General features: G+C 38.9%; 60 protein-coding genes (1 of these 60 running past the window's edge). 44 read left to right on the forward strand and 16 right to left on the reverse strand.

Translation table 11 applies throughout. From position 1 onward, the window contains the following. The 5 genes from ABNR88_RS00005 to ABNR88_RS00025 all read left to right on the forward strand — a co-directional run. Positions 1–473, forward strand: a 473-nt coding sequence (locus ABNR88_RS00005) for an extracellular solute-binding protein (RefSeq protein ID WP_348669711.1), incomplete at its 5' end; no start/stop codon positions are given. Between the two features lie 89 nt (positions 474–562). Continuing rightward, positions 563–2,170, forward strand: a complete 1,608-nt coding sequence (locus ABNR88_RS00010) for an iron ABC transporter permease (protein ID WP_291925294.1) — start codon at positions 563–565, stop codon at positions 2,168–2,170. A gap of 42 nt (positions 2,171–2,212) precedes the next feature. Continuing rightward, positions 2,213–3,397 (forward strand): bifunctional glutamate N-acetyltransferase/amino-acid acetyltransferase ArgJ, encoded by a 1,185-nt coding sequence (gene argJ / locus ABNR88_RS00015; RefSeq protein WP_291925297.1) that lies wholly within the window; start codon positions 2,213–2,215, stop codon positions 3,395–3,397. Then, the gene (gene purU / locus ABNR88_RS00020; protein WP_291925299.1) at positions 3,394–4,245 is read left to right on the forward strand and encodes a formyltetrahydrofolate deformylase; all 852 of its coding nucleotides are present in this window, start codon (positions 3,394–3,396) and stop codon (positions 4,243–4,245) included. Before argJ ends, purU begins: the two co-directional genes overlap by 4 nt. A 54-nt stretch (positions 4,246–4,299) precedes the next feature. Continuing rightward, on the forward strand, positions 4,300–5,058 hold the full coding sequence (locus ABNR88_RS00025; protein ID WP_291925301.1) for a sulfite exporter TauE/SafE family protein: 759 nt from the start codon (positions 4,300–4,302) through the stop codon (positions 5,056–5,058). Here the strand turns inward: ABNR88_RS00025 and ABNR88_RS00030 are convergent. Then, positions 5,055–5,933, reverse strand: a complete 879-nt coding sequence (locus ABNR88_RS00030) for a LysR family transcriptional regulator (RefSeq protein ID WP_291925304.1) — start codon at positions 5,931–5,933, stop codon at positions 5,055–5,057. The two genes, ABNR88_RS00025 and ABNR88_RS00030, sit on opposite strands and share 4 nt — an antisense overlap. 92 nt (positions 5,934–6,025) lie before the next feature. Here ABNR88_RS00030 and ABNR88_RS00035 point away from each other — a divergent pair, with 92 nt between their 5' ends. From ABNR88_RS00035 to ABNR88_RS00050, 4 genes are all read left to right on the forward strand, one after another. Continuing rightward, entirely contained in the window at positions 6,026–7,408 is a 1,383-nt protein-coding gene (locus ABNR88_RS00035) for a ribulose-bisphosphate carboxylase (protein WP_291925307.1), read from the forward strand. A 161-nt stretch (positions 7,409–7,569) separates the two neighbouring features. Next, the gene (locus ABNR88_RS00040; protein ID WP_291925310.1) at positions 7,570–8,379 is read left to right on the forward strand and encodes a CbbQ/NirQ/NorQ/GpvN family protein; all 810 of its coding nucleotides are present in this window, start codon (positions 7,570–7,572) and stop codon (positions 8,377–8,379) included. 13 nt (positions 8,380–8,392) lie between these two features. Continuing rightward, positions 8,393–10,630: a VWA domain-containing protein gene (locus ABNR88_RS00045; protein ID WP_348669714.1), complete on the forward strand. Its 2,238-nt coding sequence runs from the start codon at positions 8,393–8,395 to the stop codon at positions 10,628–10,630. Positions 10,631–10,636: 6 nt separating this feature from the next. Continuing rightward, positions 10,637–11,038 (forward strand): hypothetical protein, encoded by a 402-nt coding sequence (locus ABNR88_RS00050; RefSeq protein ID WP_291925316.1) that lies wholly within the window; start codon positions 10,637–10,639, stop codon positions 11,036–11,038. 3 nt (positions 11,039–11,041) lie between these two features. Here the strand turns inward: ABNR88_RS00050 and mog are convergent, their stop codons facing one another. Continuing rightward, a complete protein-coding gene (gene mog, locus ABNR88_RS00055) occupies positions 11,042–11,572 on the reverse strand; it encodes a molybdopterin adenylyltransferase (protein WP_291925319.1) in 531 nt (176 codons plus the stop codon). 206 nt (positions 11,573–11,778) lie between these two features. Here mog and ABNR88_RS00060 point away from each other — a divergent pair, with 206 nt between their 5' ends. The 10 genes from ABNR88_RS00060 (at position 11,779) to ABNR88_RS00105 (ending at position 23,174) form a co-directional block, all read left to right on the forward strand. After that, positions 11,779–13,056: a nitrate/nitrite transporter gene (locus tag ABNR88_RS00060; protein WP_348669716.1), complete on the forward strand. Its 1,278-nt coding sequence runs from the start codon at positions 11,779–11,781 to the stop codon at positions 13,054–13,056. 35 nt (positions 13,057–13,091) lie between these two features. Beyond that, a complete protein-coding gene (locus ABNR88_RS00065) occupies positions 13,092–14,705 on the forward strand; it encodes an antiporter (protein WP_291925325.1) in 1,614 nt (537 codons plus the stop codon). Between the two features lie 188 nt (positions 14,706–14,893). Continuing rightward, positions 14,894–18,637, forward strand: coding sequence for a nitrate reductase subunit alpha (locus ABNR88_RS00070; RefSeq protein ID WP_291925327.1), 3,744 nt, complete (start codon positions 14,894–14,896; stop codon positions 18,635–18,637). A 20-nt stretch (positions 18,638–18,657) separates the two neighbouring features. Beyond that, a complete protein-coding gene (gene narH / locus ABNR88_RS00075) occupies positions 18,658–20,208 on the forward strand; it encodes a nitrate reductase subunit beta (protein WP_291925330.1) in 1,551 nt (516 codons plus the stop codon). Positions 20,209–20,219: 11 nt separating this feature from the next. Then, a complete protein-coding gene (gene narJ, locus ABNR88_RS00080) occupies positions 20,220–20,735 on the forward strand; it encodes a nitrate reductase molybdenum cofactor assembly chaperone (protein WP_291925332.1) in 516 nt (171 codons plus the stop codon). Positions 20,736–20,746: 11 nt separating this feature from the next. Then, positions 20,747–21,442, forward strand: coding sequence for a respiratory nitrate reductase subunit gamma (gene narI / locus ABNR88_RS00085; RefSeq protein ID WP_291925335.1), 696 nt, complete (start codon positions 20,747–20,749; stop codon positions 21,440–21,442). An 11-nt stretch (positions 21,443–21,453) separates the two neighbouring features. Then, positions 21,454–21,639 carry a hypothetical protein gene (locus ABNR88_RS00090; protein ID WP_291925338.1) on the forward strand — a complete coding sequence of 62 codons (186 nt, stop codon included), beginning with the start codon at positions 21,454–21,456 and terminating at the stop codon, positions 21,637–21,639. Positions 21,640–21,699: 60 nt separating this feature from the next. Beyond that, positions 21,700–22,032 carry a TusE/DsrC/DsvC family sulfur relay protein gene (locus ABNR88_RS00095; protein ID WP_348669720.1) on the forward strand — a complete coding sequence of 111 codons (333 nt, stop codon included), beginning with the start codon at positions 21,700–21,702 and terminating at the stop codon, positions 22,030–22,032. 68 nt (positions 22,033–22,100) lie between these two features. Beyond that, a complete protein-coding gene (locus ABNR88_RS00100) occupies positions 22,101–22,229 on the forward strand; it encodes a hypothetical protein (protein WP_291925342.1) in 129 nt (42 codons plus the stop codon). Positions 22,230–22,745: 516 nt separating this feature from the next. Continuing rightward, complete coding sequence (locus ABNR88_RS00105; protein WP_291925345.1) at positions 22,746–23,174, forward strand: HPP family protein; 429 nt, start codon at positions 22,746–22,748, stop codon at positions 23,172–23,174. A gap of 4 nt (positions 23,175–23,178) precedes the next feature. On the opposite strand, the gene moaD is transcribed toward ABNR88_RS00105, so the two are convergent. From moaD to glp, 4 genes are read right to left on the reverse strand one after another with little or no spacing between them, the layout of a single operon-like run. Further along, positions 23,179–23,415 (reverse strand): molybdopterin converting factor subunit 1, encoded by a 237-nt coding sequence (gene moaD, locus ABNR88_RS00110; RefSeq protein ID WP_291925348.1) that lies wholly within the window; start codon positions 23,413–23,415, stop codon positions 23,179–23,181. Further along, positions 23,412–24,407: a GTP 3',8-cyclase MoaA gene (moaA, locus tag ABNR88_RS00115; RefSeq protein WP_291925350.1), complete on the reverse strand. Its 996-nt coding sequence runs from the start codon at positions 24,405–24,407 to the stop codon at positions 23,412–23,414. The genes moaD and moaA overlap by 4 nt, the downstream gene beginning before the upstream one ends. After that, entirely contained in the window at positions 24,400–24,876 is a 477-nt protein-coding gene (gene moaC, locus ABNR88_RS00120) for a cyclic pyranopterin monophosphate synthase MoaC (protein WP_291925352.1), read from the reverse strand. The genes moaA and moaC overlap by 8 nt, the downstream gene beginning before the upstream one ends. Continuing rightward, a complete protein-coding gene (gene glp, locus ABNR88_RS00125) occupies positions 24,873–26,138 on the reverse strand; it encodes a gephyrin-like molybdotransferase Glp (RefSeq protein WP_291925354.1) in 1,266 nt (421 codons plus the stop codon). The genes moaC and glp overlap by 4 nt, the downstream gene beginning before the upstream one ends. Positions 26,139–26,216: 78 nt before the next feature. Here glp and mobA point away from each other — a divergent pair, with 78 nt between their 5' ends. Both mobA and ABNR88_RS00135 read left to right on the forward strand, forming a co-directional pair. Further along, positions 26,217–26,801 (forward strand): molybdenum cofactor guanylyltransferase MobA, encoded by a 585-nt coding sequence (gene mobA / locus ABNR88_RS00130; protein ID WP_291925358.1) that lies wholly within the window; start codon positions 26,217–26,219, stop codon positions 26,799–26,801. A gap of 83 nt (positions 26,802–26,884) precedes the next feature. After that, entirely contained in the window at positions 26,885–27,409 is a 525-nt protein-coding gene (locus ABNR88_RS00135) for a hypothetical protein (protein ID WP_291925360.1), read from the forward strand. Here ABNR88_RS00135 and moaE read toward each other — a convergent pair. Continuing rightward, entirely contained in the window at positions 27,398–27,856 is a 459-nt protein-coding gene (gene moaE, locus ABNR88_RS00140) for a molybdopterin synthase catalytic subunit MoaE (protein WP_291925362.1), read from the reverse strand. The two genes, ABNR88_RS00135 and moaE, sit on opposite strands and share 12 nt — an antisense overlap. 313 nt (positions 27,857–28,169) lie before the next feature. Between moaE and nirB the strand changes: the two genes are divergently transcribed. Genes nirB through ABNR88_RS00160 form a run of 4 tightly spaced genes read left to right on the forward strand, consistent with a single transcriptional unit; the run spans position 28,170 to position 35,198 of the window. Next, a complete protein-coding gene (nirB, locus tag ABNR88_RS00145) occupies positions 28,170–30,551 on the forward strand; it encodes a nitrite reductase large subunit NirB (RefSeq protein ID WP_291925365.1) in 2,382 nt (793 codons plus the stop codon). Positions 30,552–30,565: 14 nt separating this feature from the next. After that, positions 30,566–32,032 (forward strand): MFS transporter, encoded by a 1,467-nt coding sequence (locus ABNR88_RS00150; protein ID WP_291925367.1) that lies wholly within the window; start codon positions 30,566–30,568, stop codon positions 32,030–32,032. 4 nt (positions 32,033–32,036) lie between these two features. Then, positions 32,037–33,737: a bifunctional protein-serine/threonine kinase/phosphatase gene (locus tag ABNR88_RS00155; protein ID WP_348669725.1), complete on the forward strand. Its 1,701-nt coding sequence runs from the start codon at positions 32,037–32,039 to the stop codon at positions 33,735–33,737. Positions 33,738–33,743: 6 nt separating this feature from the next. Then, positions 33,744–35,198: a molybdopterin-dependent oxidoreductase gene (locus ABNR88_RS00160; RefSeq protein ID WP_291925372.1), complete on the forward strand. Its 1,455-nt coding sequence runs from the start codon at positions 33,744–33,746 to the stop codon at positions 35,196–35,198. Here ABNR88_RS00160 and ABNR88_RS00165 read toward each other — a convergent pair. Genes ABNR88_RS00165 through ABNR88_RS00175 form a run of 3 tightly spaced genes read right to left on the reverse strand, consistent with a single transcriptional unit; the run spans position 35,195 to position 37,421 of the window. After that, positions 35,195–36,232 carry a 4-phosphoerythronate dehydrogenase gene (locus ABNR88_RS00165; RefSeq protein WP_348669727.1) on the reverse strand — a complete coding sequence of 346 codons (1,038 nt, stop codon included), beginning with the start codon at positions 36,230–36,232 and terminating at the stop codon, positions 35,195–35,197. The genes ABNR88_RS00160 and ABNR88_RS00165 overlap by 4 nt on opposite strands. A gap of 38 nt (positions 36,233–36,270) precedes the next feature. Continuing rightward, positions 36,271–36,936: a uracil-DNA glycosylase gene (gene ung / locus ABNR88_RS00170; protein ID WP_291925505.1), complete on the reverse strand. Its 666-nt coding sequence runs from the start codon at positions 36,934–36,936 to the stop codon at positions 36,271–36,273. Next, positions 36,921–37,421 (reverse strand): redoxin domain-containing protein, encoded by a 501-nt coding sequence (locus tag ABNR88_RS00175; protein ID WP_291925377.1) that lies wholly within the window; start codon positions 37,419–37,421, stop codon positions 36,921–36,923. The genes ung and ABNR88_RS00175 overlap by 16 nt, the downstream gene beginning before the upstream one ends. Positions 37,422–37,601: 180 nt before the next feature. On the opposite strand from ABNR88_RS00175, the gene ABNR88_RS00180 reads away from it, so the two are divergent. Further along, entirely contained in the window at positions 37,602–38,327 is a 726-nt protein-coding gene (locus ABNR88_RS00180) for a Crp/Fnr family transcriptional regulator (protein ID WP_291925382.1), read from the forward strand. A gap of 1 nt (position 38,328) precedes the next feature. On the opposite strand, the gene ABNR88_RS00185 is transcribed toward ABNR88_RS00180, so the two are convergent. Then, complete coding sequence (locus ABNR88_RS00185) at positions 38,329–38,796, reverse strand: tetratricopeptide repeat protein (RefSeq protein WP_158403352.1); 468 nt, start codon at positions 38,794–38,796, stop codon at positions 38,329–38,331. 88 nt (positions 38,797–38,884) lie between these two features. Further along, positions 38,885–40,345, reverse strand: a complete 1,461-nt coding sequence (locus ABNR88_RS00190) for a multiheme c-type cytochrome (protein ID WP_291925394.1) — start codon at positions 40,343–40,345, stop codon at positions 38,885–38,887. Positions 40,346–40,714: 369 nt separating this feature from the next. On the opposite strand from ABNR88_RS00190, the gene ABNR88_RS00195 reads away from it, so the two are divergent. From ABNR88_RS00195 to ABNR88_RS00240, 10 genes are all read left to right on the forward strand, one after another. Continuing rightward, a complete protein-coding gene (locus tag ABNR88_RS00195) occupies positions 40,715–40,969 on the forward strand; it encodes a chaperone NapD (RefSeq protein ID WP_291925397.1) in 255 nt (84 codons plus the stop codon). 11 nt (positions 40,970–40,980) lie between these two features. After that, positions 40,981–41,823 (forward strand): ferredoxin-type protein NapG, encoded by an 843-nt coding sequence (gene napG, locus ABNR88_RS00200; protein WP_291925400.1) that lies wholly within the window; start codon positions 40,981–40,983, stop codon positions 41,821–41,823. Then, positions 41,820–42,680, forward strand: a complete 861-nt coding sequence (gene napH, locus ABNR88_RS00205; RefSeq protein ID WP_291925402.1) for a quinol dehydrogenase ferredoxin subunit NapH — start codon at positions 41,820–41,822, stop codon at positions 42,678–42,680. Before napG ends, napH begins: the two co-directional genes overlap by 4 nt. 102 nt (positions 42,681–42,782) lie before the next feature. Further along, positions 42,783–45,326 carry a nitrate reductase catalytic subunit NapA gene (gene napA / locus ABNR88_RS00210; RefSeq protein WP_053951927.1) on the forward strand — a complete coding sequence of 848 codons (2,544 nt, stop codon included), beginning with the start codon at positions 42,783–42,785 and terminating at the stop codon, positions 45,324–45,326. A gap of 12 nt (positions 45,327–45,338) precedes the next feature. Further along, complete coding sequence (locus ABNR88_RS00215) at positions 45,339–45,941, forward strand: nitrate reductase cytochrome c-type subunit (RefSeq protein WP_291925406.1); 603 nt, start codon at positions 45,339–45,341, stop codon at positions 45,939–45,941. A 16-nt stretch (positions 45,942–45,957) separates the two neighbouring features. After that, on the forward strand, positions 45,958–46,425 hold the full coding sequence (gene napF, locus ABNR88_RS00220) for a ferredoxin-type protein NapF (protein ID WP_053951929.1): 468 nt from the start codon (positions 45,958–45,960) through the stop codon (positions 46,423–46,425). A gap of 27 nt (positions 46,426–46,452) precedes the next feature. Next, positions 46,453–46,887 carry a thiosulfate oxidation carrier protein SoxY gene (locus ABNR88_RS00225; RefSeq protein ID WP_291925412.1) on the forward strand — a complete coding sequence of 145 codons (435 nt, stop codon included), beginning with the start codon at positions 46,453–46,455 and terminating at the stop codon, positions 46,885–46,887. 21 nt (positions 46,888–46,908) lie between these two features. Next, positions 46,909–47,217: a thiosulfate oxidation carrier complex protein SoxZ gene (gene soxZ, locus ABNR88_RS00230; protein WP_291925414.1), complete on the forward strand. Its 309-nt coding sequence runs from the start codon at positions 46,909–46,911 to the stop codon at positions 47,215–47,217. Positions 47,218–47,309: 92 nt separating this feature from the next. Next, the gene (locus ABNR88_RS00235; protein ID WP_291925416.1) at positions 47,310–47,777 is read left to right on the forward strand and encodes an LPXTG cell wall surface anchor family - like protein; all 468 of its coding nucleotides are present in this window, start codon (positions 47,310–47,312) and stop codon (positions 47,775–47,777) included. Positions 47,778–47,786: 9 nt separating this feature from the next. Then, positions 47,787–48,410: a c-type cytochrome gene (locus ABNR88_RS00240; RefSeq protein WP_291925418.1), complete on the forward strand. Its 624-nt coding sequence runs from the start codon at positions 47,787–47,789 to the stop codon at positions 48,408–48,410. A gap of 5 nt (positions 48,411–48,415) precedes the next feature. Here ABNR88_RS00240 and ABNR88_RS00245 read toward each other — a convergent pair whose 3' ends face one another. Then, positions 48,416–48,880, reverse strand: a complete 465-nt coding sequence (locus ABNR88_RS00245) for a hypothetical protein (RefSeq protein WP_291925420.1) — start codon at positions 48,878–48,880, stop codon at positions 48,416–48,418. A gap of 280 nt (positions 48,881–49,160) precedes the next feature. On the opposite strand from ABNR88_RS00245, the gene ABNR88_RS00250 reads away from it, so the two are divergent. From ABNR88_RS00250 to ABNR88_RS00260, 3 genes are all read left to right on the forward strand, one after another. Continuing rightward, positions 49,161–49,748, forward strand: coding sequence for a c-type cytochrome (locus ABNR88_RS00250; protein ID WP_348669731.1), 588 nt, complete (start codon positions 49,161–49,163; stop codon positions 49,746–49,748). Positions 49,749–49,760: 12 nt separating this feature from the next. After that, positions 49,761–51,059 (forward strand): NAD(P)/FAD-dependent oxidoreductase, encoded by a 1,299-nt coding sequence (locus tag ABNR88_RS00255; protein ID WP_291925425.1) that lies wholly within the window; start codon positions 49,761–49,763, stop codon positions 51,057–51,059. A 195-nt stretch (positions 51,060–51,254) separates the two neighbouring features. Beyond that, positions 51,255–51,992, forward strand: coding sequence for a Crp/Fnr family transcriptional regulator (locus tag ABNR88_RS00260; RefSeq protein ID WP_291925429.1), 738 nt, complete (start codon positions 51,255–51,257; stop codon positions 51,990–51,992). Here the strand turns inward: ABNR88_RS00260 and ABNR88_RS00265 are convergent. Both ABNR88_RS00265 and tatA read right to left on the reverse strand, forming a co-directional pair. Further along, a complete protein-coding gene (locus ABNR88_RS00265; protein WP_053951937.1) occupies positions 51,989–52,489 on the reverse strand; it encodes a toxin-antitoxin system YwqK family antitoxin in 501 nt (166 codons plus the stop codon). The two genes, ABNR88_RS00260 and ABNR88_RS00265, sit on opposite strands and share 4 nt — an antisense overlap. 2 nt (positions 52,490–52,491) lie before the next feature. Next, the gene (gene tatA / locus ABNR88_RS00270; RefSeq protein WP_291925435.1) at positions 52,492–52,671 is read right to left on the reverse strand and encodes a twin-arginine translocase TatA/TatE family subunit; all 180 of its coding nucleotides are present in this window, start codon (positions 52,669–52,671) and stop codon (positions 52,492–52,494) included. Between the two features lie 160 nt (positions 52,672–52,831). On the opposite strand from tatA, the gene ABNR88_RS00275 reads away from it, so the two are divergent. From ABNR88_RS00275 to ABNR88_RS00295, 5 genes are all read left to right on the forward strand, one after another. Then, the gene (locus tag ABNR88_RS00275; protein WP_348669734.1) at positions 52,832–53,482 is read left to right on the forward strand and encodes a thiopurine S-methyltransferase; all 651 of its coding nucleotides are present in this window, start codon (positions 52,832–52,834) and stop codon (positions 53,480–53,482) included. Positions 53,483–53,491: 9 nt separating this feature from the next. Next, positions 53,492–53,830 carry a cold shock domain-containing protein gene (locus ABNR88_RS00280; RefSeq protein WP_291925441.1) on the forward strand — a complete coding sequence of 113 codons (339 nt, stop codon included), beginning with the start codon at positions 53,492–53,494 and terminating at the stop codon, positions 53,828–53,830. Beyond that, entirely contained in the window at positions 53,831–54,436 is a 606-nt protein-coding gene (locus tag ABNR88_RS00285; RefSeq protein ID WP_348669736.1) for a transglycosylase SLT domain-containing protein, read from the forward strand. Positions 54,437–54,506: 70 nt separating this feature from the next. Beyond that, positions 54,507–54,803, forward strand: coding sequence for a Rieske 2Fe-2S domain-containing protein (locus ABNR88_RS00290; RefSeq protein WP_291925445.1), 297 nt, complete (start codon positions 54,507–54,509; stop codon positions 54,801–54,803). Beyond that, positions 54,800–55,864 carry an anthranilate phosphoribosyltransferase gene (locus tag ABNR88_RS00295; protein ID WP_348669738.1) on the forward strand — a complete coding sequence of 355 codons (1,065 nt, stop codon included), beginning with the start codon at positions 54,800–54,802 and terminating at the stop codon, positions 55,862–55,864. Before ABNR88_RS00290 ends, ABNR88_RS00295 begins: the two co-directional genes overlap by 4 nt. A 297-nt stretch (positions 55,865–56,161) precedes the next feature. Here ABNR88_RS00295 and ABNR88_RS00300 read toward each other — a convergent pair whose 3' ends face one another. After that, positions 56,162–56,261, reverse strand: the end of a protein-coding gene (locus tag ABNR88_RS00300; protein WP_291925450.1) for a cytochrome P460 family protein. It continues 395 nt past the right edge of the window; only the last 100 of its 495 coding nucleotides appear in the window; its start codon lies beyond the right edge, outside the window; it ends in the stop codon at positions 56,162–56,164.

Genomic DNA, 56,261 nt, shown 5'->3' on the forward strand with positions numbered 1-56,261 from the left:
GCGAAGATAAAGCAGGTGATATTATTAGTGGCTGGGTAAATAATTTAGCAGCAACGCCAAATGCTAAAGATTCACATGTGATGAATGCTATTTTGTCAGGTCAATGTGATGTGGGCTTGGTTAACACGTATTACTTTGGCCGTCTGATTGAGAAAAATCCAACAGCACCATTGAAACTATTTTGGGCTAATCAAGATACTACAGGTGTTCATGTCAATGTGTCTGGTGCTGGCGTGACTAAGCATGCATCTAATGCAAAAGGTGCAACTCAGTTGTTAGAGTGGTTGTCTTCAGCTAAGGCACAAGCTATTTATGGTTCGCTTAATAAGGAGTATCCAGCTAATCAAAATATTGCTTCTGATGATGTAGTGTCAGCTTGGGGATCATTTAAACAAGACAGTATGAATTTATCTCAAGCGGGTATATTACAAGCTGATGCGGTAAAACTGATGCAAATACAGGGTTATAGATAAGTTTAAATTTACTTAAGTCAAAACCCAAGGCTTGTTAAAGTCTTGGGTTTTGTTGTTTTAAAACATTAAACATTTATTAGGAAAATAGTTTGGAAAAAAATTGCTTTAAATCGAAGATATGGATAAGCATTGTTGCCTTGCTAGTGGCGATGCCAATCTTTGTGGTGGCTTTTTCTTGGGTAATGCCTGAGCATGAACTGTGGGCGCATTTCTCTGAAAATATTCTATCTAGCTTAATAGGTTCAACACTTATCTTATTATTGGGTGTGGGTATTGGTGTCACACTGTTAGGTACTGTATTAGCCTATTTGGTAGTGATGGTTGAGTTTCCTGGTAGAAGGTGGCTGGAGTGGGCGTTATTTTTACCTTTTGCCATTCCCGCTTATGTTATAGCTTTTGTGTATTTGGGTGTATTTGATTATTCAGGATATGCCCAAGTTTGGATGCGTGAAGTCTTAGGCTTGCCAGGGTTTGATATTAGGGCGGGTTCGTGGGCAATTATTCTTACCTTTGTATTGGTGTTTTATCCTTATGTATATATGATGACGCGCGCCTCTTTTAAGCGTCAAAAGGTCAACATGATTGAGGCGGGAAAGCTATTAGGTGCTAGCCCACTACGTGTATTTTTTAAAGTTTCACTGCCATTGGCACGCCCAGCAGCGGCAGCAGGACTATTGGTAACTTTAATGGAAACTTTAGCTGATTTTGGTGTGGTGAGTTTATTTAACTACGATACCTTTACTACAGCCATTTATTCTGCTTGGGGGGATTTTAGATCCATTGAGGTGGCAGCTCAGTTGGCCTCATTATTAGTACTAGTAGCATTTTTCTTGATTTATTTTGAGAAGAGGGCTCGCGGCCAAGCTAAATACTATTCAGCTGATGTAACCAATAAAAAACCGTATCATGCAAAAGGCTTTACAGCTTGGTTAATAAGTTTATTTGTATTTGGCATATTCATGCTTTCTTTCGCGATGCCAATGTTGCAGTTGATGATTTGGAGCTACTCATCAGTAGCCGATGAGTGGAGCGCTAAATATATTGATTTAATAACTTCCACTTCGATACTGACCATTACTGCAGTATCAGTCACTGTAGTGCTTGCAATTATCCTGGCTTTGCCAGGTAGATGTAAGCAGGATAGTATATGGCTTAAAAGTATTATTCGACTAGCAACACTTGGATATGCCTTACCTGGCTCGGTGATGGCAGTGGGTTTGTTATATGGTATTAATCAAATATCGGTTGTTAGTATTTATTTTGGTGGTGAAGGTGTCAATCATATTATTTACGGTTCAATAGTGCTACTACTATTTGCTTATGTATCACGTTTTATGGCCATTGCTTATAGTTCAATTGAGGCTAGTGCACAGCAAATTAAACCTGTATTTACTCAAACTGCACGGTTATTAGGTGCATCCAGAATTCGACTTATTTGGCAAGTTTATTTGCCAATGATGACACCAGGTATTCTGGCGGGTGGTTTATTGGTAGCGGTAGATGTTATGAAAGAGTTACCAGCAACTTATCTGTTGCGTCCTTTTGGCTGGGATACCTTGGCGATTCAAACTTATGAGCTAAGTGCTGAAGGTTTGTTTGAGCGCGCTGCAGTTCCGGCTCTAATTATGGTGGTATTTGGTGCACTACTAATGAGTGTTTTTCAGACCTTAGATAAAAAATCGTCCAGAACAACTTAAGTCAGTAAAATACCTGTAATTATTAAGGATTTTATTTTTACAATGGCCAATACATTATTAAATATTAAAGGGGTTACTTGTGCAGCAATTAATGCTGGCATTAAGAATAATGACGCACTAGATTTGTCAGTTATATTGCTGGCGCCTAACAGCGAAACGGCTGGCGTATTTACTCAAAATGTATTTTGCGCCGCGCCGGTATTGGTGGCTAAAAATCACTTAGAAAACGCGCCTTTAGCCCTGCTTATTAATAGTGGCAATGCCAATGCAGGAACCGGCTCCCAAGGGTTGGAAAATACACTAAAAACTTGCAATATTTTAGCCGCAGAGTTAAACATCAAATCTGAACAAGTATTGCCTTTTTCAACGGGTGTAATCGGCCAACAATTAGAAGTTTCAAAATTTGAAACAGGCATTCCAAGTGTAGTATCTCAGCTATCTGCTGATGCAATTGGACAAGTTGCAAAAGGAATTTTAACCACTGATTTGGTTGAAAAAACCATTTCAAAGCAGTTTGATATCAATGGTGAGACTGTTACTATTACCGGCATCGCCAAAGGCTCCGGCATGATTCGTCCTAATATGGCCACCATGCTCAGTTTTGTTTTTACTGATATTAAAGCTACTCAAGATCAATTACAATCTTGCTTGAACACAGCCACCAATCAATCGTTTAATCGTATCACTGTTGATGGTGACACCTCTACAAATGACGCTTGTACTTTAAGTGCTACTGGCATGAGTGGTGTTGATATTTCTGATTGTACGAGTGAATTTCAGCAAGCACTAAATACGGTTACAAAAACACTGGCGCATAAGATTATTAAAGATGGCGAAGGGGCTACTAAGTTTGTAGAAGTTTGTGTTAAGGGTGGTTCAAATACGCAGGATTGTTTAGAGGTAGCTTATACCGTTGCGCACTCGCCACTGGTTAAAACTGCGCTATTTGCAAGTGATGCAAATTGGGGTCGGATTTTGGCGGCAGTAGGGCGTGCTAATATTGCCAATCTTAATATTGAAGATATTAATATTTATTTAAATAAGGTGAGTATTGTTAAGTCTGGTGAGCCTGATGCGAACTACACTGAACAAGCGGGTAGTGCTGAGATGGTCAAAGAAAATATTGTAATTACCATCGAGATCGGTATAAGCGATGCGCAAGAAAGCGTATGGACTACTGATTTTTCTTATGATTATGTCAAAATTAATGCGGAGTACAGGACATGAGTGTTTATCGATTATTAATTTCTTGCCCTGATACTCATGGATTGGTAGCAGTTGTTAGCCAGTTTATTCTTGAATATAACGGTAATATTAAAGAAGCGCATCATCATTTGGATGAGCAAAATCAGCATTTCTTTATGCGCATTGAGATCGAGTCAGATTCTATTTCTTGTTCTTTAGATGAATTTAAAGATGCTTTTTCTACTCTAGCAGAGCGGTGTAATATGGTTTGGCAATTAAGTGATGCCACTCAGCTTAAGCGTATATTAATTATGGGATCAAATGCGTCACACTGTGTAGCAGATCTTTTGCACCGTGGACATGAAGATGAGCTTGAAGGTGATATTGTTGGTGTTTTGTCTAACCATGATAAATTGTCAAAACTAGCCAGCTGGTATGATGTGGCCTTTAAAAAAGTTAGTATTAATCAGGATACTAAAGTGGCTGACATGAAAAAAATGATGCAAGTAGTTGAAGGCTTTAATCCAGATGTAATTGTACTTGCGCGCTATATGCAAATTATTCCTGAGGAAATGTGCGCAGAATATAGTGGCAAAATTATCAATATCCATCATTCATTTTTACCTTCGTTTGTTGGCGCCAATCCATATGCGCGTGCTGCTGAGCGCGGAGTTAAATTAATTGGCGCCACTTGTCATTACGTAACCGCCAATTTGGATGAGGGGCCTATTATTGAGCAAGATGTGGTGCGAGTTGATCATGGCGACAGTGCAGATGATATGAAAAAGATGGGTCAAGATGTTGAAAAAATAACTCTTGCCAAAGGTTTAAAATATCATTTAGAAGATCGCGTATTAACCTGTAACAACAAAACCATTGTTTTCTCATAGAAAATTTGACTTAGGTCAATCAATTTAATAGCACCATCCGTAAAATAAGCCCACATGGAAGTTGCTTATTACATTGAATATTTATTGCCACTATTATTTTTTATAGTGGCATTTGTGTATTCTTCAGTTGGTATGGGCGGTGGCTCATCTTATACGGCAATTATGGTTATTGCCAGCATGTCAAGTCTGGCAATTCCCATAATCTCTTTATCGCTTAACTTATTTGTAACCACTATCGGTAGTTACAATTATTTGCGTAATAAACATGGAAAGCTACGTATTATTTTGCCGTTTTTGCTCTCAGCAATTCCATTTGCTTATGTTGGTGGTGCGCTCCAACTGCCTAAAGAAATGTTTCTGTGGATATTATTAGCATCGCTGATTTTGGTTGCGATGCGAATTTATTTTTGGAAGGATACTGGCTTCAGGTGGCAATTAAATCGCCAAAGGAAGATTGTTATCTCTTTGTTTTTAGGTTCAATCTTAGGACTTATAGCCGGAATTGTGGGTATTGGCGGCGGCGTGTATTTAGTGCCTTTGATTATTATGTTAAACCTGGGTACACAAAAAGAAGCAGCAGCAGCAGGTACTGTTTTTGTCTGGGTAGTGTCTTTGTCTGGCTTAGTATCACGTTTACAATATAACTCGATTAACTTATTAGAATATACACCACTAATTATTGCGGTAATGATAGGTGGTTTTTTAGGCTCTTACATGGGTTCGTTTAAATTCAGCCCAAAAACTATGGAGAAGACACTCGGTATTATTATTATTATGGCAATTGTGTTATTGATTAAAAAAATAATCGTTTAACTGTTATCGACAATAAACTTTTTGAACCGTGCAGCAATAGGAGAGAGTTTACTTTTTGAGTTGTGTACAACGTACCAATGGCGAGTAATCGGAAATTTATCAATACTGAGCTGTTTAATAACATTATTATCAAGCTCTAATTTAACAGTGTGCTTGGACACAAATCCAATTCCTAATCCAGCTTGAACAGCCTGAATAATGGCTTCATTAGAATTAATTTCAATATCTGAGTTAAGTTGCATGCCAATAATGCGCTCAATGGTAATGCGTGTACCTGATCCTTGTTCTCGAGTAATGAGTGTTTCATTAGTAAGATCTTTAATGGTGTTGCTCTGATTGTTAAGTAATGGGTGTTCTGGATGGGCAATAGCAATTAGAGGGTTCTCCATAAAAGGCTGAGTAACGAGTGGCATATCTGTTGGAGGTTCACCCATAATAATTAAATCTGCTTCACTATTATCAAGTTTTTCTAGTAGTGATTCGCGGTTAGTCACTTCTAAATAAAAAGACATTCTGGGATATTGTTTTTTAAATTTTGCCAAAATATGGCTAACAAATGAGTTGGTAGTGGTGGCAACAGCAATTTGTAAGTGACCCGCCTCAGGGTCAAGTGTTTGCTCAATGTCTGCCTTGCTTTGCTCCAATTTATCAATTACCTCAAGGCTAGTTTGATAAAACTTCTGTCCAATAAAGGTTGGCGTGATAGTTTTTCCTTGAATGTTGACCAATTCTGAGCCCAGGTTTTCTTGCAATTGTTTGACTTGCATATAAACAGCGGGCTGGGTGATGTGTAATTCTTTACTGGCCTTGGTAAAGCTCTTAAGTCGGATGACAGCTTCAAAGCTATAGAGTTGCTTAAGTGTGTAATTAATCATAAGTAAAAGTTATTATTTACTAAATAAATATTATTTTACATTATACAAAGTTTTACATATAATAGGTGTTTTTTAATAGATAGGAGTCCACAATGGATCAATCGAATAGATATGCTGATTTGTCATTAGACGAAGATACGCTAATCGCAGAAGGCGGCCATATTTTGGTTACGTACACCATGCACCCAATGCCTGGTTTCTTTGGTTACTTAGAAACTGCTGCTCACTTTGCAGCTGAGTCTTCAACGGGTACAAATGTAGAAGTTTGCACAACAGATGATTTTACTAAAGATCTAGACGCAATGGTATACGAAATTGATGAAGCTAAAGGCATCATGAAGATCGCATACCCATGTGGCTTATTTGACCGTAACGTAATTGACGGTCGTGCAATGGTTGTATCTTTCTTAACACTTGCTATTGGTAACAATCAAGGTATGGGTGACGTTAAAGACGCACAAATGATTGACTTCCATGTTCCTAAGCAAATGCTTGACATTTTTGATGGTCCATCTATGGATATCACAGACCTTTGGAACTTATTAGGCCGTGACCGTGAAAATGGTGGTTACATTGCTGGTACTATTATTAAGCCTAAGTTAGGTTTACGTCCTAAGCCTTTTGCTGAAGCTGCATACCAGTTCTGGTTAGGTGGCGATTTCATCAAGAATGATGAGCCTCAAGGTAACCAAGTTTATGCTCGCATGAAGGATGTTACTCCTTTAGTTGCTGACGCGATGAAGCGTGCACAAGACGAAACTGGCGAAGCTAAAATTTTCTCTGCAAATATTACAGCTGACGATCATCATGAAATGATTGCTCGTGGCGAATACATCTTGGAAGCATTTGGTGAAAATGCTAACCACGTTGCATTCCTAGTTGACGGTTATGTTGGTGGTTGTGGTATGGTTACTACAGCACGTCGTAACTTCCCTGGTCAATACTTACATTACCATAGAGCTGGCCATGGTGCGATTACGTCTCCATCTTCAGTTCGTGGTTACACTGCATTTGTTCTTGCTAAGCTTTCTCGCCTTATGGGTGCGTCTGGTATCCACGTGGGTACAATGGGCTTCGGTAAGATGGAAGGTGGTGCAGATGATAGACATATTGCATACATGATTGAGCAAGATAGTGCTCAAGGTCCAGTTTATCACCAAGAGTGGTTTGGTATGAAGCCAACTACACCGATTATTTCTGGTGGTATGAACGCTCTACGTCTTCCAGGTTTCTTCGAGAACCTAGGTCACGGTAATGTAATCAACACTTCTGGTGGTGGTTCTTATGGTCATATTGACTCTCCTGCAGCGGGCGCTAAGTCATTACGTCAAGCGTACGATTGTTGGATGGCTAAAGCTGATCCGATTGAGTTTGCCAAAGATCATAATGAGTTTGCTCGTGCATTCGAGTCATTCCCAGGTGATGCTGATTCTCTATACCCAGGTTGGAGAGATCAGTTAGGTGTTCACAAGTAAATCTTGTAGCACTTAGCTAAGAAAAGCCTCTGCTTCATGTAGAGGCTTTTTTTTCTAAGGAACTCTTAGCTAAATAAGAACAACTGTTTATATTTAGCTAAGCGTTTCAAACTATACAAACCATAGCGTTTAGCATGGTTAACATTAATAAGGATAGAACTATGTCAGATTTCGATATCAATCAATTTAAAATTGAATCAGAGCCATTTTACGAAGCACAATCAAATGAAGCGCAGCTTTATACTGCCGCTTACAATGCAAGATTGCCAGTGATGGTTAAAGGTCCAACTGGTTGTGGTAAATCTCGTTTTATTGAGCACATGGCGCATAAATTAGACAAGCCTATTATTACTGTTTCTTGTAATGAAGATATTACCGCCTCTGACTTAATTGGTCGTTATTTACTTGATGCCAATGGTACTCGTTGGGTTGATGGCCCGTTAACATTGGCAGCGCGTCACGGCGCTATTTGTTATTTGGACGAAATTGTTGAAGCGCGTCAAGACACAATGGTGGTTATTCATTCATTAACGGATCATCGTCGTGAGCTAATGCTGGATAAGAAAGGTGAGCTGGTTAAGGCGCATCCTGATTTCCAATTAGTTATTTCATACAATCCTGGCTATCAGTCACTGATGAAAGATCTTAAGCAATCAACCAAGCAGCGTTTTACTGGTATGGATTTTGACTATGCTTCAGCTGAATTGGAAGCGTCAATCGTTGCTAAAGAATCAGGTGTGGATGCCGATATGGCGGCAAATTTAGTTAAACTTGCACAAGCAACACGTAATTTAGTAGGCCACGGACTAGACGAAGGCGCATCAACGCGCCTACTTAACTATGCAGGCACATTGATTGCTGCAGGCGTTGAAGTTAAAGATGCTTGTCATATGGCGTTAGTATGTCCAATTACAGATGATGCTGAGGTTCGTACAACTATGAGTGGTGCGATTGACGCAATTTTTGGTTAGATAGGTAGCTATCATGACTGAAGAAGTTCAGCACAAGCCTCTAGATTGCGCCTTTGAATCGGTACAAGATGTTTTTGCATTAAATATTGATCAGGCAGTTGAGCACTTGACAGTAGATAGTCTTGATGAATATTATCAAGGCGCAGAGTTTTTGTCAAAAATTGGCCAAGGCGATAAGCTTTCAATTGCATTTTTAAAAACAATGCCATGGGTCGGAGAGCACTTTGGCGATGGTAGTATTAAAAAAATTACCGACTTTACATACAATAAAATCTGTCGAACGCCAAATAAACCTGCCGTTGAAATATTTTTAAATAGCTTTATTATTGTCGTAGATCATATTAACAAAGATCAGCTTGATGAGTATTTGGCATTAATTGAATACCACCTATCTAAAACAACATTTTCAATTCATGGTATTCACGATACACACCCATCTCCATCATTAATTGCTTTACTAGGTAATATTAATTTATTATTAGAACAGCTTGATTTTAAAGGGATTTATGAGTGGATTGATTATGGACTTAGATATTTTAAAGACCATCCAGAGCGTCAGCAGGAATTCTTTACACTAACCACCCCAGATTCAAAGGCGGTATTTCAACGACAAAGAAAAGGATTGTTGTTTAGTGATATAGAGCGTCCTATTAATTTATTTCAAAGGGCACTTTGGAAAACGGATTACATGTATGCGCCATACTCTCCGGATTTTGAGAAATTGGAGCACTTTAGTCCTTATATAGAAGATGAAATTATTCGTCTGCCTGATATTTATAGCGATCTAAACGGTGTTAATGGTTGTAGGCGTTATATGGCTTTGGTTGCTCACTTGGTTGCACATCAACAATTTACCACTAAAATTGTGGCCGATAACGCCTCTCCACAGCAGCGTTTTTTTGCCGAAGTATTTGAAGATGCGCGAGTAGAATATTTAGCTATAAAGCAATATCCAGGCCTGAAAAAATTGTGGTTAAGCCTAATTCCTATTGTTAATGAATTTGACTGCGACAATACAAATCAGTCTTGCTTGAGACACCGAGCAATTATGTTAACTCGCGCCTTGCTTGATGATGAGCATCCTTATAAAAATAAAGTAATTCTAGATTATGTAGATAAGTTTAAAACGCTAATGGGGGCTGGTGAATCATCTACTTCTGATAGTTTAACCCTTGGTTTGGGTTATTTAATAAAAACTAGAGGCCCTTCAGATGCGTTGGCAAAAGTATATTTTGAGGGTACAGAAGTTACTTATCGTGATGATAATCGATCAATGTGGGTGTTTATTGAAGAATTTGATGAGGATGATGAAATTTTTCAGCATGAAACTACACCAGATGATGAAGAAGTTGAAACCATTCCTCCACATTATTACGATGAGTGGGATTATGCATATGAATCATATAAGCCTGATTGGGCTGCAGTTTATGAAAGATTACACACGCATACGGATGCATCGAAAATTGATCGAATTTTAGACAAGCACTCAGCCTTGGTGAAACAGCTTAAAAAAGTGCTGGATTTATTAAAGCCTCAAAATAAAAAACGTGTTCGTTATCAGGAAGAAGGGGCTGAGCTAGATTTGGATATTGCTCTTCGTAGTGTTATTGATATTAAAAATGGTTCACAGCCTGATACTCGAATTAATATAGATTTTGAGCATGACTCTCGTAGCGTTTCAGTATTATTGTTATTGGACTTATCGCAATCTCTTAACGAGGTAGTGGGCTCATCTGGGCGGACTATTTTAGAACTCTCTCAAGAGGCGGTGTCATTGCTAGCTTGGGCAGTGGAGCAACTCGGTGATAATTTTGCCATTGCTGGGTTTAATTCTGACACTCGTCAGAAGGTTATGTATTACCACATCAAAGGTTATAGTGAAAGTTGGGATGATACGGTTAAATCTCGATTGGCCGATCTCAAGGCGGAATTTTCAACACGCATGGGTGCAGCAATCAGACATGGTGCGCATTATTTAGACTTGCAACAAAGTGACAAAAAACTCATGTTAATCCTAACAGACGGTGAGCCAGCTGATATTGATATACATGATCCTAAGGCGCTGATTCAAGATACACATAAAGCGGTACAAGAAGTCCAGCAAAAAGGTATGTACCCATACTGCATTAGTCTGGATAAAAGAGCAGATGAATATATTGCCGATATTTTTGGATCGCACTATTCGGTGATTGACCGTATTGAATCGCTGCCAAAAGAATTGCCTCAATTATTTTTATCATTAACCAAATAACAAAAAATGTTTACAAATATCGTTACTGCCAGAATTGATTTTGACTATCAGGGTCAGCACCATGAGTTAAAAACTGTTATTGATATTGATCACATTGTTATTCAAGAAGACTTTTTTAACTTAGTCTATATGTCAATTGCTAAAGCTAATAATATTGACATGTATTCGTATCAGTTAGAAGTGATGCTAGACCAAAGTATTATTTTTTATAATGAAAAAGGTTGTGTCAAGGGCTGTATTGAAAATGGCAAGTTGGACTTGGAGCGGTTAAAGCAGCAATATCAAGTAGCTGAATGCATTCCTAAGGTTGAGTTAATTATGAACCAACACATCCCTAAAGATCAGCATAATGAGTCGGTTACTAAGGCACTGACTGCTGCTTACCTACTAGGAAAAAGTGACGATTAATCTTTATTCAAACTCTTGTTCAACAAAATCTAAATTAATTTGAATATTAGAGTTATCTAAAAGCTCTAAACATTTTGGCACGGCTAAAAATACTGCGCCTAGACATACCGCAATAGCAGCCGGCTTTCCTGGTAAGTTGATAATTAAACTCGAACCTCTTGTTCCTGCCGTTTGGCGCGACAAAATAGCGGTGGGCACTGTGCGTAATGACACGGTGCGCATTTGCTCAGCAAAGCCATCAAAGATTCTCTCACACACAGCATGAGTCGCCTCGGGGGTGACATCACGTGTGGTTGGTCCTGTGCCACCAGTAGTTAAAATAAGGTTGCAGTTTCTATTATCGGCAAAGTCAATCATGGTTTGCTCAATTAATAACTGCTCATCTTCAATAATGATACTTTCTACTTCATAAGGAGATAGTATTGCGCTTTCAATCCACTCTTGCATTGCAGGGCCGCCAATATCCTCGTATTCTCCACGTGCTGCACGATCTGAAATAGTAATAAAGCCGACTGTAATTTTTGTATTGTTCATCTTTTTTAAATTTTATTGGAATTTTTTCTTGATTTTACCTAGCTAATTATTGATAAAAATTGTCAGATTAATAATTCTAGTGTTTTCTTGACCTGGGTTAAGAAAACTAAAAATACCTTAACTTATTGATCCAGGTCAAGGTTTATAAGTTTGTTAAAGGCAAAATCACTACAAAAGTATTTTAAGATTTAGAAAAAGGAGAAGTGATGGGTTTATCAATGATCAAAAGCCATACTGCACAAGCTAATTCAGTTTTGGCAGCAAATACTATTGCCTTTACGGCTTGTTTCGCAGTTTGGGTTATGTTCTCAATTATTGGTATTCCTATTAAGGAGTTACTTGAATTATCCGAGACTCAATTTGGCTTACTGGTAGCAACTCCAATTCTAACAGGATCTATCTTTAGATTGCCAGTGGGCATGTTGACTGACAGAGTTGGTGGACGTATTGTATATATGGTGCTAATGTTAGCCATGATTATCCCTTTGTGGTTTATTGGTAGCGCAACTGAGTATTGGCAGTTTTTAGTGTTAGGGTTGTTTGTTGGTATTGCGGGTGCGTCATTTTCAGTGGGTATTGCTTATACAGCTAAATGGTTTGATAAAGAGCATCAAGGTTTTGCTATGGGTATTTTTGGTGCGGGTAATGCGGGTGCGGCACTTACTAAATTTATTGCACCTTCATTGGTTGTTGCTTACGGTTGGCAGGTAGTGCCTAAGGTTTATGCCGTTGCTATGCTGGTTATTATTATTACCTATTGGATGTTTACTTATGAGGATCCTGCTCACCATACTGCTAAAAATGTCAGTGTTAAGGATCAGTTGAAGGCATTGAATGATCCTAAACTTTGGAAGTACATGCAGTACTACTCTTTGGTATTTGGTGGCTTTGTTGCCTTATCTCTATGGATGACAAAATACTATATCAATGAATATGGATTTGATTTAAAAACCGCGGCACTCTTGGCTGCAATTTTTGTACTGCCTTCAGGTGTGATTCGTGCACTTGGCGGCTGGTTTTCAGATAAATATGGTGCTTATAAAGTAACGTGGTGGGTAATGTGGGTTTCGCTGGTTTGCTTATTTTTTATGTCTTATCCGCAAACTTCATTGGTGATCAAAACAACAACTGGTGATGCATTATTTGACCTAAGTTTGAATGTCTGGGTGTTTACCGCCTTGTTATTTGTTTTAGGTATTGCCTGGGGATTTGGTAAGGCTTCAGTGTTTAAGTTTTTGTCAGATGAGTACCCAAATAATATTGGCGTGGTATCTGGCATTGTTGGATTAGCAGGTGGTTTGGGTGGATTCTTGTTACCAATTATGTTTGGTGTGTTAATTGATTACACGCATGTTAATTCAGTCATCTTTATGTTGTTGTACGGTGCAACAGCCGTATCACTAATTTGGATGCATTTTACTTTTGGTAAATATAAAAGAACTGACAACACTAAACAGGCGCACGCAAGCGTGTCGACTAAATAATAATTTTAATCAATTTTTAATAAGAGGAGCTTGAAATGGCTAAAGATATAAAAAGCTGGAATCCGGATGATTCATCCGAGTGGGAAAGCACAGGTAAGGCAATAGCTAACCGCAACTTGTGGATTTCTATCCCAAGTTTGTTGGCTGGTTTCGCCACATGGTTAATGTGGGGAATTATTACCGTACAAATGATGAACACCGGCTATGGCGGTTTTGATAAGTCACAGTTATTTACCTTGGCAGCAATTGCTGGTTTATCGGGCGCAACACTACGCATCCCATCAACCTTTTTTATTCGCCTAGCAGGTGGTAGAAATACCATTTGGCTAACAACAACGCTATTGATTTTGCCTGCCCTAGGATTGGGTATTGCACTATCATCGCCTGATACGCCTTTCTGGCACTTTCAAATCTTAGCGCTATTATCTGGTTTTGGTGGTGGTAACTTTGCCTCTTCAATGTCAAATATCTCTTTCTTCTTCCCGAAGAAAATTCAGGGTTATTCATTAGGTATGAATGCAGGTTTGGGTAACTTTGGTGTTACTACGATGCAGATTGTCATTCCTTTAGTGATGACAATGGCAGTCATGGGTAATCCTACAGAGTTGCAGATTGCTTCAGGCACATTAATCGGAAAAATCCCAGCGGGAACAGACACTTACCTTCAGAATGCGGGTTATGTTTGGTTAATTATCTTAATTCCATTATCGCTGGCATCATGGTTGGGCATGAATAATATTACCGAAGATCATGTATCGCCTAATATTGGCTCTACTATGGGTGCATTTATTAAGATTATTGTTATGCTAATCTTAGGTTTGTCAACTGCTGCATTTGGTTTATGGTTGATGCTACCAGAGGTTGCTTCTGGTTCAGGCTTGATGATTAGTAAATGGGTTGCACTACCAATTGTTATCTCATTGACAGTATTGTTACTTAAGTTGTTGCCACTTGGTAGTGACTATAAAGAAGGTATTAATCGTCAGTATAAGATTTTTGGCAACAAACACACTTGGGCAATGACAATTATCTACACCATGACATTTGGTTCTTTTATTGGTTACGCCGCTACACTAGCCTTATCAATTAAAGTAATCTTTGGTTTCCAGCATATTATGGTTGATGGCATTATGACTCATGATACGATCAATCCAAATGGCCCTTCGGCGTTAACGTATGCTTGGATGGGTGCGTTTGTTGGTGCATTGATTCGACCAGTTGGTGGCATGATTGCAGACAAGATGGGTGGTGCCAAGGTAACACAAATTATTTCTGCAGTTATGGTGGCTTCAGCATTGGGTGTGGCTTACTTTATGAAGCAGGCTTATGCAAGCGCAACGCCAGAAGAGTTCTTTTATCCATTCTTAATTTTATTTGTGGTGTTGTTTGCAATGACAGGTATCGGTAATGGCTCAACCTTTAGAACGATTTCACAAGTATTTAACAAAGAGCAGGCTGGTCCAGTTTTAGGTTGGACATCTGCGGTAGCGGCTTATGGCGCGTTCATCATTCCAAAAGTATTTGGTGAGCAAATCAAGCTAACAACCCCTGAAAACGCATTGTATGGTTTTGCGGTGTTCTACGCTGTATGTATGGTGATTAATTGGTGGTTCTACTTACGTAAGAACGCTGAATTTCATAATCCATAGGCAGTTAACAATAAGAGGGGTGGTTAATAGCCACCCCTCTTTATTAAAGATAATTGTTATAGTTATTTTTAATAAAGAGTTTAATTTTGTTGACCTTGGTCAATGTTTGAATAGTGAATATGAGCAAAATTAATCCTTACAGAAGAGCTTTTAAATTAACAAAGAAGAGATAAAAAAAGGAGAAAAATATGAGTCATTTTTTGGATAGACTTAAATATCTTAGTCGTACAAAATCAACCTTTTCTAAGGGGCATGGCATTGTTACGGGTGAGGATCGAGCATGGGAGGATACTTACCGTAATCGCTGGCGTCATGACAAGGTAGTTCGCTCTACACATGGTGTTAACTGTACGGGTGGTTGTTCGTGGCAAATTTTTGTAAAAAATGGCTTGGTATCTTATGAGATGCAGCAAACTGATTATCCGCGTACTCGTGAAGATCTTCCAAATCATGAGCCTCGTGGTTGTCAGCGTGGCGCTTCTTTTTCTTGGTACTTATACTCTCCGCACCGTATTAAATATCCACTTATTCGTGGCCGTCTACTAGATTTATATCGCAGTGAAAAAGCCAGCGGAAAAGATCCGGTTGAGGCATGGGAAGCGATCCAAGCTGATAAAGCCAAGCGTGATTCTTACGTTGGTGTACGTGGCCTAGGTGGTTTTGTTCGCTCAACTTGGGAAGAGGTTGTCGAAATGACTGCTGCTGCCAATGTTTACACTATTAAAAAATATGGCCCTGACCGTATTTATGGCTTCTCTCCAATTCCTGCCATGAGTATGATTTCATACGCAGCAGGATCACGATACTTATCAATGATTGGTGCAGGTGTGGGTTCGTTCTACGACTGGTACTGTGACTTACCACCTGCTTCTCCACAGGTTTGGGGTGAGCAAACAGACGTGCCTGAGTCAGCGGATTGGTATAACTCTAAATATATTATTATTTGTGGTGCAAACCTACCAATGACACGTACACCAGATGCGCACTTTATGACTGAGTCGCGTTATAACGGTACGAAAATTATTTCAATGGCGCCAGATTATGCAGAATACGTTAAATTTGCAGATTTATGGATGCCAGTACAGCAAGGTACAGATGCAGCGGCCTTTATGGCTATGGGTCATGTGGCACTTAAAGAGTTCCATGTAGACAAGCAAGATCCTTACTTTGCTGAATATGCAAGAAGCTTTACTGACTTCCCAATGCAAGTTATTTTAGAAGAGGTAGATGGTAAGACGGTAACTGGTCGATTCCTTCGAGCTTCTGACTTTGATAAGAATATGGGTGAAGATAACAACCCTGAGTGGAAGACTGTTGTATTCGACTCTAAATCAAACACCTTTGTTTCTCCAAATGGATCGATTGGTTACCGTTGGGGTGAAGAAGGAAAATGGAATATTTTAGAGCAGGCTGCAGGCAAGGATATTGTGCAAGAGCTTAGCTGTATTGATAATTCTGATGCTGTTGTAGATGTAACTTTCCCACACTTTAATCCTGAAGAGGGCGATTCTTTAGTTCGTAAGATCCCAGCACGCAAGCTAACACTTGTTGATGGTAAAGAAGTTTTGGTGACATCAGTTTGTGATTTGCAAATTGCACAGTACGGTATTGATCGTGGCTTAGGTGATAATCTAGCAACATCTTATGATGATGAAACAGTTCCTTACACACCAGCATGGGCTGCCAAAATTACTGGCGTACCAGCAGCTGATTTAGAAAAAACAGGTCGTGAATTTGCTGACAACGCTTCTAAGACCCGTGGCAAGTCAATGGTTATTCTGGGTGCCGCAATTAACCATTGGTACCACAATGATATGAACTATCGCGGTATTATGAACCTACTACACATGTGTGGTTGTGTGGGTCAATCAGGCGGTGGTTGGGCTCACTATGTAGGGCAAGAAAAATTACGCCCTCAAGCGGGTTGGGCGCCAATTGCCTTTGGACTAGATTGGCAGCGTCCACCACGTCACATGGCGTCAACAACTTACTGGTATTTCCATACAGATCAATGGCGCTACGAGCGTGTTGAGGCAGATGATTTATTAGCCTCAACAGCGAAAGCTAAGTATCGCGGCAATCAGTTAGCTGATTACAACGTTGCAGCGCAACGTATGGGTTGGACGCCATCGATTCCTCAATTTGATCAAAACCCGATTGAGCTGGCTAAAGAAGCTGAAGATGCAGGCGCTACTGATGAAGCGGCAGTATCTGATTATGTTGCTAATAAACTGAAAAGTGGCGATCTTAACTTTGCTTATGAAGATATTGATGCAGAAGATAACTTCCCGCGTAACTTATTCGTATGGCGTGCCAACTTAATTGGTTCATCGTCTAAAGGACATGAGTACTTCTTGAAACATCTACTTGGTGCACAAAATGGTGTATTAAGTGAAGGTACAGAAGGCGAGGCTTGCAAGGAAATTAAATGGCATGAAAAATCTCCAGTAGGAAAGCTTGATCTAATGGTTGATATTAACTTCCGCCTAAATTCAACAGGTGCTTATTCTGACATTGTATTGCCAACAGCAACATGGTATGAAAAAGCTGACCTTAATACAACAGATATGCATCCATTTATTCATCCATTGGGTAAAGCGGTTGACCCTGCTTGGGAAGCTAAGTCTGATTGGCAGATTTTTAAGACGATTGCCAAGAAGTTCTCAGAGCTTTCTGAAAAGCACTTGGGCACCGTTAAGGATGTAGTTTCACTACCGATGCAACACGATACGCCAATGGCAATGGCACAGCCATTTGGTGAGGTTAAAGATTGGAAGAAGGGTGAGTGTGATCTTATCCCTGGTAAGACGGCACCAATCTTTAAAGTAGTTGAAAGAGACTACCCAAGTACTTATGCCAAATATATTGCACTAGGCCCTCTCATGAAGAAGATTGGTAACAATATTAAGGGTATTGATTGGAATACAGATCATGAAGTAGATGAGCTTGCAGTGTTAAACGGTACCATTAAAGAAGAAGGTGTTTCTAAAGGTATGCCATCACTTGCTGAAGACATTCATGTGTGTGATGCAGTAATGCGCATGGCACCTGAAACCAACGGTGAGGTTGCGCATAAATCATGGTCTGGTCAGTCTAAGAAAACTGGTATTGATCACTCACACCTGTACAGAGGTCGTCGCGATGAGAAAATTACTTACCGTGACATTGTTTCACAACCACGTAAGATTATTACCGCACCTACATGGTCGGGTATTGAGTCTGAAGAAGTGAGTTATAACGCTTGTTACACCAACTTGCATGAGCATATCCCTTTAAGAACGCTAACGGGTAGAGCTCAGTTCTACCAAGATCACGAATGGATGTTAGACTTTGGTGAAGGGTTCTGTGCTTACAAACCTGCAATAGATTTAAAGGCGCATAATAACTTACCAGACACGGTGAAAAATAAGCCACACTTAATACTTAACTGGATTACTCCACACTCCAAGTGGGGTATCCACTCAACCTATCAAGATAACTTGAGAATGTTAACTTTATTCCGTGGCGGTCCATATTTCTGGATCTCTGAGGAAGATGCAAAATCAATTGGTCTTGAGGATAACGATTGGGTTGAAGCGGTTAATGATAACGGTGCAACAACAGCAAGAGTTGTGGTTTCTCAAAGAGTGCCAAATGGTATGGCATTGATGTATCACGCTCAAGAAAAAAATGTGAATGTTATTGGTTCTCCAACTACAGGAAAACGTGGCGGTATTTTGAATGCGGTAACCAGAACCGTACCTAAGCCAACGCATATGATTGGTGGTTATGCACAGTTGTCTTACTCATTTAACTATTACGGCACAGTGGGATCAAATCGTGATGAGTATGTTATTGTTCATAAGATTGAAGATCAAGATGTGGATTGGCTAGAAAGGCCGTTAACCCCTGAAAGGGAGGCTCAAAAGAACCCTCCAGGCATTAACAATTAATAGGACTAGGAGAAGAAGAGATGAAAATAAGAGCACAAATTTCAATGGTACTGAACCTAGACAAATGTATTGGTTGTCACACTTGTTCGGTAACTTGTAAAAATATTTGGACTAACCGAAAGGGTGTTGAATACGCCTGGTTTAACAATGTTGAATCTAAGCCTGGTATTGGCTTTCCTAAAAATTGGGAAGATCAAACTAAATGGAAAGGTGGCTGGAAAGTTGTTAAGGGTAAGTTAGAGTTAAACGCAGGTGGACGCATGAGCAAGCTCATGAATATATTTGCTAATCCTGACATGCCTGAGATTGATGATTACTACGAGCCGTTTGATTATAAATATCATAAGCTTCAATCATCACCTTTGTCAGAAGCAACACCAACAGCACGCCCTGTATCGCAGATTACTGGTAAGGATATGGATAAGATTGAGTGGGGTCCAAACTGGGAAGATGATCTTGCTGGTGAGTTTGAAAAGCGATCTAAAGATGTTAACTTTAAAAATGTTGATAAAGAGATGTACAAAGATTTTGAGAATACATTCCATATGTATCTTCCTCGTCTGTGTAATCATTGTCTTAATCCGGCGTGTGCAGCTTCGTGCCCATCTGGCGCTATCTATAAGCGTGAAGAGGATGGCATTGTATTAGTTGATCAAGATAAGTGTCGTGGTTGGAGAATGTGTGTAACAGGCTGTCCATATAAGAAAGTTTATTATAACTGGGAATCAGGAAAATCTGAAAAGTGTATTGGTTGTTACCCACGTATTGAATCTGGCTTGCCAATGGCTTGTGCAGAGTCGTGTGTTGGCCGAATCCGTTATGTTGGCGTTATGCTTTATGATGCAGACAAAATCGGTGGCACAGCAGCAACGCCAAATGAGACAGACTTATATCAAGAGCATTTAGATGTATTCATGGATCCTAATGATCCTGAAGTTATCAAACAAGCTTTGGCAGATGGTGTACCTCAGTCATGGATTGATGCAGCTCAGAAATCACCAGTTTACAAAATGGTGATGGATTGGAAGATTGCCTTCCCAATTCACCCTGAATACAGAACCTTGCCAATGATGTGGTATGTACCCCCATTGTCTCCGGTTCAAAGTCAAATCGATAAAGGTAATGTTGAAACGTCAAATGGCATTATTCCAACCGTTGATGCAATGAGATTCCCAGCTAAGTATTTGGCAAATATGTTTACCGCAGGTGATGAAAAACCTATTATGGGTTCAATGAGTAAGCTGTTAGCAATGCGAGCTCATCAGCGCTTCAAAGCAGTTGATGGCACAGACGGCAAGGAAGTGTTAGCTGATGCTGGTTTGAGTGTTGAGCAAGCAGAAGAAATGTATCAGATGCTTGGTATTGCAAACTATGAAGATCGTTTTGTTATTCCAACATCTCATGAAGAAATGCGTCATGAAGATCCGTATGGATTCCAAGGTCAGAATGGTTTCTCAGGTGGTAATGCTAGTTCTCATGGTCCAGATGGTGGCACAGGATTTAGCTTGTTCCCATCAACACGTAAGAAGTCATTTATTCCAGTAGAAAATATGCCTAGGCATAAAGGTTAAGGAGAATTAACATGCAAATATTTAAGGTTTTATCAAAACTAATTGATTACCCAGATAAAGAGTTAATGGAGAATCTAGATTCAGTTATTGAATTTGTTAAAGATTCGTCAGAAATTGATGACAGTGAAAAGACAGCCATTATGGAGTTTATCTCTTGGATGGGTGTGCACACAGCAACTGGCATGCAACAAACCTATGTTGAAACATTTGACATGGTGCCAGAGCATGATCTACATCTAACGCACCATATTTTTGGTGACGACAATAGTCGTGGACCTGCTTTGATTGATTTATCTGAGCACTATAAAGGCGAAGGTTTGGAAGTGAATGATGGTGAAATTCCAGACTTCCTGCCTTTAATTTTAGAATATGTATCAACCCTAAGTGAGATGGAGTCACGTGTATTTTTGGGCGATGCCAAGAAAGTGATTAAAGTGATAGCGGACAATTTAGATGAGGCGGAAAGTCCTTATTCAAAATTGATTAGAATTATTGAAAAGCGCAGCTATTTAGCTGAAGCAGCATAAGGAGAAATGACATGAGTTTAGACAACTTTTTATTTGGAGTTTATCCATATATTGCCGGCGTGGTTTTTATTCTAGGCAGTTGGATTCGTTTTGATCGAGAGCAATATACCTGGAAAGCTGATTCATCGCAGTTGTTAGGCAACAAAGGCATGGTGTTAGCAAGTAATTTGTTCCATGTGGGTATTTTGGGAATTTTCTTCGGACATGCAGCAGGTATGTTGTTGCCACATAGCTGGTGGCAGTTAGTAGCAACTGATGTTCAGCATCAGTATATAGCTATTTATGCAGGCATGGTGTTTGGTGGCATGGCAGCGATTGGTGCGGCGCTACTTTTCTATCGTCGCATGACAAATGATAGAGTTAAGGCGGTGAGCCGTTTTCGAGATAATTTTGTGATTTTTTGGCTATTGGCGACAGCAATGTTAGGTCTAAATACAATCTTTGGCTCACTACATCATGCTGAATCTGGAGATGTATCAACTATGTTAGTTCTGGCTGAATATGTTAAGAGTATTGCTACATTGAGTGTTGACCCAACATTACTAACAGGCGTTTCACATACCTATAAGTTGCATATGTTATTTGGTATGACACTGTTCTTGATATTTCCATTTACACGTTTAGTGCATGTTTGGTCTGTTCCGTTAACTTATCTCATGCGCCCATATCAAATTGTTAGAAGAAAGAATATTAAGACACACCTATAGGAGGATTGTAAATGCTTTATTTTGAAAGTGTCAAGAAGATGGAAATTATGGGTGTGAATGATAATTACATTCAAGGTTGGGTTGCAGGCTATTTGCACAATCCAGAAATAGAGGAACAAAGAATAACTGCAGAATATGAGGCTGGCTACAAGGATGGCAAAGATAAGATTGACACTAATTTTGAAAATTTTTGCTAGTCATAATTGATCTGAAAGTGGTTATATACTTTTAGTAAAAAAGGAGTTTAAATTAAGATGATGATTAATAATCGAGACATAGAATTAGACCCGGAAGGCTACCTGATTCATCCTGAAGACTGGGATCATGACGTGGCTAATGAGCTTGCTAATTCTGAAAATATCGAGCTAGCAGATGACTACTGGACGGTATTTGATTTTATGCGCAAGTTCTATGATGAAAATGGCGTTGCGCCTGATGTGCGTCATACAACAAAGCAAATGGTTGTTGATTTTGGTGTTGACAAAAAAGCTGCAAAAGCAAAATTGTTTACCATGTTCCCATACGGCTATGTCAAGCAGGCTTGCAAAGTTTCGGGTATGAAGCGCCCAAGAGGCTGGAGTACTGGGTAATCTTTTCAACCATGAAATTATTTTTGTTTAAATTTTCTTGGGCGTTCTTTTGGTTGTTTTTTGGGCTAATGATCGCTCAATCTAGTCAAATATTTGAGCCGGTTTGGATTGCACTAATTATGTTATTAACGCTGTTAGTGGCAGATGCTCTAAAGTTGACTGTTAGAAAAATTAAGGCCCATCTTATTAGCACTTAAAAAAGTAATAATAAGTTAGTAAATTACATGTTTCTCTCCCTGATTTTTGCAAGAGGGTATTGAACCCACCTTCTTCAAGTATGTAGTTTGCTAACTTATTGTTATTTATTTCCAACCAGCACTATTTAATCTAGCTTGATAAAATCAAATCTATTGCGGCTATCCAAGCACAATAAAATCTAAAAATAAGTTCAATACACTGACTCTATTTAGTTAAAGATGGTTAGATATATTCGCATTAAAAGTGGATGCTAGCGTGACTTTTTTGAAGCTTATGCAGTGTTAACTATTGAAACATTATTACTTATAAAAAATTATGCAACCTAATCTCTATTGAGTTTATTTAGCTATTGTCAGTTGGGTGGGCGTCGGTATATAATGGCAAGCAACTTTATTGTTTAGACAGTAAAGTTGCACGCATAAATTCTATACTGGGCAGTTGATAAAAAAGGGGAGAGGCTAATTAATCATAAAGAGTTATTCATATCTATAATTGGTGCATTTATTGCGGTAGCCATGGCGGGTTTTTTTACCAATGTTATTCTTTCTAGTACAGACTCTCCATTAATTATTGCCTCAGCTGGTGCTTCGGCCATGCTTATGTTTGGCCTTCCACATTCTGATGTTTCTCACCCTTATAACCTAATTGCCGGACATACTGTTTCAGCTGTTGTGGGTGTTAGTTGTTATTATTTGGTTAGCGATCCTATAATTTCAAGCTCTTTGGCTATTTCCTTGGCATTATTAATAATGAGTTTGCTCAAATGCATGCATCCACCAGGTGGTGCAACTGCGGTTATTGCGGTTGTTGGTGGCGAGGCGATTCATCAACTAGGTTATATGTTTGTTGTTATGCCAATTTTTCTAAATTCTTTGATGTTATTGGTGGTGGCAATTGCCGTTGCAAGCTTTAGAGATAAAAATCCATTTGAGAATTATTTATAAGTTTTTATCCACCAGTGACAGGCGGATAAAAAGCCACTTCATCTGCTGAGTTAATAACAAGATCGTCATGGGCGATTTCTTGATTCACAGCGCAGAGGATATTATCAGGAAAGAAATGCTCGCTATATTTGTCAGCTAGGAGTGTTTTAAGCTGTTTAACTGTTGTATTATCTGCTAGTTCGATATTCTCACTTGAAGTTTTAAGGTTTTCTTTAAGTGAGGCAAAGTAAAGTATGTTCATCCGCCAATCTCCACCATTTGTCTATTGCTAATATTGTCAATAGCCGTATTAAACTCGTGTTTTTCGGGTTTTTTATTGATCGCTGTAATAATCATCGTTTTTATCTTATCATCGCTTAAATCAGAACGTACTGCGTCCTTTAAAGAGATAGAGTCTTCTTGTCCTAGGCACAGGATAAGATCGCCTTTGGCGGTGAGTCTAACGCGGTTGCAGGTTTGGCAAAAATGATTAGAAACAGCGCTAATCACGCCAACTGTTGAATTGGTGTTGCTAATCTTGTAATTACTAGCAGGACCATCAGTTTTTTTAGGGGTGATGGGGGTTAATCGACCTTCAAGGTGTTGATTAATTCTGGATAGAATCTCTTGTTCACTCATGTATTGAGATTGTGATTCAATTCCAGCTGCACCAATTGGCATAGCTTCTATAAAACGAATATCTATTCCTTTGTCAATTGCAAAATCAATTAATGACTCTATCTCGTCATCATTAACCCCTCTCATGGCAACTGCATTAATCTTAATCGGACTCATTCCCGCAGCAATGGCAGCATCAATACCTTTGATTACTTCGGCCACATCTCCACCACGAGTAATCTCTTTAAAGCGTTCAGGAATCAACGAATCAATAGAGATGTTGGTTCTATTAATGCCATTTTCATGTAATTTTCCTGCAAATTTCTCAAGTAGCTGGGCATTGGTTGAAAGGGGTACATCGGTGATGCCAGGGGTTGAGCTGATTAATTTGGCAATTTTTACAATGCCGCGTCGCAACAATGGTTCACCACCCGTTAGACGAACTTTAGTAACCCCCATTTCAGCAAAAATCCTAACAATTCTTTGAATATCTTCATAGCTCAAGATGTCTTCGCGCTTACAATCAGGCACATGCGCATCATCACGACAATAAAAACATCTGAAATTACAGTGCTCAGTAATAGAAATACGCAGGTAATTGATTTGCCTGCCAAATTTGTCAATAAGTTTAGGCATTATCAAGTGTCCAATGACCCGACTTTCCGCCTTGTTTTTCCAGTAATTGAACGTCGGTTACTTTCATAAATCGATCAACCGCTTTACACATGTCATAGATGGTTAATGCTGCAATGCTGGCGGCGGTTAAGGCTTCCATTTCAACGCCAGTTTGTGCATTAAGTTTGGCTAGAGTGGTGATCTGAATACCGTTGTCAATAAATTCAAAATCAACACTTATCTTTGAAAGGTTGAGGCTGTGACACATAGGGATTAAATGGTGGGTTTGTTTTGCCGCCATAATGCCTGCTATTCTTGCTACAGACAGGACATCGCCTTTTTTAAAGCCGTTATCTTTAATTTTTTGCAGCGTTTCTGACTTCATTAATATTTTGGCGCTGGCTTTGGCAATGCGTATTGTGTTGTCTTTATCGGAAACATCAACCATATTGGCTTCGCCTTTGTTATTAACGTGCGTTAATTTGCTCATAACATCATCTCGTTAAGGGGATAAAAATTAATCATTTCACCCGATTTAAAAACACTTTTTTCAGGAATTTCTGCAAAGCCATCTGCCCAGACCATTGAGGATAGAACGTCAGAGCCTTGTTTAGGATATTGATCTGCTTTAGCTGGAATGCTTGATTGGTTCAGTTGAACACGCACAAATTCACGCCTTGGTTTGGGTCTGTGCCAGTCAAAATTAGCAGCTACTTTAAAATTGGTATTTAAGTAGTGACTACACCCTTGTATTTTTTTAATAAACGGACGAGCAAATAAAAGAAAAGTCACCATGGCTGAGACAGGATTTCCTGGTAGTCCAATAAAGGCTGATTGACCAACTTGACCAAAGGCCAACGGCTTGCCAGGTTTCATTTTAATGCGCCAAAGATCAAGCTTTCCAAGTTGCTCTACTGCAGGTTTAACATGGTCCTCTTCTCCAACAGAGACACCACCTGTGGTGATAATTAGATCGCATTTATCTTGAAGTAGAGCCAAGGCTTTAACGGTGTCATCAAGTGTATCTTGAACATGATTAAGATTAATGATGTCACAGTCTAAATTTTTAAGTAGCGCAGTCAAGGCGTATCTATTTGAATCGTAGATTTGCCCAGGCTCTAGGGTGTCACCTGGCTTGACTAATTCATCGCCAGTGAAAAATACACCTACTTTAATTTTTTTAAATACCTCTAATTGACCAATACCAATGGAGGCGGCCAATGCAATAGCTTGAGGCTTGAGTTTTAAACCTTTTTTTAGAATGATATCATCGATTTTAATATCATTGCCCATTGGTCTGATATTTTCATTCAGATTGATGGGGCGATAAATTTCAATTTTAGAATCCCCTTCAATCAATTCGCATTCTTCTTGCATAATGACCGTATTAGCACCTTTAGGTGTTGGTGCGCCAGTAAATATTCGTGCTGCACACCCTGGCTTTAATTCGTGCCCCGTGGTGCCAGCAGGAATTCTTCCAGTAATCTCAAATGAGATGCCGCCCGGAGTGTTTATTTGATCTTTTTTAAGATGAATGGCGTAGCCATCCATAGCAGAGTTATCAAATCCGGGTACATTAATATTAGAAAGGATGTTGGTGGCAAGTATGCGCCCAAGCGCCTCGTCTAATGCTACGAATTCAGTAGCATTAATAACCTTAGCTGCATTGGTCAGGGTTGTGAGTGCCTGGTCGGTTGATAGTAGGGATTGTGGTATTTCGTCACAGCCGCATTCAACACTTTGATTATTCATTTATTTCGTACTCTATTAATTTAAAAAAATGCATTTAATTGTATCACATGCGTATTAATTTACCGATAACATAACCACATGAAAAGTATAAGTAAACACGATGTTAGTGCCGTTATTCTTGCTGGCGGGCAAGCTTCGCGCATGGGTGGAAAAGACAAGGGCTTGATTTTGTTTAATCAAAAACCACTCATCCAATATGCCGTCAATGTTGTTAGTCAATCGGTAGATAGTATATGGGTGAGTGCTAACAGAAACCTTGACCTATATCAAAAATTCGGCAGGGTGGTAACCGATGAATTATCTGATTATCAAGGGCCATTAGCAGGCATTTCTGCCACATTGAGTCAGATTTCTACAAAATACTTGTTAATTATTCCATGTGATGGGCCTTATGTTGGCAATATATTGCTAGAAAGGCTTAGTCGTGAAATGTTAAAAAATCAGGCTAAGATATGTGTGGCGAGTGCGAATGGCCATTTGCATCCAACGTTTGCATTGGTGGAGGTCTCCATCAAAACTCCGTTGGATGCGTACTTAGCTAGCGGGGAAAGAAGATTGGGGAAATTTTTCAAAGACAATCAAGCGCTTGAAGTGGACTTTTCAGATCTTGAGAAGATGTTTATTAATTTTAATTTTTTGACAGATTTGCAAGAATCTGAGTAATAGTGAATATTGAAATTTTTAATAAAATTTTGTTCTTTTGGTTTATATTTTTTGTGACACCAGGCCCAGTTTGGCTGGCCGTTATGGCAACAACTAATCAGCAAGCAGCAAAAGATATTGTTAAGTTTTTCTTTACTGTTTTTTTGAGTGTCAACCTAATCATTCAAGTCCCACAAGCCATTGTTAGCGTAGTATTTGTTGATATTATTACTCAGCTGTTTAGTGCTGCTGGCTATGTGTTTTATTTTCTTGGTGGTGCTTATATTTTATTTATGGCGGCAAAATCTTTTAAAGCAGGGTGGACTGACTCCCCACTTCAATTGAGTTTTGTTAACTTACTGATGATTATGCTGCTATCGCCCAAGATTTGGATTTTATTCCCTTCAGGCGCTGTTATCGCTAATCAATTAAATTTGGGGTTGATGGTGAACGCTGGTATTTATGCGTTTATTATGTTTAGTGTCAGCTCAATACTATTTTACTTTTATGTGTTGATTGGAAAAATTGGCCAAAAATTATTAAAAGATAACTTTTCTTATTTGGTTACTTTTTTACTTGGTATTTTTGCAATGTTTTTATTCATACAAGGGTTTAAGCTAATTCTGTGATCGCCATTTATCGCTTTGTTGCAAGTCGCTGTCTTTTGCCTCTACCCATTTGCTCTCAGTTGTTGTGTGTTCTTTTTTCCAAAAAGGTGCTTGAGTTTTAAGATAGTCCATTATAAATTCACAAGCCTCGAAAGCTGCTTTACGATGTTTGCTGGTGGTAATAACCAACACGATCTGATCATTAATTGATAATTCTCCAACACGATGAATGACAGTTGTATTGCCAAGGGGCCAGCGTAATTGTGCTTGCTCCACAATAGAATTTAATGCTTTTTCTGTCATCCCTGGGTAATGCTCTAGCGTCATTTTATTAATGGATTCATTGTCCAAATCACGCACCGTTCCAACAAAAGAAACCACAGCGCCAATGTCGCTGTCATTGCCTCTGGCTAGCGCCACTTCCATGGTTAGGTCAAAATCTTTTTCTTGTACAATAACTTTATTCATACTTTTAATTATAGGACTATATATTGCAATGAGTTGTATTTTTATTCAGTTTATTCTAATATACTAAACAAAATTTGGTATAATTATACTCAGTTACTTCCCAAAGACGGGAACAGCAACAAACACAGACGTTTATTTTTTAAATCCATTTAAGTGGGTTTTAAAATAAGCGTTTTTTTTTGCCAATTTTAAAGATGAAATTGGCCCCAAGGTATTGAAGCCGGCTATTAATCTATGCAATTTTGCTAGAGATAATAGCCGGCTTTTTTTTGGCTTAAAAAAAGTCATTGATTAACGCATATAGGTATAAAAAATGAAAAATTTAGTAATTGTTGGTTCAGGTATGAGTGCTATGAAGGTGGTGGATGAGGTATTGAAAATAGATCCATTAATGTATCGCATCATCATTATTGGTGCAGAGACGGTAATGCCTTACAACAGGATTATGTTGTCACCAGTATTAGCTGGAGAGAAAGAGTTTGAAGATATCAAAACTCATGGTGAAGAATACTTTGTGCAAAACAATATTACTTTCAAGCCAGGCTATGAGGTTACTACTGTTGATAGAAAGTCCAAAAATGTATCTATTAGCAATATTCAAAGTCAAGAGAGTGATTTAATTAACTATGATCGCCTGGTTATTTGTACAGGATCAACGCCATTTATTTTGCCACTACCTGGTAAAGAGCTTGATGGTGTGGTTTCATTTAGAGATATCTATGATGTTGAGTATATGCAGTCTAAGGCTGGTAAAAATTTGAAGGTGGCTGTTATTGGCACTGGGTTATTAGGTCTTGAGGCGGCAAATGGTTTAAATGAACTTGGATTTGATGTGACCGTTATTGGCAATATGAACTCCATTATGAATATGCAGTTAGATGCCTCTTCAGGTGGTTTACTGCAAAAGGTGTTAGAACAAAAAAATATCAATTTTAAGTTGAATGCAATTACAACTAATATTATTGGTCAAGAAAGTGTTGAATCATTAGAGTTTGAAGATGGATCAATGATGGATGTCGACATGGTAGTCATGTCAGTTGGTATTGTGCCAAATGATGAACTCGCTAAGAATATTGGCCTGCATACGGATCGAGGTATTATGGTTGGTGATACGATGATGACCTCAGATCCTGCTATTTATTCGGTGGGAGAATGTATTAAACATCGTGGCATGTCATATGGATTGGTGGCACCATTATTCGAACAAGCTAGAGTTTGTGCAGAGCAAGTATGTGAAGTGTCGCACCATATGTATACCGGATCAGATATTTCCACTAAGCTAAAAATTTCTGGGGTGGATGTATTCTCAGCGGGCGAGTTTGACAATGAAGATGATGAGATTATGTGTTCTAAGGATCATTCATTAAACACTCGAAAACGCTTATCAATTAGAGATAACAAATTAGTGGGCGCAGTGCTTTTTGGTGACTCTACTGACGGTCTGTTTTATTTTGATTTAATTAAAAATGAAACAGACATTACCGACTTGCGTAAAACTTTGTTATTTGGCGATATTAGCATTGATAGTGCTTCTGCTGGATCTGTTGGTGTTGAAAAAATGGCTAATGATGAGCAGGTTTGTGGCTGTTTGGGCGTGACCAAAGGCGACATTGTGACAGCTGTTGCTGGTGGTTGTGATAACTTTGAGGCCGTACAAGAGGAAACGGGTTGTGGCACGGGTTGTGGTGGTTGTACATCAGTAGCAAAACAAATTTTTAGCTTTGTATCAGGTGCTGAATTGGTTGTCAAAGATACGCTATGTGATTGCACAACGCACACCACCGAAGAAGTTCGGAAGTATGTTAGATCATTAGAAAAGCTAGTAGATATTGACAAGGTTAGATCATCTCTAGGGTTTGATGGATCATGTGAAAAATGTGGTGCAGCAATCAACTACTACCTTTCTTCACAGTTTAATGAAGAGTATGAGCATAATGATCAAGAGCGACCACACAATGAAATGATGCACGCCAATCTGCAAAATGATGGTACTTATTCAATTGTGCCACAAATGCAGGGCGGACTAACAACACCAGAAGAGCTTAAAGCGTTAGCTGATATTGCTGTCAAATATGAAGTGCCAACCGTGAAAGTAACCGGTGGTCAGCGTATTGATTTACTAGGCATTCCTAAAGAAAATTTAAATGATATGTGGAGTGAAATTGCTGCTGCGGGCATGGAGTCAGGTTATGCCTATGGTAAGGCAACTAGAACTTGCAAATCTTGTGTTGGTAAGGATCATTGTTTAATGGGAACTCAAGACTCGATGGGTCTATCGATAAAAATGGAAGACGCCGTTTGGTCGCATTTTATGCCGCACAAATTCAAGATGGGTGTGAGTGGTTGTCCGCGTAACTGTGCGGAAGCAACCATTAAAGATTTTGGTGTTATTTGTACCGAAAAAGGCTATGAGATTCATGTGGCAGGTGCTTGTGGTATTCGCACCAAGGCTTGCCTAAAAGATCGATTCTTTGAAACAGAAGACGAGGTAATTGAATATCTTAAAGCATTTACCCAACTTTATCGTATAGAGGCAAATTATTTAGAGCGTGTGATGCATTTTGAAGAGCGTGTAGGACTTGAATATATTCAATCAAAATTAGACACACCTGAAAAAATCAAGCATTGGGCAGCTCAACTACCTCAAAGCCTTAAAAATCCGTGGTTAACAACAAATCATCGATTGTCTGTTTAACTTAGGGAAATACTATGGAAGATAAATTAAATCTATTTTCATTTAAAGGCAAGACTCGGATTCTGCATCTGACCTGGTTTGCTTTTTTCATGACTTTTGTTGTCTGGTTGAGTCTAGGTCCAATGATGCCCTTTATCCAAGAGGCATTATCATTAACTGAGCAGCAAGCAAAGGTATTGTTAATTTTAAATGTTGCCATGACCATTCCATCCAGAATTGTTGTGGGCATGCTGGTTGATAAATTTGGCCCCAAAATATTATTTTCAAGTATCTTAATTTTAGGTGGTCTTATATCTATTATTTTTAGCTGGATGCAAACGTACGAACAATTAGCGCTAATGAGATTTTTATCAGGCTTTATTGGCGCAGGTTTCGTAGTTGGTATTCGCATGATATCTGAATGGTTTCCAGCGAAACAAACGGGTGTTGCTCAGGGTATTTATGGTGGCTGGGGAAACTTTGGTTCAGCGGGTGCAGCAGTCTCTTTGCCATTCATTGCAGCCAGTTTTGGCGATGTTGATGGCTGGCGCTACGCCATTACTATCGCAAGTATTTTGGCGATTGCTTACGGTGTTTTTTATTACTTTAATGTCACCAATACACCAAAAGGCTCAACCTACTTCAAGCCCAAAAAATCAGGTGCTATGGAAGTTAGTAATAAGTGGGATTTGCTACTGTATGTTTTGATGAATATACCGTTGTATTTAGCATTATCTCTATTAACCTGGAAGTTATCTCCGGCAAATATGAACATGATTTCATCTAATACTGAGCTGAGTGTGTATTTGATATTAGTGCTAGTATTTGTCTTACAAGTGTATAAGACTTGGCAGGTGAACGCTAGCATCCTCAAAGTGCCCGTGCCTAAACAGCATCAATATAAATTTAAACAAGTGGCTATTTTAGATTGGGCATACTTTGTTACCTTCGGTACCGAGTTGGCAGTGGTTTCAATGTTGGCGATGTTTTATGTTGACTGGTTCGAATTGCCTAAAATTACAGCAGCATTATTGGCAGGTGTTTATCCATTCATTAATTTATTTGCCCGACCAGGCGGGGGTTATTTAAGTGATAAATACGGACGAAAATTAACTTTAATTGTTGCCTTTTCGGGCGTTACCTTAAGTTTTATAGCTTTAGGAAATGTCGACAAAGGGTGGTCTATCTATGCCGTAGTTGCATTAACCATCTTGGGCGGTATATTCTCCAAGGCAGGCTCAGGTGCAATTTTTGCTATGGTGCCACTGATTCAAAGACGGTTAACAGGTCAAATAGCTGGCATGGCAGGTGCTTTTGGTAATGTGGGTGCCGTACTATTCCTAACTGTCAATTCATTGGTTGATTATGATCAGTTCTTTATGCTGATTGGCGCTGTTAGTTTTGTTGTTCTAGTGCTTATCGTGATTTTCCTAGAAGAGCCAAAAGGTCATATGACTGAAGTGCTAGATGATGGAACTGTTGAAATTATTAAATTAAACTAAGAATATGAAACAATTAAAAGTCACTGTCGACTCCTCCTCTATTGCTGGCATCAAGTCGGAAAATCAAGATGCTTGCTCTTATCATGTGCCTGATACCAAGGCGGTTGAATACAAAGGTGTTGCTGCGGTAATTTCTGATGGTGTTAGTGCATGTGAGCGTGCACGTGAGGCGAGCGCTTGTTGTGTTAATGGATTTTTAAGTGATTATTACGCCACACCAGATTCTTGGAGCGTTGAGCATTCAGCTACTAAGGTAATTTCCGCACTTAATAATTGGCTATATTCACAATCGATGAGGTCCAACGAAGTTTCTTCGATGCTTTCAACGCTTAGTGCGATTGTTTTTAAATCAAATATAGCGCATGTATTTCATGTTGGGGATTCACGAATTTATCGAATTCGTTCAGGTGTGTTGACTCAGATCACTAAAGATCATGTGCTTAATCTTAATAAAGAAAAAACCTATCTCTCCAGAGCAATGGGATTTGATCTTAAAATTAATGTGGATTACCAGACATTTGATTTAGCATTGGATGATCAATTTTTAATGACAACAGATGGTGTGCACGACTATTTGGATAATTCATTGCTTGAAATACTCATGAATCGAGGATCGAAATCCAGTGATATTATTGATAGAGCAGTGAACAAAGGTAGCTTGGATAATTTATCCGCCATGATTGTTAAGATTGAGCAACTACCTGAAAAAAATCTGAATGAGGCTTTTGATGAGTTAACCCAAAGACCGGTGCCACCTGATCTCACTCAGGGTATGAAAATTAATGGATTTGAGGTGGAATCACTATTGGTGTCTAGTTCAAAGATGCAGCTCTATAAAGCCAAAGACATTGCCTCTTCTCAGTTAGTGGCACTCAAAACCCCATCGGTTAATTTTGAAGATGACCCACAGTACTTAAAGAATTTTATGTATGAAAAATGGGTTGGTCAGCGTGTACAAAGCCCGCATGTAGTCAAGATTTACAACAATAATGAGCAGTCTAATTTTATGGCGTATGCGATGGAATACATCAAAGGTCAAACTTTACGAGCATGGATGGATGAGCATCCAAACCCAGAGGTTGAAGTGGTGGTTAGTTTTGTTAAGCAAATTATTCAAGGACTTCGAGCATTTCATCGTCAAGAGATGCTTCATTGTGATCTCAAGCCTGAAAATATCATGATTGATGAAATTGGCCAAATTAAGCTTATTGATTTTGGCTCAGCAAGAATTGCAGGCGTTACAGAACTAGTCAGCCCTATTCATACCGTGGGTAATCAGGGTACGCAAGGGTATACTGCCCCTGAGGTAATTTTGGATGAGCGCGTTTCACAAGTCTCTGACCAATTTAGTTTGGGTGCTATTGTGTATGAGATGTTTGCCTCGACCTTGCCTTATGAAGATAAGCTGGATAAAAATTTAAATGCCAAAAAATTGTCTAAATTAAGATATGAATCAACCCTTGTGCACAACCCTAATTTGCCAATATGGATTGATGGCGCTATTAGAAAAGCTTGCTGTCTCGATCACACCAAAAGGTACGAGGTTTTAAGTGAATTTTTATACGATTTAGAGTATCCGAATTCAAAATTTTTAAGCTTGCAAAAGGATAAAAAACCAGAATCTGAGCTAAACAAATACAGACTTTGGATAGCATTGTCTTTCGCGGTTAATTTTGTATTGCTGTTATTGTTAATTATTAAATAAAGAAATATGAGCTTTAAAACAACCTGTCCTTATTGTGGTGTTGGCTGCGGCATAGATATCAGTCGATCAGGATCAACCCTGAAGCTAACGGGCGATAAAGCCTCGCCTGTTAACCAGGGAATGTTATGCATTAAAGGCCAAACCCTATTAGAAACGGTTGGCACTGATGAAGATAGACTGCTATATCCATCAATTGGTAGTTGGGAAAAAGCTGTACACACCATTCGTGATAATTTTTTAACCACGCCAAAGAGTGAAATTGCCTTGTATGTATCCGGGCAAATGTTGATGGAAGACTTGTACGTGGCCAAGAAATTTGCAGACGCATTCGGCATTAAAAATATCGAGAGTAATTCTCGCTTGTGTATGTATTCAACAGTGGAAGCCAATAAAAGAGCCTATGGCGCTGATATTGTTCCTGTTTCTTATAATGATATTTACTTAGCTGAAACCATTTTTATCATTGGTAGTAATACCGCTGATTGCCATCCAATTGTGTTTAACCATATTAAAAAATCCAAAGCTTTTGTGGTGTGTGTTGATGTGTATGAAACCACAACTGCCAAAAGATCAGATTTATTTATTAAAGTAAAGGCAGGCCAGGATATGACGCTGATTGATGATTTGGTGAATCAGCCCTGGTTTAAAGATAAAAAAACGCTCAGTATTTACTCCCAAGGGCTAACCCAATCAACCGATGCTACTGACAAAGTAAACGCTTTGATTAATGCACATATTTATACAGGCAATATTAACAAACCCGGTTGTGGTGTTTTGTCGCTCACCGGCCAGTCAAATGCTATGGGTGGGCGCGAGTTGGGTATACGAACAGCCGATCTAACTGCAACAGAATTTTTCTCAACAGAGCAAATTAAAACCCTCTGGGTAATGGCGACAAATCCAGCCCATAGCATGATTAACTACCGACAATTTGACACTTTGATCGTTTCAGACTTTACCAAAACACTCACTACAGAAGATGCGGATATCATTCTGCCGGCATGCTCTTGGAGTGAGAAAACAGGTCATCAAAAAAATTCAGAGCGTCGGTATTTAAAGCAAAACGCCTTCTTGCCTCCAGCAGGAGAGTCCAAGCCAGATTGGGAGATTATTTGTCTGGTGGCCAAGTCACTTGGTCTTAAGGGTTTTGAGTATCAATCTGCAGCTGAAATATGGCATGAGATGGATGTTGATCAGCATTGGTCAGCTCAAGTTAAAGTGCCTGAAATACCGGTTGAAATTAAAAGTACTAATCGTAACTACGAAAACTCTATTAACAATGGTCGGTTGCTGACGCAGTGGCATGGCATGTCTCGCACTCAAAAAAGCAAAACTCTAAATGAAATGACAAAGCAAAATCCTGATACAGTGTCAATACATCATATCACCAATGCTGAGCTATTTAAAGATAAGGAAGTTGAGTTAGATCGTTACTCAAGGCAGCCGTGTTTTAAGGGCTAGGCAATGGGTAGTATTACCTGGCTGTTGTAATGAGGCCATTCATAGCGAATGGGGTAATTTCGGCGGTAATATTCAAAATTTTCTAAATTTTTAATGGCCAAAGTGTCTTGTTTAAAGTCATAAACCTCATTCAAACAATCAAGTAGATTATCACTTTTTAGTGATAAAACGCCAGGATTTATCAAATTTTTAATACTTTCTTGCTGTTTTTCGCCTAAAAAATCACATAAAGCTTCATAAACCATGAAACTTCCCATAAATTTGGCGTCAACTGAATGCCCTGCGATGTGTGGTGAAGCCAAATAGGCAGTTTTTTGTAAGTTTTGGTTAATATTTGGCTCGTTTTCCCAACAATCAATCACATTTTCTAGCGTTTTCGTTTTTTCCCAAATTTTTTCATCAATCACACCACCTCGAGCAGCATTAAAAAGAATGGTTTTGTCGCTAATACAGTGAAAATTAGCTTGATTTAGTAGTTTAAAGCTCGGAAAGTCACCATTAAAAGTTAGCGGTGTATGAAAGGTGACAATATCTGCACTCAGCGCTGTGTCAAGATTAACAAAATTTGGCAAATTTTCATTTTGCTGGCGTATTGGATCATTAAGTAAGGTTTTAATGCCTAATAGTTCTGCTTTGGCGGCTAGTCGTGAACCAACATTGCCCACACCGATAATGCCTAGTGTTTTATCTTGATAGTTAAAGTTGTGTTTGTCCGCTAGATTGAGAATAGTGGCGATAACAAATTCTGCAACTGCCATCGAGTTACAGCCTTGAGCTGAGAAAAAACGAATATTGTTATCTTTCAAATAATCTTGATCAACATGGTCAAGTCCTGCCACAGTTGAGCCAACAAACTTAATTGAGCTGCCTTTAAGCAGTGCTTCATTAACCTGCGTGCGTGAGCGCACAATTAATACGTCACAATCTTTTACTGAGGATGTATCTATATCACGCCCAGCCATTGTAATAATCTCTCCAAACGATGAGAAAATTTCGTTATAAGCGTAGCAGGCATCGTCAATTATTAATTTCATATTTTTTAGTTTTGGAGGAAGGCAAGGCCTTCCTCTTTCTACCAGTTTATAGATTTAAGTTTATGTATTTTAAGGTACTCATTGGTTTTGGAAAAATGTTTACAACCAAAAAAACCTTTATGTGCTGAAAAAGGCGAAGGGTGTGAGGCGCTCAATACCAAATGCTTGTTTTGATCAATTAGTTCGATTTTTTTCTGGGCATGAGCGCCCCAGAGTAAAAACACCAAATTTTGTTTTTTGTCGCTGAGTAATTGAATGACTGATTCAGTGAAATCAACCCAAGGGGTTTTGGCGTGTGATCCAGGTGAGTTTTTTTCAACTGTAAGCGCGCTATTAAGGAGTAGTACACCTTGTTTTGCCCAATGCTCTAGACTGCCGCTTGGATTTGGAGGTATGCCCAGGTCCAGTTCTAATTCTTGGTAAATATTCCTAAGGGATGGTGGAATCTTAACCCCCTCTGGCACAGAAAAGCTTAGTCCGTGTGCTTGATGTTCATTATGATAAGGATCTTGGCCAACGATAACAACCTTGGTTTGCTTAAAGTTGCTGAGTTCAAAAGCATTAAAAATCTGGTCTTTGGGTGGAAATAGAGTGAGATTGTTACTTTCTTGATGGGTTAAAAAGTCAGTTAAGCGCAGGTAGGACTCGCGCTTAAATAGGGGGTCTAGGTGTATAGACCAGTCGTTACTTACAATCCTGCCCACCACAGTCTTAAGCGATAGCCCAATGTGGTTACATAACCAATTTCAGTAAATTGAATTTGACCTTTGGTGTTAACAAAGAAGCTACTGGGTGTGCCTTTAACGCCAAAAAGTTTTGAGATAGAGCCTGATTGATCGTTAATAATATTATCAAGTTGCATATTGTTATCTTCAGCATGTGCTTGAATTTCAAGATCGCTACCTGATTGAATGGCAATATTAAGCACCTTAAAATCTTTTGAAATGGCTTGAATATTGTCATTTTCTAAATTACAAACCGGACACCAAGTTGCCCAGAAATGAATAAGCACACCTTGATCCGGAAGTGGGCTGGAATTTATCACTTCACCACTGAGTGTCTGAGAGCTGAAGCTTGGCACTTGACCTGTGGTTAGATCTTGTTGTTGATAGGCGCGAATGATAAAAATGGCTAAAACAATCATCATAAGCTGCATGATGGTTTTACGCTTTGGTCGTTTAATGTTCATTTTTAAATTATATCCTAAGCGCTCAATCTATAAATTTTTACCCTTGTTTGTTTTTAGAATATGTCGTCTTATAAAAAAAGTTTGACCAAAATCAAGAATTATTAACCTAGGTTATTTTTTATTTAAACAGTGAATCATATAATGTGCTTGTCAAATTAATTTAATACCTGGGGGTTTGAAATGATTTCTGCAAAAAATTACCACAATAAATACTATAAGTTTTTGGAAAAGACGTCTATATTTAAAGATATAGATACGAACGATCTGGTCGATTTTCTTGAGACGATTAAAATTAAGCAATATCGCAAAGGGGAGATGGTCACCTTTGATTCGCAAGAGCATGCCAAGTGTTATATTGTATTTGATGGCTTGTTCAAACTTACCAGAGTAGATGAGCGGGGTGATGAAATAGTCATTGCCCTGGTGGATAAAAAAGACATTGTGTCGCCAATGCATTATTCTAAGCATTATGACATTTGTGCAGAATTCGTTAAAAATACCACTTTGATTTATTTTAATAAAGATGAAATTGAGCGATTCACAGAGAAAAGCCATCAATTCTCTACCAACATCATTACTTATTTGGCAGGCAATGTGCAGAAATTGATGGTTAATGCCGAGGTGTTGCAATTGAAATCTGCCAAGGAGAAAGTGGGCTGGTATTTGGTGCACAGCAAAATTAACAACACATTTAGATTGCCTTATTCAAAAAGCCTGATTGCCTCTTATTTGGGGATAAAGCCCGAGTCTTTTTCAAGAGCGTTAATTTTATTAAAAGAAGAGGGTATTAGCCTTGCCAACAAGACTATTAATCTTGAAAGTGGTGATGAGCTGTGTAAATATTGCGACAAAGTGACGGGATCAAGTTGCCGCTCTTTTGAGTCTGAAGGCTGTGCACACGCTTAGTTTAATTCGTTTTTCCGGCTTTAGCCGCTCTGGCTAACACAGCTTGCTTTTTGTCAATATATTCAACAATTTTACTTGCATGCTCGAGTGTTGGTTTTAGGGCTAAAGCCTGCTGCGCCATTGCTTTGGATGCTTCGTAAAATCCAAGATGCAGATAGGCAACAGACATAGATGTAAAGACCTTTGGATCTGTTGGCTCTAATAGCGCCGCCTCTTGATAATAACCGATTGCCTCCTGGTTTTTGTTTTGTCCAATATATAAATTGGCTAATTCTACATAAGCTTGCTTACTGGGAGAATTTGCAATTATATTTTTGAGCTTTTGCTCAGACTCTTTGAATTTATTATCTTGCATTATTTGACCTACCTGTTGCAAAATTTTGCTTGAATCTGGTAATTTTGCCAGGGCAGGGTAGTTTAAAGCAGTGATACAAAATAGTAGCAATGTGATTAGTTTTTTTGATTTCATTTTCTTATCCATATAAAAAATAGTAAAAAAAATACCCCTGTCAAGTTGCCTTGTCAGGGGTATTTAAGTTAAAACTTATGAGGCTTTGTTATTTTTCAAATTGAGCCTTAAAGTCTGCAGTCGCCTTCTTGCGAATCTCCTGCTGTTTGGCGCTCATCTTGCCCAGGTACCATTTATGGTTATCCGAGTTGAGCACTTCATCAATGGTTGCCTGTAAAAGCGCAGCAGACACTTGTTTCTTCTCAGATGTAGAGCGCATACCTTTTTCAACTAGGTACTCTAATTCTGGAATGAACTTAGCATAGAAATGCTTAGCAACTTCATAAGTACCATGCCAATGAGTGATATCAGGACCCATCATTGCGGCGCCATGACGAGCTCGACGACCTTCGTGATGCCAGATTTCAAACCAAATAAAGTCAATCTTATTAGAGAATTTAACTGGCTTCATCAATGGTTTAGCGGCCTTCATTAACTTAATACCAGGCTTGGCAAACTTTTCATTGTACAAGTTAACCAATCCATCATATTGTGTATAGAAGTTTTCAATATAGTCTTCTGAGTGACAAGCGGAACAAACATCTTGCATGTTGTCTCGACGAGTTTCCCAATCGACGTGTTGACCAGGTAGATCCATTTTCTTATCAGACACTTCAGGACGAATAGATACTGGTGGGCGATTGTTCCAAGAGATGCGCATACCTACATCATGTGTCACATCTTGATCTTTAGTCGCACCCATATGACAAGTTGAGCAAGTTGGGGCGGTGTAGTAATCTTCACCAGGAACCCACTTGGACTTATCCATACCTAATTGACCTTTTTGAGAAGCATATTGAATACCATGCTTAGACTCATTGTAGATTTCGATATGTGGATGATCAGGGCCCATATGACACTTACCACAGGTTTCAGGTGCACGTGCTTGCTCTACCGAGAAGCTATGACGAGAATGACAAGCTGTGCAAGCTCCTTCTGAGCCATCAGGGTTGATTCTACCAATACCTGTGTTTGGCCATGTTGCAGGATCTAGCGCACCATTTTCTAGTACCTTCACCTGTGAACCGTGACACTGCCAACAGCCATTAACGGCAGCAGCAGAATTACCATCAGGGAATCCTTCTGTTACAAAGCCACTATTACCCTCCACAACCTCTGCTAATAAATTATCTAGCGATCCTAGAATTCGACCTGCTTTAGCATGGTGTGAATCTTCAGTTTGTTTAACTTCGTGAGCGTGGCAATTTGCACAATCACGTGGGGATACGATAATGGAGATTAGTTTTTTATCGCCTTTCTTACCATGCAAGAAAGCATCTTTATCTCCAGGATCAGCAGCGTGACATTCGTAACAGCCTACTTTAGCACGATGATGTTTGCTGTCCCCCCATTGCTGGACGATGCCGTTATTGTTCTTTTTATGGCAAGTGGCACATTGCTTACTAGTCTCTGACATTTGAGCGGGCGGCTCAGTAACTGACGAAAACGCCGAGCTACTTAAAAACATCAAAGATAAAAAGAAAATTAAACTTTTTATAATTGCTTTCATTGCATTTCTCCTATAGATTTTTATAACAAAATAGTGATTTTCGATGCAATCTTAACTTATTTAAAAAAATATAAAAACAACTTAGGTTATCAAAATAAAACTATTTTTTATTAAGATAACATAGGTCAAGAAAAACGTTAAAAATTATAAAAAATTAACCTATATTATTGAAATTAAAGGAAATTTTATTAGAATGCAATTGTGCCTTCTGTATATTATTCTCCCAATATAGTAGCTAACAGGAGGCACGCCTTCTTTATCATTTCAATACCGTGAGTTAACTAAAAACAATCTATGTTGTTGTTAATTTGGGGTGTCTTTTTTATAATGTCAGTCTATATTTAAAATTGGTATTGGGTGGTCTTAACAATGGAGCAGACTAAGGATAGTATTGATATTTGTGGCGTTTTAGTGCACACAAGTAAAGGTAAGGAAGAAGAGGTAAAAAATGCACTCAGCATAATAGAAGGCGTCGAAGTGCATCATACAACACAAGATTCACGATTACTAGTCACCATTGAGCTCCAAGGCAGACAACAAATTATGGATACCATGGGCAGTTTTAACGATATACCTTATGTAATTTCTACTGTATTAACTTACCAACACTCAGAAGAAGTATAGGCTTGGGCAGTATGGCAATTTCTCGTCGAGAGTTTTTCATAAATTCTGCAAAATTAGCCACCACATCAGCCCTGATTGCTACCGGGCTCATCAGTTATTCAAAATATGCGTATGCAATTCCAGCAACTGCCATACGCCCGCCTGGCGCCTTAAAAGAAAAAGAGTTTATTTCAGCTTGTATTCGTTGCGGGTTGTGTGTCAATGATTGCCCATTTCCAACCTTATCGCTAGCAACTGAAAAAGACAATATAGCAATTGGCACTCCTTTCTTTACTGCGCGTAAAGCAGGATGCGAGATGTGCGACGATATTCCTTGTGTAAAGGCCTGTCCAACGGGTGCTTTGGATAAAAATCTAACTGATATTAACGATGCAAAAATGGGTCTTGCTCGTATTGTTGATACCCAGGGGTGCATCGCTTATCAAGGTTTAAGATGCGAGGTGTGTTTTAATGTTTGTCCAATTCGCGGCAAGGCCATTACAGTTGAAATGAAGCACAATGAGCGTAGTGGCAAACATACATTGTTTATTCCTGTAGTTCATTATGATCATTGCACTGGCTGTGGCAAGTGTGAAGAAGCTTGCATTATGGAGGAAGCTGTTATTAAGGTGTTACCCGTAAAGCTGGCTATGGGTAAGCGTCAAGATCATTACAGGCTTGGCTGGGAAGAAAAACAAAAGGCAGGAGAGTCATTAGTTTCTCCAGATATTGAGCATCAATACAACCTACCTGAAGGTAAGAAGTACGACTTGCAGGGTGAGGGTCTGACAGATGTCAAGATAGAGTCCAAACTAAACAATGCACTCGATAAGCTTAACAGCTTTAATCCTTTGTTTGAAATTAAGAGAAAATGAAAAAAACCAATATCTGTAAAATAGTTGGCCAAGATGTCAAGAGTTCTAGAGGTTGGTTTAGCGCCAATAAATACCTGCTATTGCGTCGAGTATCACAGCTAAGTATTTTAGGTTTATTCTTGTTAGGTCCTTGGTTTGATATATGGATTATAAAGGGCAATCTTAGTTCTAGTCTTATACTTGACACAGTTCCGTTGACAGATCCTTTTGTTTTATTACAATCTATTTTTGCGGGCCATTCAGTGGCGACTGACGCATTAATTGGCGCCTTGATTGTGCTGGTATTTTATTTATTTGTTGGTGGTCGGGTTTTTTGTTCGTGGGTATGTCCTGTTAATATTGTGACTGATTCAGCATCATGGTTGCGTTGTAAATTGGGCATTAAAACAAGTAGTGGTGGCGTGTCAAATAAAACGCGTTATTGGTTGTTAACAACCATAATGATTGCTGCATTTATCACTGGATCTATCGTTTGGGAGTTGATAAACCCTGTTTCAATCCTGCATCGCGGTATTATTTTTGGCATGAGCTTTGGCTGGTTTTTAATTGCTTTTATATTTTTATTTGACGCTCTTGTTGTAAAAAGAGGCTGGTGTTCACGCATCTGTCCAATGGGCGCTTTTTATTCCTTATTGGGAAAATTTTCAATACTTAGGGTTAACGCTAAAGACCGAAAAGAGTGTACTGACTGCTTGGAATGCTATATTGTCTGTCCAGAGTCACAAGTAATCAATCCTGCTTTAAAAGGTAAGGGTGGTATTGTCATTATGGATGGAAATTGTACCAATTGCGGCAGATGTATTGACATTTGCGAGCCAAAAGTTTTTAGTTACTCCTCTCGAATAAAAAGAAATTAGTACAAAACAACCTATGTTAATGAAATAAAACGTTGAAGCGTTTAAAGTTGTTAGTTCATTTTAATAGCTAATTTATTTCAATAAAATTTACGAGGAGAAGAGATGGCCATCACAAGAAGAGAGTTCATTAAAAATAGTGCAATAAGCGCAACAGCTGCAACAGCTGGTGTCACCCTGCCGGGTATCGCACTCTCAAACTATAACGAAAGTGTTGACGGTATTAAGTGGGATAAGATTCCGTGTCGTTTTTGTGGCACGGGTTGTTCAGTTTTGGTTGGTACCAAAAATGGCAAAATGGTTGCTTCACAGGGTGACCCTGATGCACCAGTTAACAAAGGTCTTAACTGTGTTAAGGGTTATTTCTTATCAAAAATTATGTATGGTAAGGATCGACTTACTCAGCCTCTTCTTCGTAAGAAAAATGGTAAATATGATAAAAATGGTGATTTCACTCCAGTATCTTGGGATGAGGCATTTGACATCATGGAAGAAAAATGGAAGACCGCCCTTAATGTATCTAAAGAAGAAAATAAAGGTAAGCCTGCTGACAAGCTAACTTCTCGTGTTGGTATGTTTGGCTCAGGACAGTGGACTGTTTGGGAGGGTTACGCAGCAAGTAAATTATTCAAAGCTGGCTTTAGATCAAATAATATCGATCCTAATGCTCGCCATTGTATGGCATCAGCAGTGGGCGCTTTTATTCGTGCCTTTGGTTCGGATGAGCCAATGGGTTGTTATGATGACTTCGAGCATGGCGATGCATTTGTGCTTTGGGGTTCGAATATGGCAGAGATGCATCCAATTTTATGGTCTCGTATTTCTGATACTCGCCTCACCAAGAAAGACTCAGAGGTTCATGTGTTGTCAACATACGAGCATCGTTCATTTGAGTTAGCAGATAATGGCATGATCATGAATCCGCAGTCAGATTTAGCGATTCTTAATTACATTGCAAATTACATTGTTGAAAATAAGGCTTATAACAAAGATTTTTTAAGAAAGCATGTTAATTTCAACAAAACTCCAACTGATATTGGTTACGGATTGAGAAATGAACATCCACTGCAAAAAAATGCTAAAAATCCTAATAAAGGCAAACTGACTAAAATTAGTTGGGAAGAGTACAAAGAATCACTTAAGCCTTATACTTTAGAAAAAGCAGTTGAGATTTCAGGTGTTCCAGCAGAAAAATTAGAGCGTTTGGCTAAGCTTTATGCTGATCCAGATAAAAAAATCGTATCACTATGGACAATGGGCTTTAACCAGCATACTCGTGGTGTTTGGGTAAATGGTCTAATGTACAACGTACACCTATTAACCGGTAAGATTTCTGAGCCTGGCAATGGTCCATTCTCACTAACTGGCCAACCTTCAGCTTGTGGTACTGCTCGTGAGGTAGGTACATTTGCTCACCGTCTACCTGCAGATTATGTCATCATGAAAAAATCACACCGTGATTTTGCTGAGAAAATTTGGAAGCTGCCAGAAGGCACAATTCCTGGTAAGAAAGGCTTGCACGCGGTTGCACAAAGTAGAGCGCTTAAAGATGGCAAGTTGAATGTTTACTGGGTAATGTGTAATAACAACATGCAAGCCGGCCCTAATATCAACGATGAAATGCTACCTGGTTGGAGAAATCCAGATAACTTTGTTGTAGTGTCAGACCCGTATCCAACAGTATCCGCACAAGCGGCTGATCTTATTTTGCCAACAGCAATGTGGGCAGAAAAAGAAGGTGCATACGGTAATGCTGAAAGACGCACACAATTCTGGCGCCAGCAAGTTCAGGCACCAGGTAAAGCAAAATCTGATTTATGGCAGTTGGTTGAATTCTCCAAGAGATTTACAACGGACGACGCTTGGACAGATGAGTTGCTAGCTAAAAACCCAGAATATAAAGGTAAAAATTTATACGATGTACTGTTTGCCAATGGTCAAGTTGATAAATTTGATAAGCAAGATATTACCGATGATCGTGGTAACAAATACGATAACAATGAAATGGATGATTTTGGCTACTACATTCAAAAAGGATTGTTTGAAGAGTATCGCAGGTTCCAGCTTGAAGGGCCTAAAAAAGGCCATGAGCAGGCAGACTTCGATGTGTATCACAAGGCTAGAGGTTTGCGCTGGCCAGTGGTCAACGGCAAAGAAACGCTATGGCGTTACCGTGAAGGCTATGACCCATATGTTAAATCTGGTGAAGATGTTAGTTTTTATGGGAATAAAGATGGCAAGGCCAATATTATTACCGCACCATACGAGCCACCTGCAGAAGTGCCAGATGAAGAATTTGACTTATGGATGTCAACCGGACGTGTACTTGAGCACTGGCATTCAGGCTCCATGACAAGACGTGTACCAGAGTTGTATCGCGCAGTGCCAGATGCGGTCATTTACATGCATCCAGATGATGCTAAATCACGTGGTTTAAGACGTGGTAAAAACGCTAAAGTTGTTTCTTCACGTGGTGAAATTGTTGCCATGATTGAAACCAAAGGCCGTAATAAGCCACCTAAGGGTTTGGTATTTGTACCGTGGTTCGATGCATCGCGCTTAGTTAATAAACTAATACTGGATGCGACTGATCCACTTTCTAAAGAAACGGACTACAAAAAGACGCCCGTTAAAATTGTTAAGGTATAGGAGGAGATGAGCATGAAAACTAAAATATTAGCACTAACAATTGCATCAGTTTTTACACTAGGATCTCAGGCTAATTTCTTTGGCAGTGGCCATAACTGGAATAATCCATTTTCAACAGTCATTGAAAATATTAAAGAGGTGGCTGAAGAGGTTAAAGAGGTTGCAACTGATACGGTAGATTCGGTTAAAGATGCTACAGAGGTGGTGGTTGATACAGTCACTGATGTGGCTAGTTCAGCAGCCGATGTTGTTGACGTTGCTTCTCTGCGTGGTACTCATGTACTGGATGATTTGTCAATTGCACCAGATAAAATTAAGTGGATTAAGAAAAACATAGAGTTTGAAAGAAATTATGATGATCAGCCGCCACTAATTCCACACAAAACGGATGGCATGACAATAAATCTTAAAAAGAATAAATGTTTGAGTTGCCACAGCGATGAGAATTATAAAGAAGAAGATTCACCAAAAATGTCAAGCACACACTTCTTTACTCGTGATGAAACACGCTTACCTGAAATGTCGCCAAGACGCTATTTTTGCCTACAGTGTCATGTTCCTCAGGCTAAGTTAGATCCTTTAGTTGACAGTAGCTTTGTTAACTTAGATGAGTAGTGTTTGAGTGAGTGTCATGACCAGAGCCCAACTCCTGAGAGGGGGGTGGGGCTCAAATAAGAAATCTGTTGTTAGGCCGCCATGGGCTAAGGACGAGGCTTTGTTTACAGATTTGTGTAATCGGTGTGGTGCTTGTATAGATGCATGTCCTGAGAAGATTATCACAACAGGATCTGGAAAGTTTCCAGTGATTGATTTTAGTAAAGGCGGCTGTAGCTTTTGCAAAAAATGTGTGACATCTTGTCAGTATGACGCTTTTAGCAAGGTCGATGCACCTTGGAATTTGACGGCCAATATTAAAGACAGTTGCCTGTCTAAAATTGGTGTGGTTTGCCAGTCATGCTCTGAGGTGTGCGAGCACGGAGCTATTGAATTTAGCCTGCAAATGGGAGGTGTGCCACAAATCGCAATGGACACCAGCCATTGTAATGGTTGTGGCGAGTGTGTTTCAGTTTGCCCAAAGAGCGCCATACAATTAAATTAAATATATTTTATAAAAGGAGAAAATAAAATGAATAGAAGAGCTGCTATAAAAATGTTAATGGGTGGTGCAGTTGCGCTATCTGGAATATTGCCGTTAAGTGCAATTGCCAACTTCATGGGTAATTTAAAAGCCGATGATGCAATCAGTAAAATTACCGGTGGAAAGCACACAGCCTCAGCTGATTTAAAGCTTAAAACCCCAAAGTTGGCTGAGAATGGATCACAAGTCCCAGTAACAGTTGATGCGACTGCATTAACAGGTGTTAAAAGTGTTTTTTTGATTGTTCATGAAAATCTTAAGCCGGTGGCTATGCGTGTAGATTTTGAATCTGCAGATGTTGCTGCTTTTGCCAGTTTCAGAGTGAAGATGGGCAAGCCTACTAAAGTTACGGCCATTGCGCATACTGCAAACGGCTTTGTAACGGCTAATGGCAGTACTAAAGTTACCAAAGGTGGCTGTTAATCTAATTAAGGAGAATTTATCATGGCAAAAAAAATTAAAGCAAGAGCAAAAATGAAAAGCGGCCTTATTGAGGTTAAATATAAAATTACACACCCAATGGAAACTGGACGAAGAAAAGACAAGTCAGGAAATATTGTTGCTGAAGAATACATTAATCACATCACGATTTTAAAAAATGGTAAAGAGATGTTAAGACTATCTCCTAACTCTACAGTATCTGCAAATCCGTACTTATTTGTTAAATTAAATGGCGCTAAAGGTGATGAAATTACCTTGTTATGGGTGAGTAATACTGGTGAAAAAAATTCATCCACAACTAAAGTTAAATAACCAGTTAAATTATGTCTACTAACAAACCCTTACTGATTAATATTGGTAAGGGTTTGTTAGTATCTGGATGAATATAAAAAAAAGGGGGTAGCATGAATACCATTATTAAAATTGGCATTGTTCTAGGTGGAGGTGTTGGTGCTTATGGCATGGGGTCTTTTATGTACAACATGGGCCATGATATGACTAACATGACAAAATCTGTTGGGCAAATGACTCAAGACGTCCACTCTATGGCAAGGAACATGAATGGCATGGCAGCAAACATGATGCAAATGGCTCAAAGCATGGTGGAAGGCCAAAAGAAAATGGGTGATGATTTTTCAAATGTTGCTAAAGATATGAATGTTATGACAAGATCGATGGCCTCAATGGGTAATGATATGCATAAGATGGGTGGTCAAATTGCACAAATGAATGACAATATTAAAAACATGAATGGATCAATGGCTCAAATGAGTAACGATATGTCAATTATGAATGGATCGATGTCAGGTATGCGTTACGATATTAATAAGTTTACCAAACCTGAAAATATCATGATGCCTTGGCTGAGATAGGAGTTGGATATGAATAACAAAACCTCACTAAAAATAACTGCATTATTTTTAACACTCACATTCCAAGTGCAGGCATCTGATCCTGTTAATGGGCAAATTATTGCCGCTAAGTCATGCGATCGATGCCATGGGGAGTTTGGCATTAGTGATGATACTGATACGCCTCATTTGGCATCACAAAGTGTTAACTATATCGTTAAGCAGTTAAAAGATTACAAGAGTAAGGCTCGCAAAGATAAGAATATGTACAAGCGTGCTAAAAAGTTAAACAATAAGCAAATGCTCGATGTTGGTGTTTGGTATGAATCTCAATTGTTACCTGAACAAAATCCTACTCTAAGGGAGGCAATTAAAACACCTGCACTAATAAACAAAGGTGACACCAATCGTGGCATTCCGCCGTGTGATTTGTGCCATGGAAAAGATGGAAAAACTTCAATTGGATCAACGCCAGTGTTGGCAGGTCAGCAGTTTGGTTATTTACTTTCTACTATGGAGTATTTTGCAGACGGGTCTCGAAACAATGATCCAGGCGGTGCTGTGCAAAGCATTATTAGGAAGTTATCAGATGTTGAGATACAAGCGTTGGCAAAATATTATTCACATTTAGGTGGAACCGAGGTTGAGGAGTAAAACCCCTACCAAGTGGCATTCTCTATTAAAGATTGAATGAGCTTATTAGCTTTAATAGTGGGTGCTTCTGATTGTTGATCTAGTGGCTTTAGCTTTGTATACACCAGATGAGTTTGCTTAGAATTGTTACTTAGTGTGTATAGCGCAATTTTAAAAGGACAAGCTGAAATATTTAAATGATTAGCCAGTACCAATTGATGGGATATGCTGGCAGAGCAAAACTCAATAATTTCTGCCTGGTGATAAATTTCTTTTGCATTCGATATGCTGTCTTTGGTGCGATTCAACATGTCACTCGCATGATATATTTTGGAAATATTAAGCGCCTTTTCCTCAATAGCATCAACCAAATTATCACGAACATCTTCATAAGAATTGTTTGTCACGCTACTAACAAGGGTGTTAGCCAGTGTGTGTGTCGTGGCAAAACAAATAAAAAAAGTAATAAGGATTTTTTTTGTTGAATTCATGGTCAAGTCCTTAAGTAATAAAACTCTAAAAAAAGAACCCCTCCATTTTTAACATCACATAAAGAGAGAGTGACAAAGAGATGGAGGGGTGAAAAAAATTATAGTTCAGATTTATTTGCAATGAAATAACCTATGTTATTTGATTGTTGCTAGCAACCTTATAGAATTGTATTTAATAATAAATTAATAAGCATGGCTATGCTGTTTTATTGTTAAGTGAGGAGGACTTGTCTTAATAAAAGATAAGGTTAATTTTATATAAACAACATGGAGTTTTATGATGAGAGATACAATCATTAAATCTACACTACTAGCAGCCACTTTGGCGTTAGGTTCGTATGCCCAAGCTGCGCCATCTGGCCAAGCTCTAGGCTACACATGTGCAGGTTGTCATGGTACCAATGGTGCCAGTACAGGTAATGCTATTCCATCTATCGCAGGTTTATCTGAAACCTACATGGTAGAAACAATGAATGCATATAAGTCAGGTGATAAGGCTTCTACCATTATGGGTAGAATCGCTAAAGGTTATTCTGAAGAAGATATTGAAAATATGGCAGGTTTTTTTGCTGAGCAAGAGGTACACAAAAATACTAACCAATCTTTCGATGCAGCCAAAGCCAATGCAGGGCAGGCGTTACACGAGAAATATTGTGATAAGTGTCATACTGAAGGCGGTACTGTAGCAGATGATGATGCAGGTCAATTATCGGGTAATGCTAAGCTATTTATGCAATATTCATTGGCTGATTTCCATGATGGATCGCGCGACATGGAAAAGAAAATGGCTAAAAAAATGAAGAGAATGATGAAGAAAGATTCGGATGCATTCGATAAGCTTGTCAATTACTACACAAGTGGTCAATAGAGGAGAATACTAATGAGTAAACAAAATAGAAGAAGTTTTTTAAAGACATTAGGTCTAGGTGCGACAGCTGCAACTGCGGCAACATATGCGCCATTTGCAATTGGCGGCTCTAGCAAGAAAGTGGTTGTGATTGGTGGTGGTATGGGTGGTGCAGTTGCCGCAAAATACATTCGTATGATGGATAAGTCTGTTGAAGTTACGTTAATTGAAGCAAACGAAAATTACTTTACCTGCTTTGGCAGTAATGAAGTATTAAGTGGTGAGCGCACCATGGATTCAATTAAGTTTGGCTATGACGGTCTTAAGGGTCATGGCGTTAACGTAGTAATTGACAAAGTTATTGATATTGATGCAAGCGGAAGACGCGTTAAGACAGCAAGCGGTCGTAGCTTTAATTATGATCGTTGTATCGTCTCTCCTGGCGTCTCTTTCAGATACGACAAAATTGATGGCTATGATGAAAGTGTGGCAAATACCAAGATTACACATGCTTGGAAAGCGGGGCCACAGACAGCTTTATTGCGTGATCAAATCCAATCAATGAGAAAGGGTGGAACAGTCATCATTTCTGCGCCACCTAATCCATTCCGTTGTCCTCCAGGGCCTTATGAGCGTACCGCACAAATTGCTCATTACTTGAAGCATAACAACCCTACAGCTAAAATTTTAGTTTTGGATGATAAGGAAAAATTCTCAAAGTTTGGATTATTTACTGCTGGCTGGAAGAGACATTATGGTTATGGCACAGATAACTCAATGATCGAATGGGTTAAAGGCTCAGCAGGCGGTAAAATTGAATCAGTTGATGTTGCTGGTATGACATTATCGGGTGAAGTTGATGACTATAAAGGTGATGTAATTAATATTATTCCAGCTCAAAAAGCAGGGCATATTGCACACGTTGCCGGTCTAACAAACGCCTCAGGATGGTGTCCAATTAAGGGTGATACGTTTGAATCCACCATTCATAAAAATATACACGTGATTGGTGATTCAGCTATTCAGTCTCCACTACCTAAGTCTGGCTACGCAGCCAACTCAGAAGGCAAAGTGTGTGCAGCAGCAGTGGTTGCAATGCTAAATGGTGATAAAATTCCAGATCCTTCATACGTTAACACTTGTTACTCAGTTATTGCGCCAGGCGACGGCATTTCTGTTGCGATGGTTTATAACTATGCAAATGGAAAAATTAACAAGGTTAAAGGCTCTGGTGGTTTAACACCAGGCAAGTTTGATGCCAAAGCTCGTGCAAGAGAGCAGCAAAATGGCTATTCATGGTTTGATAATATCACCAATGATACATTTGGCTAAATAACGTCAAGTTTTAAAAAAGCTTAATAAGTCCGTACTCATGTACGGACTTTTTTTATGTTTTTTTTAAATTTTATGTTTTTTCCTTTTTTTTTTACCTATAATCTTAATTTTATGGGTTTTATTGACCTTGGTCAATTATTACTATATTATTATATGATAATATAGTAATATTGAAAATTTGAGGAGAAAAGCATGTCTTGTGGGGGTAGTGATAAAAATAAAGTAAACTGCATGGAATGTGGCATACGAAAGGACTCGCTGTTTAAAGATTTGGATGATGAAGAGATCGTGCTAGCAGAGTCACACATTGATTTACAAAGGCAGTGTAAGCCAGGTGAGTATGTTATCAGTGAGCAGCATCAGGCAAAATCAAGCTACATTCTTGCTTCAGGCTGTGTAATTTTAGGCACTTATTTGGAAGATGGCTCTCGGCAAATATTCCAATTGGCCTTGCCTGGTGATGTAATCGGCTTTGGTGTTAATAAAGACAATGGGTATTTTGCACAAGCCATTTCCGATGTAAAAGTGTGTGTTATGAGTAACACCTCCTTGGATAATTTGGTAAAAAACCACAGTGCTGTTGCTGTGCGTCTGATTAAAAACCTTGCTAAAAGCAATTCTTCTTACCAGCAATATTTGTTAAACCTAGGTCGTAAAGATGCTAGACAAGCGCTAGCCTATCTAATAATGGATGTGACAGGGCGGCTTAAGAGGCAAGTTCCCGGGTGTTCACTTGATCATTCAAAGGCTTGTTTTTTTCCACTAAACCAAGAGGCGATGGCTGATACTTTAGGCATTACAAAGGTGCATGTTTCTCGTGTGATATCTCAATTCAAAAAAGAAGGCTTGATTGAGTGTAGTCATAAAAAACTAAAAGTGTTAAATCAAGAAAAACTTGGTGAAATAGGTAACTACGCCGCTAGTATTTAATTTATTTCTTTATTGTTTTTAAAGTTTTTTTCTGCCCATATTTTTCCTGATTTATCCCACCAGGTAGATTGCCCGTCTAGTTGGTTGTTTTTGTAATGGTAGCGCTTCATTTTTTTACCATTGGAAAAAAACCAAGTTTTTGGTCCGTTTAAGGCGCCATATTGATAGCTTATCTCAATTTTCTTGTGACCATTTTTTCGCCAAAAAGTGCTAACTCCGTGCTCAACGCCGTTGTCGAAGTTGGCTATAAAATCTTTGTTGCCATTAGGTAGGTAGAATATTGATTGCCCTTGTTCTTTGCCGTCTTTGTAGTTAGACTTTCTAATAATTTGCCCATTTTTGTGTTTACTGATTACTTTCCCGGTGAACACCTTCGAGCTGCCTTTTTTATAAATTGTGCCATTAATACTGATGGTATCACTTGCGTCCAAAGTGGCATCTGAACAGGAGGCTGTAAAAAATAGTAACAGGCAAGCAATGACAAGGTTTTTAATCATTACTAGACTTTATTTTCAGCGATAGACTTAGACTCTCCTGTCTTTACTTCTTCTTTCATTGATTTTTTAAAGCCTTTAATGGTGCTACCTAAATCGGTGCCAATATTTTTTAGACGTTTTCCGCCAAAAAGTAATAACACAATTGCTAAAATAATAACGAGTTCAAATGGTCCAGGCATCATGCTTTATCCTTATAATTATGATTAAATTTACCTAATTTTAACAAGTTAAAATACTACTGTGTCGCCTATTTGACAAGGCTTTGCTATTGTTAACATAGGTTAATTATTATTTGTATTTTTAGTTAAAATATTGACTTGATATTTCATTATTAATAAGTATATGACGAATTGGATCCAACGTTGGAATGAGGGAAAAATTGGTTGGCATCGAGAGGTGCCAAACTCAAAATTAATAGAGTTTATTGACCATCTTCAGCTAAAAATTGCTGACACGGTATTTGTTCCATTGTGTGGCAAGAGTGTGGATATGCTGTATCTACTAGAGCAGGGTTATCAAGTCATTGGTGTTGAGCTGAGTACGATAGCTGTTGAACAATTTTTCTCAGAGAACTCAATCCCATTTGAGGTTTTTCAAGAGCCTGATTTTGTTATTTATCAGTCAGATAAGTTGCGTATTTATTGTGGTGACTATTTTAAATTAAACGCAAAACATTTAGCGTCAGTTGTGGCGGTGTATGATCGGGCGGCTTTAATCGCATTGACAGCGGGGTTAAGGGTGAAATACGCACAGCACTTATACGCTATAATAGCCAAAGATTGCCGGATACTATTATTAACTTTGAATTATCCGCAATCACAAATAAGTGGTCCGCCTTATGCAGTAAATGAGGCTGAAGTGGTATCACTTTACAAGAATGGGTTCGAGTGTCAACTATTACAATGCTTTAATGACATAGAAAATGAGCCTAAGTTTCAACGTGCAAACGTTGATTTTATTGAAAAAGTAACTTATTGTTTGCGTAAATATTAAGAGGAAGAAATGGCTAAAAAAATAAAGGGCGTGGTGGCACAATTTGGCACCAAGGGATATGGATTTATTACTGGTGATGATGAGGAAAAGTACTTTGTCCATCAAAAAAACATCTTTAACAAATCTCGTCTTAAAGCGGGCACAAGAGTTGTGTTTAAAGCTCAAGAATCAGAAAAAGGCTTGGTAGCAAGTGATGTAGAGCTTGAAAATGGTTCTGAAAAAGTAAACACATCAACCAACACATCTTCAGGTTTATCGGCTGGCACTATTAAGGCTGCCTTAAGTATTTTATTTATTGCCCAAGCTGTGGTGATTTATAAAGTATTTTTCACAAGTGTAGCTGGCTAAATGAAAAAACTGCTACCACTGTTACTATTACCCTTGTTTTTAACTGGCTGCTTTTCGACACCTGCAGTCACTGTTAATAACATTTGCACCTTAATGGATGAAGAGGTGAGTTGGTATCGTTCAGTTAAGGCGGTTGAGAAAAAATATGATGTCCCTGTGCACGTATTATTAGCAGTCGTATATCAAGAATCACGTTTTGCTTCAGATGCCAAGCCACCTAGAGAAAAGTTGTTTGGCATAGTGCCTTGGTTTAGGCCGACAACCGCCTATGGTTTTGCCCAAGCAGTGGATGGCACATGGGATTGGTACAAGCTTAAAACAGGCAATCATAATGCAGATCGAGATGATTTTGACGATGCTGTAGATTTTATGGGCTGGTACATGAATCAATCTAATAAGCGTTCAGGTGTTGCTAAATCAGATGCTTATCATCAGTATTTGGCATACCATGAAGGCCATGGCGGTTTTAATAAAAAAACTTACCAAAAAAAACCTTGGCTAATGAAAGTGGCTCGTAAAGTTGAAAATAATGCTAAGCGTTATAAGCGCCAGCTAAATCAATGTGCTTCCGAGCTAAATAGTAATAGTATTTGGAGCTTGTTTTAATCTGGCAGTCAAGATCCATTAGATTAGAACAAGTCGTACTTTTTTTGAGAAAGAAATAGCATTAACTACCATGTGGATAAAAGTCTTAGACAAAATACCAAAAGAAGGCACAATGAGTGCCTTTCAAGTTAAAGGAAAAAAGCTTTTTATAACACTAACAGGTGGTGAGCTATTTTGCGCTGAGAATCGTTGTCCACATGAAGATATCGAATTAACACTGGGTTGCTTAAAAAAAGGTAGTGTTGTGTGTTCGTTGCATGGCTTTAGTTTTGATTTGGCCACAGGTAAAAGCTCTGATAATGATGTGGATAATATGAAAACCTATCCAGTAAAATTAGAAAATAACGAAATATACATACAACTATGACTTCTACAGAATTAATGAAATCCATCATCCAGCGTATTGCTACGGGTCCAGAGTTAAGTAAAGATTTAGATTTTGACGAAACCAAGGCTGGCATGCAGACTATTTTGCGTGGCGAAATCGACGATGTGCAGTCAGCTATTTTCTTTATCGCTCTGCGTATGAAGCGTGAAACTGAAGAAGAAAATAAGGGTGTATTAGCAGCCATCTTGGCAGAGAGTGACAAGCAGCAAGTTAATGTCGATGATTTGGTTGATTTGGGTGATCCGTACAGTGGTTACAATCGCTCTATTCCGATTTCATCATTCTTGCCGGTGGTTTTGGCTGAGTTGGGCTTGCCGTGTGTAATACACGGATTAAATAGTGTTAGCCCTAAATTTGGGCTAACGCATAGGCACATTATTCAAGCAATGGGGCTGAATGCAGATCTTTCAACAGCTGAGGCTAAGACTAGGTTGGAAGATGGCTCAATTGGCTGGAGTTACATTGATCAAGCGAGCTACTGTAAGGGTTTGCACAATTTAGTGCCGCTTCGTGATCGTATTATTAAGCGTACGGTTATCAATACGGTAGAAACACTTATCACCCCACTTAGAGGTCGTAAAACGCATTCTATTTTGGGATATGTGCATAAACCTTATCCACCAAAATATGCCGCATTGGTAAAAGAATCTGGCATGGAAACAGCACTACTAATCCGTGGTGTTGAGGGTGGTGTGATTCCATCATTGCGCCAAAAAGGTTTAATGGTGTCTTATGAAGGTATTGATGAAAAAGACCGTGTTGATATCGAACCAACATCATTAGGTATTGAGCAGGACATGCGTGCAATTTCTTTTCCGGCTGACATGGATGTGCATAACAACATTAATGAACTGGCAGACTACACAGTTAAACTTGGCAAAGCAGCCCTATCAGGTGAGAAGGGTATGTTTTATGATGGTCTGGTGTTAAGTGCCTCATTGGTGCTTTGGCACACCAAGAAAGTCACGTCACTACTTGAGGCAGCTGATTTGGTACGAAGTGCACTTGACTCTGGTAAGGTATTAGCTAGGCTGAAATAGGAAATTAACCAGCTATTTAGTTTTATCTGCTTTAAAAAAGTATCAGAAACCCAAAAGCCACTTAATAAGCGGCTTTTGAGCAGAGGGAGTTTTATTTTTTAGCTATGTGAAGCAGGGGCTGCGCACAGTTCTCGTTTGGTAAAGTATCTGCGTAAAACAACAGCAGGGCTGTAACCTTTTTTAATCAGTTTTTTACTTGTCTTTTTGTCATTTATATATCCTTTGTTTTAAATAGTGTTCATTTGTATATACGCAATCAATTTGCTAATAGTTTCAAAAAATATGATTTTATTTCAATTAATTAACAATGGTTATTTCAGCGTTAACTTTTGCGTTGTGCGTAAAGACAAGATCATTGCCCGATGCAGCTTGATGACAAGCAATACAGCCTTTATCT

Source organism: uncultured Candidatus Thioglobus sp., assembly GCF_963981275.1.
Taxonomy (GTDB): domain Bacteria; phylum Pseudomonadota; class Gammaproteobacteria; order PS1; family Pseudothioglobaceae; genus Thioglobus_A.

Excerpts from the sequence above, each read along its gene's own strand:
- ABNR88_RS00250 (WP_348669731.1), top strand. The coding sequence starts at position 49,161 with ATGAGAGATACAATCATTAAATCTACACTACTAGCAGCCACTTTGGCG.
- ABNR88_RS00095 (WP_348669720.1), top strand. The coding sequence starts at position 21,700 with ATGATTAATAATCGAGACATAGAATTAGACCCGGAAGGCTACCTGATT.
- napG (WP_291925400.1), top strand. The coding sequence starts at position 40,981 with ATGGCAATTTCTCGTCGAGAGTTTTTCATAAATTCTGCAAAATTAGCC.
- mobA (WP_291925358.1), top strand. The coding sequence starts at position 26,217 with ATGAAAAGTATAAGTAAACACGATGTTAGTGCCGTTATTCTTGCTGGC.
- ABNR88_RS00185 (WP_158403352.1), bottom strand. The coding sequence starts at position 38,796 with ATGAAATCAAAAAAACTAATCACATTGCTACTATTTTGTATCACTGCT.
- ABNR88_RS00235 (WP_291925416.1), top strand. The coding sequence starts at position 47,310 with ATGAATACCATTATTAAAATTGGCATTGTTCTAGGTGGAGGTGTTGGT.
- purU (WP_291925299.1), top strand. The coding sequence starts at position 3,394 with ATGAGTGTTTATCGATTATTAATTTCTTGCCCTGATACTCATGGATTG.
- glp (WP_291925354.1), bottom strand. The coding sequence starts at position 26,138 with ATGAATAATCAAAGTGTTGAATGCGGCTGTGACGAAATACCACAATCC.
- moaA (WP_291925350.1), bottom strand. The coding sequence starts at position 24,407 with ATGCCTAAACTTATTGACAAATTTGGCAGGCAAATCAATTACCTGCGT.
- ABNR88_RS00245 (WP_291925420.1), bottom strand. The coding sequence starts at position 48,880 with ATGAATTCAACAAAAAAAATCCTTATTACTTTTTTTATTTGTTTTGCC.
- ABNR88_RS00135 (WP_291925360.1), top strand. The coding sequence starts at position 26,885 with ATGGCAACAACTAATCAGCAAGCAGCAAAAGATATTGTTAAGTTTTTC.
- ABNR88_RS00295 (WP_348669738.1), top strand. The coding sequence starts at position 54,800 with ATGACTTCTACAGAATTAATGAAATCCATCATCCAGCGTATTGCTACG.
- moaE (WP_291925362.1), bottom strand. The coding sequence starts at position 27,856 with ATGAATAAAGTTATTGTACAAGAAAAAGATTTTGACCTAACCATGGAA.
- ABNR88_RS00290 (WP_291925445.1), top strand. The coding sequence starts at position 54,507 with ATGTGGATAAAAGTCTTAGACAAAATACCAAAAGAAGGCACAATGAGT.
- ABNR88_RS00105 (WP_291925345.1), top strand. The coding sequence starts at position 22,746 with ATGGCGGGTTTTTTTACCAATGTTATTCTTTCTAGTACAGACTCTCCA.
- soxZ (WP_291925414.1), top strand. The coding sequence starts at position 46,909 with ATGGCAAAAAAAATTAAAGCAAGAGCAAAAATGAAAAGCGGCCTTATT.
- ABNR88_RS00070 (WP_291925327.1), top strand. The coding sequence starts at position 14,894 with ATGAGTCATTTTTTGGATAGACTTAAATATCTTAGTCGTACAAAATCA.
- ABNR88_RS00275 (WP_348669734.1), top strand. The coding sequence starts at position 52,832 with ATGACGAATTGGATCCAACGTTGGAATGAGGGAAAAATTGGTTGGCAT.
- ABNR88_RS00065 (WP_291925325.1), top strand. The coding sequence starts at position 13,092 with ATGGCTAAAGATATAAAAAGCTGGAATCCGGATGATTCATCCGAGTGG.
- napF (WP_053951929.1), top strand. The coding sequence starts at position 45,958 with ATGACCAGAGCCCAACTCCTGAGAGGGGGGTGGGGCTCAAATAAGAAA.
- ABNR88_RS00155 (WP_348669725.1), top strand. The coding sequence starts at position 32,037 with ATGAAACAATTAAAAGTCACTGTCGACTCCTCCTCTATTGCTGGCATC.
- nirB (WP_291925365.1), top strand. The coding sequence starts at position 28,170 with ATGAAAAATTTAGTAATTGTTGGTTCAGGTATGAGTGCTATGAAGGTG.
- ABNR88_RS00100 (WP_291925342.1), top strand. The coding sequence starts at position 22,101 with ATGATCGCTCAATCTAGTCAAATATTTGAGCCGGTTTGGATTGCACTA.
- moaD (WP_291925348.1), bottom strand. The coding sequence starts at position 23,415 with ATGAACATACTTTACTTTGCCTCACTTAAAGAAAACCTTAAAACTTCA.
- ABNR88_RS00265 (WP_053951937.1), bottom strand. The coding sequence starts at position 52,489 with ATGATTAAAAACCTTGTCATTGCTTGCCTGTTACTATTTTTTACAGCC.
- narI (WP_291925335.1), top strand. The coding sequence starts at position 20,747 with ATGAGTTTAGACAACTTTTTATTTGGAGTTTATCCATATATTGCCGGC.
- narJ (WP_291925332.1), top strand. The coding sequence starts at position 20,220 with ATGCAAATATTTAAGGTTTTATCAAAACTAATTGATTACCCAGATAAA.
- ABNR88_RS00175 (WP_291925377.1), bottom strand. The coding sequence starts at position 37,421 with ATGAACATTAAACGACCAAAGCGTAAAACCATCATGCAGCTTATGATG.
- ABNR88_RS00195 (WP_291925397.1), top strand. The coding sequence starts at position 40,715 with ATGGAGCAGACTAAGGATAGTATTGATATTTGTGGCGTTTTAGTGCAC.
- narH (WP_291925330.1), top strand. The coding sequence starts at position 18,658 with ATGAAAATAAGAGCACAAATTTCAATGGTACTGAACCTAGACAAATGT.
- napA (WP_053951927.1), top strand. The coding sequence starts at position 42,783 with ATGGCCATCACAAGAAGAGAGTTCATTAAAAATAGTGCAATAAGCGCA.
- ABNR88_RS00150 (WP_291925367.1), top strand. The coding sequence starts at position 30,566 with ATGGAAGATAAATTAAATCTATTTTCATTTAAAGGCAAGACTCGGATT.
- ABNR88_RS00030 (WP_291925304.1), bottom strand. The coding sequence starts at position 5,933 with ATGATTAATTACACACTTAAGCAACTCTATAGCTTTGAAGCTGTCATC.
- ABNR88_RS00285 (WP_348669736.1), top strand. The coding sequence starts at position 53,831 with ATGAAAAAACTGCTACCACTGTTACTATTACCCTTGTTTTTAACTGGC.
- ABNR88_RS00025 (WP_291925301.1), top strand. The coding sequence starts at position 4,300 with ATGGAAGTTGCTTATTACATTGAATATTTATTGCCACTATTATTTTTT.
- ABNR88_RS00040 (WP_291925310.1), top strand. The coding sequence starts at position 7,570 with ATGTCAGATTTCGATATCAATCAATTTAAAATTGAATCAGAGCCATTT.
- ABNR88_RS00225 (WP_291925412.1), top strand. The coding sequence starts at position 46,453 with ATGAATAGAAGAGCTGCTATAAAAATGTTAATGGGTGGTGCAGTTGCG.
- ABNR88_RS00215 (WP_291925406.1), top strand. The coding sequence starts at position 45,339 with ATGAAAACTAAAATATTAGCACTAACAATTGCATCAGTTTTTACACTA.
- ABNR88_RS00060 (WP_348669716.1), top strand. The coding sequence starts at position 11,779 with ATGGGTTTATCAATGATCAAAAGCCATACTGCACAAGCTAATTCAGTT.
- ABNR88_RS00280 (WP_291925441.1), top strand. The coding sequence starts at position 53,492 with ATGGCTAAAAAAATAAAGGGCGTGGTGGCACAATTTGGCACCAAGGGA.
- ABNR88_RS00240 (WP_291925418.1), top strand. The coding sequence starts at position 47,787 with ATGAATAACAAAACCTCACTAAAAATAACTGCATTATTTTTAACACTC.
- ABNR88_RS00260 (WP_291925429.1), top strand. The coding sequence starts at position 51,255 with ATGTCTTGTGGGGGTAGTGATAAAAATAAAGTAAACTGCATGGAATGT.
- ABNR88_RS00090 (WP_291925338.1), top strand. The coding sequence starts at position 21,454 with ATGCTTTATTTTGAAAGTGTCAAGAAGATGGAAATTATGGGTGTGAAT.
- ABNR88_RS00160 (WP_291925372.1), top strand. The coding sequence starts at position 33,744 with ATGAGCTTTAAAACAACCTGTCCTTATTGTGGTGTTGGCTGCGGCATA.
- ABNR88_RS00045 (WP_348669714.1), top strand. The coding sequence starts at position 8,393 with ATGACTGAAGAAGTTCAGCACAAGCCTCTAGATTGCGCCTTTGAATCG.
- mog (WP_291925319.1), bottom strand. The coding sequence starts at position 11,572 with ATGAACAATACAAAAATTACAGTCGGCTTTATTACTATTTCAGATCGT.
- ABNR88_RS00180 (WP_291925382.1), top strand. The coding sequence starts at position 37,602 with ATGATTTCTGCAAAAAATTACCACAATAAATACTATAAGTTTTTGGAA.
- ABNR88_RS00035 (WP_291925307.1), top strand. The coding sequence starts at position 6,026 with ATGGATCAATCGAATAGATATGCTGATTTGTCATTAGACGAAGATACG.
- ABNR88_RS00050 (WP_291925316.1), top strand. The coding sequence starts at position 10,637 with ATGTTTACAAATATCGTTACTGCCAGAATTGATTTTGACTATCAGGGT.
- napH (WP_291925402.1), top strand. The coding sequence starts at position 41,820 with ATGAAAAAAACCAATATCTGTAAAATAGTTGGCCAAGATGTCAAGAGT.
- ABNR88_RS00165 (WP_348669727.1), bottom strand. The coding sequence starts at position 36,232 with ATGAAATTAATAATTGACGATGCCTGCTACGCTTATAACGAAATTTTC.
- argJ (WP_291925297.1), top strand. The coding sequence starts at position 2,213 with ATGGCCAATACATTATTAAATATTAAAGGGGTTACTTGTGCAGCAATT.
- moaC (WP_291925352.1), bottom strand. The coding sequence starts at position 24,876 with ATGAGCAAATTAACGCACGTTAATAACAAAGGCGAAGCCAATATGGTT.
- ABNR88_RS00190 (WP_291925394.1), bottom strand. The coding sequence starts at position 40,345 with ATGAAAGCAATTATAAAAAGTTTAATTTTCTTTTTATCTTTGATGTTT.
- ABNR88_RS00255 (WP_291925425.1), top strand. The coding sequence starts at position 49,761 with ATGAGTAAACAAAATAGAAGAAGTTTTTTAAAGACATTAGGTCTAGGT.
- tatA (WP_291925435.1), bottom strand. The coding sequence starts at position 52,671 with ATGATGCCTGGACCATTTGAACTCGTTATTATTTTAGCAATTGTGTTA.